The organism is Paenibacillus urinalis, from assembly GCF_028747985.1.
Lineage (GTDB): Bacteria > Bacillota > Bacilli > Paenibacillales > Paenibacillaceae > Paenibacillus > Paenibacillus urinalis.
In genome coordinates this window covers 485,686-543,356 of the sequence record NZ_CP118108.1, presented here as the reverse complement: position 1 = coordinate 543,356, position 57,671 = coordinate 485,686, and the positions used below count along the sequence as shown (strand labels likewise).

Here is a 57,671-nt window from a genome sequence, read left to right as displayed (position 1 = left end):
TTATAGAAGAGAGTTACTGTTTGTATATGACACCTAGCTGATCCAGCTCATCCCCTGCTCTTCCATAAAAACCGGCAATATACCAGCCATCTGGAGCACTAAGCACCATCTGTTCTGAGGTAGCCTGTCCACCAGATACGGTATTCCCTAGGTTCGTCGTGAGCTGCACATAAAAGATCCGCTTCCCTCCGCTGCGCGTGCCTTGACCGATAACAGCCTGGGTCACATATTCATTCGCCGCCAGATTAAGGGTGTTCGCCGTTGCCGTCCCGCCATGCGCAAGTACCGTTCCATCCTCATACACGGTGGACACACCATCCACTCTGCTGCCGCTGTGGATCGTAACAGAGCTCATTCTTGAATCCGGAATCTGATTCAGATCGTTAAATCCGATTCCTCCCGATCCTCCAATGCTTGAGCTCATCTGCACATCTGGAGAAGTGGAGTAGGCAAATTCAGCCGTAATCGGATAGTGGTCAGACAGCTGCTCTCCCGTACTCGTCAAGAAGTAGGTGTCTTCAATCCGGAAGGACTCCGCATTTAATTGAAGCGCACTGCTGCCACGGTACAATATTTTGTCCACGATTTCGAAGTTAGGTCCGTTCACATCAGACTCATCCATCAGTGCTTCCCCGTCTGCCGGAATCTCACCGCCCCGCACCAGATCTACCCAGGGATCGCTTAATCCGTTACGCGTCATCAAGAGCTCGATATTATCGTCTGCACGGGTGTATCTCGTATTCGTATCGCCAAAGACGATCACGGCATTCCCTTCCGAATGCTGCTCTATATAATTGGACAACTGCTCTATGTTGCTGCGTCGTGCAGCAAGAGACTGTGCGTCCGAGCCCGCATCAGCGTGCAGATTATACACATCAATCTTGACACCAGGTTCAATCTCATAGGTCATGAACGTAAATCCTTTTGGCGTCAGCTCGTCACTTCCACTGTCAAACAGACCATGGCGATCATTCCAGGTGATTCGCTGCAGATCCCGATAGGGATATTTGGACAAGCTGTTCAGCCCGCTTCCAAAACCAGCGACCCCGCTGCTTGGTGTCAGATACGGATGTGTCACCTCAGAGATCAGCTCAGCATGATAGTTGAAATCCTCCTGAACGTTGATAATATCGTACGCATTCAGTTTCGGAGAAATCTGCACCGTATATTCTGCCGGATTAGAGCTTGAGAAAATATCAGGCAGGCCACCGACGTTGTAGCTGAGCACATTAAAGGAGCCTGTCTGGATCTCTGCTTCCGCCGCAGCCACTGGCTGTGAAGCCATAGGAATCGAAGTGAACAATACTAGTGCCGGCAGCAGGCTGCGCAGGCATTTGGATTTTAAATTCATTTTTTTAACCTCCTGGTCTTCGTGGATTTTATTTCGAGCTTAATTCAGTCCCAGCAATGGATGAGCAACACCGTCCTTCGCCTGTAACGTATGAATCGATCTCAATCTAGCATTAGGCTCCAGCACGCAGCAATATGATAATTGCCACCTTATATAAAAATAGGACAATTCCAAGTATGATTAGCTATTTTTGTATTTTTCGAGCTGCAATTTTACATTCTGTTAATACAAATCGTGAATGATTCGGTCGAATCCTGTCCATTGCATCGGTTATGCTCGAGAGTGGGAGGAGAGTCGATTTGAAAAAGCGGAATTCTGTATTTGCAAACCTGGCCATTTCTCATGTATCCATCGTTCTTGTTATCGTTCTGTTGCTGTGCTCTGCCTTCTATGTCTTTTTCACGAACAATTATAAGGAAGAGCTTCATAGCAAAAATAGAATTATGATGCAAAACACGGCCCAAACGATTGAATCTAACGTGCTGAAGAGAGTCGAACAGATCTATCTCGACATCTCTCTCGATAAGAGCGCAGATCTTCGTTTATTTGCTGATTCCTCCTACACCGGGCATCTCAGCAAGGTCATTGACCTGCACGAGCTGATCAAGTCCAAGGTAACGAACAATTCGGATCTTATCCATGCGGTTCATCTCTACTATCCGGATGAACGGATCATGCTGTCTTCAAACCATGGGCTGAATTATAACGCCGATCAAGGAAGCGGCTCTGTATATTTTGCAGACTGGATCAACGGCATGCAAGCCAGCAAGGACAGCAGTTTATGGACAACAACCCGGCTGGTGCCTCAGGATATCTACTCCAGTCAGCTGGACAGCAATGCGAGTGCCTTATTCACATATGTACACAGCTATCCCGTTCAGTCCTCCGGACATGACAGCGACCTGCTGATTGCCATTGATGTGAAGGAGAGCGCAGTCAGCTCCATCATTCAGCGGATGATGCCGTCGCAGTATAAGGACACCTATACTCTGGATTCGTCGGGAATGACGATAAGCGATGTAAGCAAGGGAAGTATCGGTGTCTACCGGGATTATGATTCGGGGGTACGCAGAGCGCTTATGTCTGAGACCCCGTCGGGAAGCTTCAAGGAAAATATTCATCACACCGACTATGTCGTTTCATATCAAACGCTTGAGACAACCGGCTGGAAGGTTTACAGCGCAGTGCCCGCCAGCACTTTTTATGCGCAGTCAGACTTTATTCAGAAGCTGATTGTCGGCATCTGCCTGTTTGCCATTCTGCTCGGCACCATTTTATCCGGCATATTGGCACTCGCCAGCTACAATCCGATCAAGCGCATCGTGAACAAAATCAAGGAATCTGCAGATCATGCCCCGGATCAGGTTCAGAATGAATACGGCCTCATTGATACGGCTTTTAGTAAGCTGAGCAGTAAGGTCAGCAGTCTGGAAGAGACGCTAATGGCAAACAGCTCCGTCATTAAGCATAATGTGGTGCTGAACATGCTTCGTAACGCCTACACCCCTGAAGAATTGGCAGAAGAGCTGCCTTTTCTCGGTATCCCGCAGTCATATACACATTACTGCTGCCTGCTGCTGAATCAGGGGGAGGCTGGCAATGCTCTTGATCACACCAAGGAGACATTTGCCTATCCTATCGTGAACGAGCTGAATGCTGCCTTCCTGCATGAGCACTATCTGATTGCTGAGGAGCTGCCGGACAATAAAGTGGCGCTCATTGTATGCACGAATACAGCAGGCGATTCACTGCTGAAGCAGATATCAGACCTGCTGCTCTCTTCTGACAGAAGCCAATATTATAGAAATATTCAAATATCCTGGGGCTGCTGGGTGCAGGAGATGAAGGAGATCCATCTCAGCTATAGCGAGGCAGTGACACTGATGAAATATGGTTACTTCCTGCCGGAGCAGACTATTCTGAAGGACCGCCTGATTCTCACACGAGAAAATAGTGTTGAAGAGATCCCTCAGTCTATGCTGGGCAGGTTCAGAGATAAGCTGCAGAACCGGCAGTCGGAAGATATTATCGGAGCAGTCGATGCCTTGATCAGAACTTTGCAGGAAGGAACATACCCTGCTCACTACTGCCATTTTATCCTGGCAAATATCGTATTTATGTACTCCGATCATCTGAAGAGCATCCGTTATAAGCCACCAGGTGATGAACATGCGGATCTGTATCAGCAGTATCTTCAGCTGAATCATATCCATGAATTTCGAGTATGGATTACCGAGTCCATCGCCACATTCACTGCCCAGATGGATAAAAGAAGCAGTGAAAGGGCCGTTTCCAGCATTGAACTCGCGAAGCAGTATATCGACCTCCATCTGTCGGAGGATCTGTCGCTTGATGCCGTGGCGGCAAAAGTGTTCATCAGCCCGAAGTATTTGAGCCGGCTCTTCAAGGAGGAGCTCGGGGTCACCTACACTGAATATGTCACCACTCAGCGGCTCGAAAAGGCAAAAACGCTGATCGAAAGTAACCACATGACGATCGAGCAGGTGGCGAGCACGGTTGGCTATGGAACCTCCGCCTATTTTATTAAGAAATTCAAGGAAACGTACGGCTGTACGCCGCGCAACTACATGCGCAGCATCGCTGAGCATATGTAGAGATGTGCTGAGGAGCAAGCTACATGTTCACAGATGAACACGTGAGAGGTCTCGCGCCTTGCGCATGATCATGCTCTGATAAACGCTTATTACCTATGCCGTATGTTTAGGATTCAATCTTTGTTTAAGGCAGGTTTTTACATGATGATGAAATTCATTCCGTCTCTTACTACTCTAATTGCCCTAATGAGCATACTCAGCGGTTGTGATACGAAGCCGGATGCAGCGTCCGGCCCAGCAGATCCACAAACCTCTACCTCCGCGAGCTCGCCGCGTTACCAGATTTCATGGACGATGCATCTCAATCTGCCGGTGCCAGAGGATGCTGAGATGGTTCAGCAGGTGGAGAATCAGTTCAATGTGGATCTGAACATCTGGAATATTGAGAACAACCGTTATGAAGCACTGCTCGATAAGAAGCTCGCGCAAGGCGAAATTCCGGATCTGTTCAGGGTGAGACAGCCGCAGGACCTGCTGAGGTATCAGCAGCAAGGACTGCTCGCGGAAATTCCCGAGGACATGCTGAAGGAATATGCGCCCAACATTATGAAGGCTCTCGAAGCCTATGCTCCGGACTATCAGGACGATGGAATGATTGATGGCAAATATTACGGTATTCCTGGTATCAATCCGACCAATATTTATCGTATGCCTGTCGTCTATCGCCAGGACTGGCTCGATAAGCTCGGTCTGCCTGTGCCGGATACACTGGATGAATTCGAACAAGTCATCTACGCATTTGCGAACGAAGATCCGGATGGCAACGGTCAGAAGGATACCTACGGCTTGTCCAGACAAGGAATGAATGTCGTGTTCGGTGCCTTCGGCCAGATCGTGTTCGCGGATCAGCTCTATTTTGGCAATAAGGATGGGAAGCTCGTCATCGGTGCACTGGAGCCCGAAATGAAAGAAGCACTGCAGTATCTTCGTAAATGGTACCGGGATGGTGTCATCGACCCTGAATTTATTACAGGTGAGAATAAAGGAGGCTATAAGCATCTCTCTCATGCCTTCATTGATGGGAGAATCGGCATGACCTCCATGGGCAACTATTATCACTGGATTCAAGACGGGGATTACATGACACTAAATGCATATGGTGAGGAGGCGCCCGTAGAGGCCGCATTTAATGCGAAGGAATTAAGCGTCAAAAATCCGCAGGCCCGAATTACTTTTGGCCGCCCCTTCAGCGGACCCGATGGACAGCGGGGCTCCCAGGCTTATGATATGCTAATGAGCTTTACAGCCATTGGTGCAGACGCCGCGAAAGAGCCCGGCAAAATGGAGGAAATTCTAAAGATACTAGACTACGTCAGCGCGAATCCCGATGTGGAACAATATACTTCCATGATTCATGGTATTCAGGGAAAGCATTGGCGATGGGCAGGAGACTCTCAAGAGGATGTCATCGTGCTCCCTCCTTACGACAAGATGTTCAGCTATCAGAATAGTATTGGCGCTAACATCGGAATGACCGTGCCCCTCATGCCTACTTCCCGAAGAGAGCAGTGGGCCTCTACGCTGGATCTCGATCAGGATGGCATATACAATGCATTGGAGGTCGCAACACCCTCTCTGACAGATAAAGGACCCGATCTGGTTCAATTGAAAAACAAGGCCTATATCTCAATCATTACGGGAGAGAAGCCACTGCGTTACTTCGACGACTTTGTACAGGAATTTATGGCAGCCGGTGGAGCAGAGGTGATTCAGGAAGCGAATGAGTGGTACTCCAAGCATGCAGTGAAGTTGGATGCAGAGCGTTGAGTGTTGAGAGTTGAGCCATAACACACCGCTTCATCTTCATAGAAAGATCAGCTCTGTGCGTAATTTGTAGGTGGGATAAGGGTTAAATACGGGTAAGGAATACTAGACCTGTAAAGGAGGCCGATATGTTTTTTGACAACTGGTATTCTCTATTCCGTATCATTATCGTCGGCATGCTCAGCTATTTCGCACTGATCCTCATGCTCCGTACATCCAGCAATCGCACACTTTCCCAGATGAACGCATTTGATTTTACCGTATCGGTTGCCGTTGGTTCAGTGCTTGCTACCGTCATTTTGGATGCGAATATCTCCTTGGCAGAAGGACTAACCGCATTCCTTCTCCTTCTAGGACTTCAATTTGTCGTGAGCTGGCTGTCCATGAAGTTCTCCTCGCTGAATAAGCTCATCAAGTCGGAGCCTCATTTATTGTTCTATCACGGACAGTTTGTGGACAAAGCTTTGAAGAAGACCCGTATTCAAAAAGATGATATCTACCAGGCCGCGCGAAGCGAAGGGCTGGACAGCATGGACTCCGTCGCTGCTGTTGTGCTGGAGCCAAACGGAAGCCTATCGATTGTGGAAGCTGCTGACACAGCAGCAGCCGAAGCATTGAAGCCTGTCCAAGAGTCATAACTACCTCTCTGCTCTTCTCCTCTATTCGATATGCAATACGGGCGAGATCTCAATTATCTCGCTCCTGATTATTTCGCACAGCAGCATAAAAAGGCGCCTTTCACGAAGTCCCTCGTAAAAGGCGCCTAGTTTTATTTCGCTTCCGATTTCACTTGATCCAGCATTTTGTCGTTAAATCCGAACATCCAGGTTAATACAAAGGTAATTGCCATCGCTGTCAGATTACACAAAATGTACCATGGAAGCTGACTGTTCAGATACAGGAGTGTGCCTGGAATAACTGTGATCGCCATCCCGGTTGCCTCCAGCTTGAGCAGGGAGGCCATGAAGCCGCCAATCCCACCACCGATAAGACCCATAATAAAGGGCTTCACATAACGCAGATTTACTCCGAAAATAGCCGGCTCTGATATGCCGAGAAATGCGGAAAAAGAGGATGGCAGCGACAAAGCCTTCAGCTTGTTGTTCTTGGTCTTCAGACCAACGGCCAGACAGGCCGCACCCTGAGCGGCCATAGCACTTGTCACAATGGCGTTGAACGGGTTGCTTCCCGTTTGCTCCAGCAGCTGAATCTCCAGAAAGTTAAAGATATGATGCACTCCGGTCACCACAATAATCTGGTTGAAGAAGCCGATCACAAGGCCCGCAATGCCGAGCGGCAGGTCGAGCAGGAATGTAGTTACGTTAAGAACAACCTCTTCCAGCGAATGGAAGATCGGTCCAATTGCAAACAGGCCGAGAATAATCATCACAAGCAGCGTTACGAATGGGGTAACAATCAAGTCTATTGCTTCCGGGATCCTCTTTCTCAAATATCGCTCAAACTTAGCGCCAAGAAGACCGATGAAGAAGGCCGGCAGAACGGAGCCCTGGTATCCAACCACCGGAATAAATCCGAAAATTTCTAATGCCTCCGCTGAGCCGTTCGCAACGCTATACGCATTCGGCAGCGCCGGGTTGACGAGCATCAGTCCGAGAACGATACCCAGCACCGGACTTCCACCAAATACTTTGAATGCGGACCAGGCCACAAGTGCAGGCAGGAAGGCAAAGGCCGTATCAGTCAGCACCTGTGTAAGCATGAGGAAATTCGCCGAAATATCATCCGGGGTCAAACCGAACCAGGCAAGGACTGTTTCTTGTGTCAGCAGACCACGAAGTCCCATGAACAGGCCGGTAGCGACCAATACTGGAATAATCGGCACAAAAACATCTCCAAAGGTGCGGATAGACCGTTGAAACATATTTCCAGATTTTTTCGCTTCAGATTTCAGGTCCTCCTTGCTCGTACTCTCCAGACCCAGAGCTTCCACCGCTTCAAAAATCTGATTTACAGTGCCAGTTCCGAAAATAATCTGATACTGACCGGAATTGAAGAACGCACCTTTAACCTTGTCGATGTTCTCTACTTTGTTCTGGTCGATCTTCTGCTGGTCATGAACCATAATGCGAAGCCGTGTCGCACAATGGGCAAAGGAAGCGATGTTCTCCCTTCCGCCGATGGCTTCTACTACCTGCTTAGCGATTTCACGGTTATCTGCTGCCATATTCAATCCTTCCCTTCTATATCATTTACGGCTTGAGTCAAATCCCATTTAGTGACCTTTAAGCCGGCAATTCCATGATTTGAAAAAAATCGAATTCCTTTGCTGCCTGACTGAGGAAAAATGCGGCTTGTAAACACTTCTTCACCGTCATTGATGAACAGCTCGACGGAGGAGGTGTCTACAAACAGATGAAATTTGACGTTTCTTCCATCCAATCTGCAGGATCGCGCGGTTCCGTACTCACTGCCAATCCGTTCACCAGATGCGGAGCGATCCATCGTAAGCTTGCCAAGCGTCACATCATACCTGATAACCGTGCGCTCGGTTTCACCCACTCGGATCTCCACACCGACCGCTTCAGCATCAATACCTCTGAACTCACATATCAGTTCGTATGCGATTCCGTCTATTTCGTCGTAGGATTTGGTCTCACTGGATAAAGTGTCCTGTACTCCAGCTTGCTTTCCCCGAAGCTTCTTCAGCTCCTCTACAGGCATCTGAGTGAGTTTGCCGTTCCGAAGCTCTAGCGCTCTAGGTAATGTCAGGCAGTGTGCCCATCCATGCTGATCAGTGGGATATCCGATTTCGGGCTGTCCCATCCAGGCAACCAGAATTCGTCGTCCCTGCTCATCCTCCATCGTCTGGGGAGCATAATAATCAAAACCTCGGTCCAACTCATGAAAAACGCCGTGTTCAAACTCCAGGGTCTCCCGATTCAGTGGTTTTCCCGTAATATAACCGGATTGATAAATGTTTTGATAATGATCCCCCTCAGCCTCCAGTCCCTGCGGACAAAAGATAAGAACCCCCTGTCCGTTCAGCTCAAAGTAATCGGGGCATTCCCACATGTAACCAAATTCCTTCAGCCCGGTTCCCAGCTCACCTGCAAACATCCAATCGACCAGATTCGAAGATGTATACAGAACAGCGGTTCCGGTCAGATCCATCCTCTGGGCGCCGATAATACAGCGGTAACCATCCTCGTCTCTCCACACCTTAGGATCCCGAAAGTGCTCTGTGTACCCTTCCGGCACATGGTCGATGAGGGGCTTGTTAAGCTTCGTAATATTTCCTTCTGCGTCCATGACAGCCATACATTGATATGGGCGCCTATTCCAGTTGTCATCCCGGGTGTTTCCCGTATAGATCAAATGCAGCTTTTCGTCCTTCACGATCCCGCTCCCCGAGTAAGCTCCCAGCGAATCATAGGGTGCACTCGGCTCAATGGCAATACCAGCGTTACGCCAAAATGCCAGATCCTTTGAGGCAGTGTGATACCAATATTTGAGACCATGATAGGTGCCCAGCGGGAACCACTGATAAAAGAGGTGATATTCTCCTGCATAATAAGCGAATCCATTAGGATCGTTTAATAGTCCGGTCAGGGGCTGTATATGGTAGGTCTGCCTCCAGCTGCTGTCCTTAACCCGTTTTTGCAATGCAGCGATTTCTTCCAGAGGAGCCTGATCTAGACGGCGGTATTTGAGTTCTCTGTCCATTGCCCTCTCCTTCCCTTTCAATCTGTCCGTTTGCTCTCAATTTGCGATCTATGCTGTGGCAGCTAAATGGAACCGGTTCCAATCAGCTGTAAAAATAATGAACTCAAGTTCCAAAGTTATGCCAAACTACCTTGGAACCGGTTCCGTCGTTTTCAGTATATAAGAGTTTATTTTATGTTGTCAACGCTTTCTCGTTCCATAAATTCATAGTGCAGGATGGTAAGGAGGTCGATTGACTCTTCTTGGACAAGCTTGATCACTTGGCGTGCTGCCAAGCATCCTCCATCCCAATACTTATACTTCACGGTAGTCAGACTAGGATGTATCATCTCCGTTACGTCATAGCCGCCAAAGCCAGTCACTGAAAGATCTTGGGGAATATCAATTCCTCTCATATGAGCGGCCTTCATGACGCCAAGAGCAATATTATCCGTTGCGCACACAATGGCTGATGGACGGTTCGGGCCATCCAATATGCCCGAGGCCGCCTCCACAGCTGCAGACATTCTGAATCCGCTCTCGAAAAAATACGCCTCCGCCTTCTTCTGTTCCTTTAGTGCTTTTTGGAACCCGAGCTTTCGCTGAATCCCTACAGCAACGTCCTTCTCAGTTACACCTAAATACGCTATCCTGTGATGACCCTTGGATATAATATACTGACCGATGTCATAGCCTGCGGCATAATCGTTGTAAATAATGCTGTGCACATCCTGATGCTGCTGTCCGAGAAAAATAACTGGAATCCCTATTTCTTCAACCGCGTTTAAATGGGCTTCCGTAATTTCGGTTGCAAACAGAATAATTCCTGATATTTTTTGCCGAGCCAGATCATATAAGGCTTCGATTTCCCGAGAGAGGTTCTGGTTGGTATTAATAATCATCAGCTGATACCCGTTCTGCCGCAGCTCTTCATCCATTCCGGTCACGGTTTGCGAGACTGAGTAGGAATCGAGGCGCGGCACAATAGCACCAATCATGCTGGTCTTCTTCGCTTTCAGGCTTTGGGCAAAAGAGTTTGGAATATAGCCGGTCTCCTTGATAACCTGTTCGATTTTTCGCCGGGTCACATCACTGACTGACCCCCCGTTTAAATACCGGGATACTGTGCTCTTAGCCACTCCAGCAATTTTGGCAATATCTGAAATGGTGTTCTTCATGTGATTCCCCTCTTCACTTTTCTATGCTCCCCTAAATATAACATGCCGGAAAGCATGCGATTACCAAAAAGATTATTTTCAATCACAGGTCACCAAAAATTTCATTGAGTTTATTGGTCACTTTTTAAAGACGCTCTAAATTTATCTATTTTTCATATCGTGAAAGTAACGATGGCAGTGCGTAACAAAGGCCGTTGAAATCTGGGTCGGATAGAAGTATCTATGCCTTAATAAACCTATCGTTCGTGTAAATTTCCTATTCATAATTTTTAAGTGCTTCAACTTATTTTCATACAAGTCAACTGATGTTTGGGGGGTAAACGCTGCCCCTCGTCCATTTTTCACTAGCTGTAATATAGTTGTCGCTTCCTCTACTTCTACTTGATAAATCGGCGTATATCCTACTGATTTACAAGCTTGGTCGGTAAATTGACGGAAGCTAAACCGACTCGAGAGCCCGATAAACGGAAAATCGCCTAACTCCATCAAGTCAATTGTCCCTTTTGTAGTTTCTTCGAATGAGTTAGGTACCGTCAAAAATACCTCCTCCTCAAATAAAGGCACCCATTCCACATTTGAATGTTCAATTCGATCTGTCGTAATACATACATCGTATTTCCCATACTCAATAAATTGCTGCAAATTTTCTTTTGATAAGGGAACTTGTTCGCATTTTACATTTGGATAATCAGTCAAAAATAAATCTATAATATTTGTGAAAGTATATGGCAGCGTTGTAACAATAGATAAGCTTCCACCTCTTTCGCCCCTTCTTTCTTCTATTGAACGTTCTAAATTGCTGACTTCAGAGAAAATACGCTCCGCTCTTTTTAATAAAAACTCCCCATTTTCATTTAATAAAATTCGTTTGCCATTTCTAAAAAACAAATCCATTTCTAACTCAGACTCTAGATTTGTTATAGCTTTACTTAATGCCGGCTGTGAAATTAACAGTTCATTAGCCGCAAGTGACATGTTCCCTAATTTTGCTGTTGTATAAAAATATTTTAGCTTGACTAAGTCCAATTTTAACCCACCTTTTTTATAACTACAGGTTATATATAAATAAAATATATGTATTTCATATTATAAATGAACATGTTTAAAATAGGTAATGTCACTAATATGTGAACAATTTATGAATTTTATTTGACGTGCATGAGATCAGCTCGCCAAAAATTTCATAATTTTTGTCATTATTAACTGAGGGGGCTTTTTAATATGAGATTGAAGGATAAGGTTGCAGTTATTACAGGAGCAGCATCAGGTATGGGACAAGCCGAGGCTATTCGCTTTGCCAAGGAAGGTGCAAAAGTCGTCGTCGCGGATTTGAATTTAGAAGGTGCTCAGGCTGTTGCTAATGAGATTAAAGCATTTGGTGGAGATGCAATCGCCGTCGTAGTGAACGTTATGAAGACCGAGGATATTATAAACTGCGTAAATGTAACAGAAAGTACATTTGGACCTGTCGATATCTTAGTAAATAATGCCGGTGTATTTGACAAGTATGCTGCATCATTAGATACCACCTTGGACCAATGGAACTTCTTTTTAAATGTCAACCTAACAAGCGTATTCGAATTCTCAAATGCAGTATTGCCAAGCATGATCGAGCGCGGTACGGGATCGATTGTTAATATAGCTTCAGTAGCCGGTCTTGTTGCAGGCAAAGGCGGGGCTGCTTACACAGCCACCAAACATGGAGTTATCGGATATACAAAGCATCTATCTTCTGAATATGCTAGATACGGTATTAAAATTAACGCAATTTGTCCAGGAACAATTGAAACACCATTAGTTAAAGATGTGTTGGCCGGTATCCCTAAAGATCTTGTACCAACCCGTACTTTTGGACAAGTAGAACAAGTGGCCGATCTGGCGGTATTCTTAGCATCGGATGAAGCGAAATTCATGAGTGGTGTAGCTGTACCCATTGACGGTGGATTTACTATTCAATAATTCACAATTATTAAAGCGCTTCAATTTTCAAAAATTCTAAAGGAGGAGCAATCGTGCTTGCTTCTCCTTTGTCATGAGGTGGATAGATGAATAAGAAGGGGAAAATTCATTATGCTTGGTGGATCATGATTGCAAGTTCTGCGATTTATGCCGCAAGCGTAGGAATTATCGTCAGCTGTGCCGGTTTACTTTACCGCGCAGTAGCAGAAGATTTTGAAGTTGGTGTTTCCGAGATCAGTTTATACACGTCGTTAATGTATTTAACGATTACCGTGCTGCTTCCTTTTGCAGGGAAGATATTAAATAAGTTTGATATTCGCTATGTGTTGACACTTGCTGGACTTGTTAATGCTGTAGCTTTTGGCTTAATGGGTACTTATAACTCGGTGTTCCCATTTTATTTTTCTGGTATTGCTTTAGGTATTGGTAGTACGTTCTTAATCTACGGCTCAATCCCCCTAATCATGAACAACTGGTTCAAAGCTAAAGTTGGAACCACATTAGGGATCGCTATGGCATTTATGGGAATTGGCGGTGCGGTTTTTGCACAAATCACAGCCCTCTTCATCGAATCCATTGGCTGGCGCATGACCTATGTCGTCTTAGGTATGATCGTAGCCATTCTAATTTTGCCATTCTCTATTTTTGTCATTCGTTCGAAGCCCGAGGAATTGAATATGAAACCTTATGGTGCCGATGGAGCGAAAAAAACAGATTCTGAGCCTGCTGTACAAAAAACTGCAGAGACAGGCGTGACCAAAAGTGCTGCAATGAGGTCTCCAGCATTCTATTTGGTTATGCTCTTTACAGGTCTCTTTGGTCTGGCTTCGACAGTCAGCTTCCACGTACCAAACTTTGTACAATCAGTGGGATTCACCGCTGCCATGGCTGCAGTTGGTGTAACTTGTGTAACCATTGGTCAAACAGGCGGTAAATTTCTACTAGGTGCAATAAATGATAGATTCGGCATAAAAGCAGCTCTGTTTGTGGGGATCGGTAGTGGGATGATTGGTGTAATTGCACTACTTATTTCTGACTCGTTCGGAATAGGTATACTTTATGCTGGTGCACTGCTGTTCGGAATCGGATTCTCAGGCTCGACTTTACTTCCCCCTGTGGTCATACGTGAAGTATTCGGCGGGCGTGATTATGCTTCCATCTATACAACTATTATGTCGGCTTCCACATTAGGTGTCGCATTTGGTACAACATTATTTAGTTACCTTTATGACATCACAAGCTCTTACTATATCGTGTTCATTATCGTAATTGCGATATTTATTGTTTCAATTTCTTCAAGTTTATTTTCTTTAGCTTGGAAGAAAAGATTAAATGTCTAAGAACTAAACAATCCACTAACAAAATCTTCTGAGATTTTGTTAGTGGATTGTTTGTTGTGAGGAACCTAGGCGTCTAAACACCACTTGACGCGAAAAATTCTGAGAGAAACTGATAAAACAGCTGCTCTGTTGGCAGTAATTTTCGCTGCGTTGGGATGATCACACCTACAGTTCGAGTCACCTCAGGCCCGACGAGAGGAATTTTCACCGTGGAATGTGGAATGCTGTCAACCAAGGTGACCTCGGGCATCAGTGCAACACCCAGTCCTGCGGAGACCAAGCCCTTCAACGCATCGATATCATCCCCTTCGAAGGCAATATGGGGAGTAAACCCGATCTCACTGCAAGCCTTCAGCACAATCTCCCGAAAAATTGTCCCTTCGGGCAGTGTAACGAATGCATCATCCTGCATGTCGGACAATTGAATCGCCGTTCGATCCGCAAGCCGATGCTGAAGCGGCAATAGTGCCACAATACGTTCCGTGAAGAGAAGCTTGGACTGAATCTGAGGATCTTCACCAGGCAGCGGGGCAATCATAGCCAGATTAAATTCGCCATTAATGACACCGTCTATTAAATCCCGGTAAAGGGCCTGTCTCATCTGGAATCTGGCTTCCGGATACCGCTGACGGAAGGCATAGATGACGGTCGGCAGTACATGAGCGGCCAAGCTGATCGGAAATGCAATACGGACAACACCCTTCTCCGGATCCAAATATTCCTTCACTTCTCGTTCCGCCTCACCGATCATATTCATCACTTGCTCTACACGTGCCAGCAGTATTTTCCCGATTGGTGTCAGCTTCACTCGCCGTCCTTTGCGAATAAAGAGATCCACGCCAAGCTCGCTTTCCAGCTGAACGATCTGCCTGCTGACCGAAGATTGGGCAACGTGCAAAGCATTAGCTGCATCGGTTACATGCTCACGCCTCGCAACCTCAATAAAGTAACGCATCTGCCTAATCTCCATGGAACTCCCCCCTCCCCTTATGCGCAAAACGCATTAACTTTATCTTATCTATATATTGAAGCGATGAATTAGTTGAATTTAATATTAAACTACAATCAGATAAAGAGAAATAGGTAAACGACAAATGAATTCACACACATCAAAGGGAGTGGAACAATGAGTTTAGTGAAGGAAGTAGAGCAAGCACCAACGGGGCATGCAGATGCGGCACAGCAATACGTTAATGAGGTATTCGAAACCGTTCAGAAGCGAAACCCGGGTGAAACGGAATTCCATCAAGCAGTCAAAGAAGTTCTGATCTCCTTGATTCCTGTTCTGGCCCGTAATCCGCAGTACGTGAAGCACGCTATCCTGGATCGGTTGGTCGAACCGGACAGGCTCGTATCTTTCCGTGTGCCTTGGGTAGATGATCAGGGAACCGTTCAAGTGAACCGAGGATACCGTGTCCAATTCAGCAATGCGATCGGTCCTTACAAGGGCGGGCTCCGGTTCCATCCCTCGGTTAACGCGAGCATTATCAAATTTTTGGGATTTGAACAGATCTTCAAAAATTCGTTAACCGGTCAACCGATTGGCGGCGGTAAAGGCGGCTCTGACTTTGATCCCAAAGGAAAAACCGACCTCGAAATTATGCGCTTCTGCCAAAGCAACATGACCGAGCTGTCAAAACATATTGGACCGGATACAGATGTTCCTGCCGGCGACATTGGTGTCGGTGCCAGAGAAATCGGCTACATGTTCGGTCACTACAAGCGGCTGGTCGGTGCGTACGAAGCAGGTGTTCTTACCGGCAAAGGTATTGGATACGGCGGAAGCCTGGGACGTAAAGAAGCCACCGGCTACGGAGCGGTATACTTTGTGGAGCAGATGCTGCAGAATGCGGACCTCAGCTTCAACGGAAGCCGCGTCGTGGTATCAGGCTCAGGAAACGTCTCCATCTATGCCATGGAAAAAGCAATGCAGTTAGGCGCCAAAGTGGTCGCGTGCAGCGACTCCAGCGGCTATATTTATCATGAAGCAGGTATTAACCTGGATACAATCAAACGGCTGAAGGAAGTAGAGAATCGCAGATGCGAGGAGTATGTGCTTGAGCATCCGGATGCGATCTATGTTGCGGGCTGCTCCGGCATTTGGACGATTCCTTGTGATATCGCCTTGCCATGCGCGACTCAGAACGAAATAGACAAAGCTTCCGCTGAATTACTTGTCCACAATGGCGTGAAAGCCGTCGGCGAAGGTGCCAACATGCCTTCTACACTCGAAGCTGTGGATGTCTTCCTCGAGAACAATGTCTTATTCGCTCCCGCTAAAGCGGCGAATGCCGGCGGCGTATCCGTGTCGGCCTTGGAGATGGCACAGAATAGCGCAAGGCTATCCTGGACAATGGAGGAAGTCGATACGAAGCTGCAACAGATCATGAGCAATATTTATAACGAGTGTATGAGCGCTTCCGAGGAATACGGTCTTGCGGGCAACCTGGTCATTGGTGCCAATATTGCCGGGTTTGTCAAAGTGGCCGATGCGATGATTGCTCAAGGCGTTTAATGCGAGCTAATTGCTCAGGGCACCAATGAGAGGAGTATACAAACTTCTCTTAAAAAACATGAAGAATACAAACAGCTGCTGCCGATTACTGGCAACAGCTGTTGTGCGTTAAAGCGATATAATAAACTATCGTTCTAACACTTACTTCATACTTACTACAGGACAATGCGTAAGGACAACAACGTTCCAAGCAGAATACTTAGAGCCTGGTCCCTCCTGTGGCATCAATAAATTGACCCGTGATCCATCGTGCCTCCTCAGATGCTACAAACGCAACTACATCAGCGATGTCTTTCGTGGTGCCAACTCTTCCAAAAGCAGACATGGAAGCTGCTTCAGCATGAGCTTCTGGGTTGGCGAGCCATTCCTTGTTCATATCAGTAGCTGTAGTTCCAGGTCTTACTGCGTTAACCGTAATACCTCTTGATGCAAAAAGCGGAGCTAACGCTAAAGTGAGTGTCTCCACGGCTCCCTTCGAAGCTGAATAGATGGAATGCGTCGGACCGGCAACACGAGTAAAGCCAGTAGAAATGTTAATAATTCGACCACCGCTTCGCATAAATGGGCTAGCTGCTTGGGTAAGAAAGTATGGAGCTTTAAGATTAACATCTATAACATCATCAAACGTTTCAATTGATGTCTCTTCAAAAGGAATGGCCGGTGCAATACCTGCGTTATTGACTAAAATATCCAATTTCACAGATCCAATTTCCGAACGAACAGCATCTTCAAATGCAGCCCAGAGTTTTTTCACACCGGAAATACCAGTTGTCAATTCTGCTTCCAGAGCTACAGCCTTTGAGCCCAACGCCTTAATCTCTTCAACAACTTTATAAGCAGCCCCCCTATTACTCGCGTAATGAACGCCTATAAATTCTGCTCCGCCTGCAGCTAATTTTTTGGCTATTTCAGCCCCCATCCCACGACTAGCCCCTGTGATCAAAGCAACCTTACCACTGAATCTTCCTTCGCTTGTCGACATATGATCTACTCCTTATAAGTTAATTTGAACGATCTTTAATAAAAACTTCTCAAGCATAGCTTCTGGCACTAATCCCATACTTCGCTTTAGCAAATCCATGTTTTCTACATGAAGGAACCTCCTTGAAAAGAATCTCTATGTACGTCGATGGACGACTTCGATCTGATGAGCTGTAGATTTAGTAACGACCATTACGTTAATCTATATTATATGCTTCAATTCAATATTGTCAATATCATAATGACTATTATGTTACGAGTTTATTTTTCACTCTGATACATACTGTCATTGTTCCATTAAAAGGGCGTCAGCTGTATCACATTAGGCGATTACAATACGTTTTTTTGATGAAATATGCTATCAATGCAGGCCGGGTATAGCGCCTGATACATGCCAAAAGATCCAGAAGCTCAAAATCATGGTCAAACATCTGCTGATGCAGTCCCTTTTCCAATAGACTGGTCGCATTCTGTAACGTGTGTTATGATAATGTGGAGTATGAAGATAATAGAAGATAATAATTGGATAGGAAACAATTTAATATCAATCGTTATAAAACATATTGAGGTGATCTGACTGATGGGACGTAACCGCGAATTCGATGTGGATCAGGCATTGGACGCAGCACTTTGCGTTTTTTGGCGCAAAGGCTACGAGGGCGCGTCGTACACTGACCTAACGCAGGCCACGGGTGTTGAACGCCCCGCGCTTTACTCAGCGTTTGGCAACAAGGAGGCTTTGTTCCTCCGAGCTCTTGAGCGTTATTACAAGCATTATCATGATTTCTTTCCAACAGCAATGGAACTGCCGACCTCACGGGAGGTAGTCGCACACATCTTTCGCGGTGCCGCAGAATTGCAAACTCGTTACCCGGATCATAAGGGATGTTTATATGTACACGGTGACTTGGCTGGCTCAGACGATGCCGAACCTATTCGACGTGCACTGATTAATGCGCGTGCCGATGGAGAAGCTTCACTGCGTGATCGTTTAGAGCGGGCAAAGAAGGAGGGAGATTTACCGGAAACGGCGAACTGTACTGTGCTAGCTGCATTTGTAATGGCTGTGCTCCATGGTATGGCTGTTCAAGCCAAAGCTGGCTTCAGCCGCAATATGCTAGAGGCTGTGGCTGAGCAGGCTCTCTCTACCTGGCCTAGTAGTAATTCATCTACACTTTCCAGAGAAGTTCATCCTAATTCTTAGTGCTGCGAAATCTCCTCCATTAGATCATAGTGCTATTGGGTTCTTCATCAGATACATGGCTACAGCAGCGAGCGATCAGGACGGACTAACAAAGCATTCACCAGCTTAGCAAAGAAATACAAAAAAGGCTTCCGATATTGGAAGCTTTTGCTTTTTTGGATCTCTGATTATCTTTCGTAAATCTATCATATGATAATGGCCAACAAAGTAATATTTTCTATGAAGGTTAAGGTTTATGGACGCAATACTCCCTTTTTAAAGAACTAACTGCGTGGGTTAAGGATTGCGAGGATCTGATGATCCTCCCATTTTCCATTAATATGAACATTCTGTCGAGCGATGCCCTCTTTTTGAAAGCCAACCTTCTCAAGCACTCGAATTGAAGCGATATTATGCGTCATTGCCCCTGCTTCAATTCTATGTAATTTCAATTCATTGAAGCCATAGTCCACGGCTAGCCGAACAGCCTCTGTTGTATAGCCTCTACCGTTATTTTTTTGATCTAAGTCATATCCGATATATGCACTTTGAAGAGGGCCCCTCATCACTTGGAAAAGGCTGACCGTCCCCACTAACATATTATCGGAGTTTGTAAAGATCCCAAAATCATATGCTTGGTCATTCCGCCTATTTTCGACCTGCTTTTGGATACGCTTAAGCTGTCCTTCCATCGTATAAAAATCGTCCGTACGTGTAGGAGCGTAGCTTTCAAAAAAATTACGGTTCTCTTTCTGCAACTGGAGTAGTCCAGCGGCGTCATCGACGGAAATATATCTAATATGTATGTTGTCGCTTCTCAAAGTGAGCCACTCCTCTTTTAATAATAAGTTATTAAGCATTTCTCTCTGCAATTTTGTTGGTTTCTTTTATTACAATTGCGTACATACCAATAGGCTTATTTAGAAACAATTCTCCATTAGCTTCTTCGTTTGGTTGCTCTTTACTGTCTACTCTTCCTTAATATTATATAAAATGAACTTCAGTAGAATCAATTTCATAATACCTTTAGCTGCTTCAATCTACTAACATACGTTTCAGAGTAAAGAAGAGAACCCTCGATACATCCATGCTTGCAATGAATCAAGGGTTCTCTTCTATTTCCTTAGATTTACTTTATAACATTTATTCCTAACAGCACCAGAATCCCCATTCCGACAGCCCATACGACGATGGCAATCGTCTGCCAAATCATCACATATCGTTTCGATGCACCCGACGCGATACAGACTAATGCCGCGATATGGTCTCCGATCAACAAAGGACCTAGAAGCGACACTCCGGGAACACCGTACTTTTGGAATAGATTCTGTCCGCGTTCTAGACGTTTATTTTGTTTTTCTTGTTTACGTTCGGACGATTTTCTTCCTTGCAGCCACTGCCTTACGCGATCACTAGCCAGGATAACAACCATAACCGAGATCCAGTTTCCGACGATTGCCGCTACGATCGTCATCACTGCAGGGAACCCGACCGCAATCCCTACAGGTACTGCGAAGTAGCCTTCGAGAAAGGGGATCATTCCTACAAGCATAACCCCCAGGAATTGTAATATCGGATTCGAATCTTGCAGCTGTTGCAAAAATTGTTCCAACTTGCCATCATCCTTTTCTAATTTGTTTGAATTCTGCTTCCATTAGATCTTATAAGCCTTCATCGCTTTTTTAAGCTCCTTGATACTAGGGCGTTTGCCATACATCAGTACCCCAGTGCGATAGATCTTGGCCGACAACCAGCCGAACACCAGAATCGACGCAACCAACAGGATGAGCGACACCCAGATTTCCCATACCGCAATTTCTCCCATACCGATACGAAGAATCATCACCGTTGGAGAAGTAAACGGAACGAAGCTTGAGATTTGCACGAGCAGGCTGTTCGGCGTACTAAGGCTGAAGATTCCGATATAAAAAGCAACTAAGGACAGCATCGTCATTGGTGTCAGCGCCTGACCCAGCTCTTCGGTACGGCTGACAATGGAGCCGATGGCTGCGAACAGAACCGCATACAGGAAGAAGCCCAGAATATAGAATAAGAATCCATAGATCAGTACATCCAGATTCATGGTGGACAAGTCGATATCAATACTGCGAAGCAGCTCGATATTATGCGGCAGCATCAGGTTTCCGAAGATCACAAGCCCGAAGATTCCGATCTGCGTCAGGCTGAGCAGGAAGATCCCGATGATTTTGCCAAACATTTGTGTCAGCGGCGATACGCTCGTAATAAGAATCTCCATAATCCGCGAGCTCTTCTCTGCCGTAATTTCAGATGCAATCATATTTCCGGTCATAATAATGGAGAAGAAGAACAAGATCATTAGAACATACACGAAAACATAATCAACAGCTGCACTCTCTGCCTCTGCTCCCGCACCAGCAGCATCCTGTTCCACGCTTACCTCCTGAACATCAACCACCGCCGGAACACTGATCGCCTCAATCTGCTCAGGACTAAGCGCATCCTGTACGATCGATTTGGTCTTTGCATTTTGCAATCCGGTTTGGATGGTTGTCATGACTGCCGGGGACGGATTCGCATCCTCTGCATAATAGGTAGCCATCGGTGCTGTACCGTCTCCTGCAGCATGCAGCTCAACATATCCCTCAATCACTTCATCCGCGAGGTCCGTCTTGAGCTCTGGCGCATCTGCCTGTTCATAGGTTATGAAGTGGAGAGCCGGCACCTGCTGACTGGCCACAAACTCCTCAAGCGCCTGAGCCGATGCCTGCTGCTCACCCACAACAAGCCCAATCGCCGGGATATCGGCGGGAGCATTGCCCCCACTCTCTCCGTCATTGCCTGCAAACATATCAATTACATAAGGGATATTCATGCCGATGGTCATCAGTATAGCCAGAATCAATGTCGTTATTTTAAAAGCCTTCGTCTTGGCCTTCTGCTTGTAAGTAAAACCGATAATCGTCCCGAGTTTATTCATGTCCGGTTCCTACCTCCTTGATAAAGATTTGGTTAAGCGTAGGTTCTTTAATCTCAAAATGCTCGACCGTCGATTCCTGGAGTGCTTTTTGCAGAATCAATTGAGCCGCATCGGAGGAAGAGATTGTGATCAGATATCCTTTATCCATCTCTTCTACACGAGTTACGCCTGCAATCTTCTCAAGTCCGTTCAATCTATCCGTTGTTACAAGACGCACATGCTCCCGCGGATACCGTGATTTGACCTCCTGTATATTCCCCTGCACGACCGTGTTCGAACGATGGAGAATGGTGATGTTCTTACACAGCTCTTCCACATGCTCCATCCGGTGGGTTGAGAACAGAATCGAGGTGCCTTGATCCCGAAGCTCCTTGACCGTCGCTTTGAGCAGCTCGACATTAACCGGATCCAGTCCACTGAACGCTTCATCGAGGATCAATATTTGCGGATTATGCACGACAGCAGCGATAAAGCCCATCTTCTGCTGATTCCCTTTGGACAACTCTTCGATCCGTTTATCGTAGTACTCGGGGACTTCGAACCGCTCCAGCCAGTATCGTAGGCTCTGATCCGCGTCCTTTGCATTCATACCGCGCAGCCTGCCCAGATAGTTAATCTGCTCACTGACCTTGACCTTTGGATACATTCCGCGCTCTTCGGGCAGATAACCCATCATATGCTGCAATTCAGGGCTGTATTTTTTGCCGTTGTACAAAATTTCTCCGCCGTCAGGGTAGATTAGCCCCAGCACCATGCGCATCGTTGTTGTCTTCCCCGCTCCGTTGGCACCAAGCAGGCCGTATATTTCTCCTTCGCCTACTGTGAGTGTTACGCCGTTTACCGCTGTCTTGTCTCCGTACTGCTTCATTACTTGGCTCAGTTCTAATCGATTCATCGTATCTTCTCCCCCTTTTTCGTCTCCCAGCCTGCCGGACCATATCCTTCAATCCAATAGGCCAATATTTCATCCAGCTCTAGAATTCGGGCCTTCACTGGTGTAATGCCGGATTCGGATAGAATTTCCATGACGTCGCTCGTATGTGTCGTCACAATACGGCGGATACGCCCGGTCTCCTCTGACCAATCCACAACTCCCGGCAGATGCGCCGGCTTCATATCACCCTCGTACCAAATTTCTCTCCAGCTGTCCAGAAGCAGATCTTTCTCCACCATCCCGAGGGTATGCCCTCGATGCATGAGGATAATATAGTCAGCAAGCCGACGGATTTCATCAAGGATATGAGTTGCAATGATGACAGTCGTATTCCCTAGATCCATATAGCGCTGGAGTTCTGTTATCATCTGCTTCCAAGAGAAGGGGTCCAGTCCCGAAGAAGGTTCATCCAGGATGAGCAGCCTAGGCTGTACGGCAAGCGCTGCTGCAATTTCATATTTTCTGCGCTCCCCCTTCGACATCTTCTTCAGCTTGGACTTGGTAGGAACCTCAAACTTGCTCAGCAGTTCTTCGAACAAACCTTGGTTCCAATTGGGATACCAATAAGCCCGAAATTCAGCCGCTTCCATTGCCGTCATATGATCTTCATCTAGAATGGATTTCTCTGTTACCGAACTGATCTTCTCTCGAAGCTCTGGTGGAAGCTCTCCTTCCACTTCACTTCCGTACCAGAGGATCCTCCCCGAATCAGGCATGACAATCTTCTGCAGCATATTGAGCAGCGTGCTCTTGCCCGATCCGTTATGACCTACTATGGCATATATATATCCCTCGGCCAGCTCCATATTAATGGGCCCGATCGTTTTCTCTTTTCGGGATTTATATACCTCTTTCATTGTTATTACGGGAGCTTCTGTCATGACTGCTTCTCCTCCTTACCATCGTAGACCTCACGGAGCACCTCACTAAACCATGCGGTCAGCTCTTCCTTCGTACTGCCAACGGAGATGCCAACCTTGGCTGCCTGAACAAGCGCCTCCTTAACTGCCGTCAGCTTGAACTCGTTTCGCTCCTTCATTCCGACTTCAGCTACGAAAGTGCCCGTGCCTTGTTTTGTACGAAGAAGCCCTTCATTCTCCAGATCCTGATACACTCTTCGCACGGTAATTACACTGCAGCTTAGACTGCCTGCGAATTCACGAATAGACGGCAATAGCGTTCCCTCCTTAACCTGACCGGATATAATTAGTGAACGTAGCTGACTTTCAATCTGATGGTACAAGGGCTCCGCACTGTTCTCGTTAATTTGAATAGGTATATTCACAGGTTGCGCACCCCCTCAGCCTGTATAGGTTCATCCTTCATTGTTCTCATTTGTTCGTCTCCGTCCTGCTTCCTTAACTCAAATCCCTTTGTAACAATTGTCTACGAGTCAACTTGAAGCTGATCGTAAGACTGGCTGCAGCGATGAGCAGTATCCCCCACATCATCGGCGATAATAAACCATAATCCGCACTTTGCTGAAGTGTAATTTTAATCAAATTCTGGTCGAACATCGCAGCTAGCAATGATACGAGCAGAGTGAATAGCATCAGAGCCATGGTTTGAACAAAATATCGCTTGCCGCTGCAATTAAATTCCCAGTAGAAGTAGATCGAGTTAATGAACAGCCCGTACCCAATCCACATGATTGTGAACGCCAGGACCCCCGATAGTCCAAATTGCTCTCCTCGAAGAGCTGCTACATAGATCAAGCTGAAGAATGCAATTCCGTTAATTACAAAAGTGATTGCATTTGAATGATACGATTCAAGAGAAGGGCATCCACAGGAACAGGAATCCGTCTCATATAAGCAAGCATCTGTGTATATGAGTCCTCCTGTAAATAACGAAAGGACCTTCTTGAGAATAAAAAGCCTAAGAATGGGACGAATATAAGGAAGAAGTTATCTCCCATTAACGTATAGCCTTTATCCTTCAGTGCTTCATGCATGGAGGCGCCGCACATAATTGCCGCATACGCTGTGAACAACAGAGTCCAGATCCATTGAAGCCAATCTCGCCCCATTTCCTGCCTCGTCATCCACCAAGCTTGCTTCCTTACTTTCGAACTCATGCTGTATATCCTCCTCACCATTCCAGGTGTGATTACTGTATATATATTTATACACACTATACAAACTAAGCTCATACCAAGTCAACCTCTTTTTGTAAAAAAAAGAATGTACCCGCCTTTAAGCGTTACATTCTTTGTGTTTGTATATGGAAAAGTAGTCAACCTCTTGAGTATCCCAGGCAGTAGATATACAGCAACCGATTCATTCGCTGTAATGCTCAGGCTTCCGGCCACTTCGTGCTTCTCTCTGGATATCTCCTTCGCCTTCTCATAGATGACAAGCAGCTCAATGGCATACTGGTAAAATCGTTCACCCGGCTCAGTCAGGATCGTCTTCTTGCCAAGACGGTCAAACAGACGCAAGCTCAAATCCTGCTCCAAGGACTGAATATGCATCGTAACGGTGGATTGCGCATAGCTAAGCGCTTCTGCCGCTTTGGAGAAGCCTCCGTGCTTCACTACAGCACAAAATGTTTTGACATGCTTGATATCCATAGCGGTGCTCCTTTTATATCATCCTTTGCGAACAACCTTATCGGATCTTCTGATGATCATTATACCATCTGCTGTATTACAATGAATGAATTCAAGATGTGAGGAGGACCATTAATCCATGAAAAAAACAGAGTACCATGTGGCAATCGTCGGCGCTACCGGAGCTGTCGGAACTAAAATTAAGGAACTGCTTGAACAAGATACACATTTTGCAATCGGTCAATTGAAGCTGCTCTCCTCTCGGAGATCTGCAGGCACACTCATCTCGTTTCGAGATGAACAAATCCCGTGTGAAGAGCTGACAGCGTCCAGCTTTGAAGATGTAGATATCGCCTTTTTCAGCGCTGGCGGTGAGGTGTCAAGGCAATTCGTGCCTATTGCGGTGAGAAGCGGCGCGATCGTTATAGATAATACAAGTGAATTCCGTATGCATAAGGAAGTGCCGTTAGTGGTTCCTGAGGTCAATCCACATGTGCTGCAGACCCACCAAGGCATCGTATCCGTACCGAACTGCTCTGCCCTGCAAATGGTCACTGCTCTTACACCTATACACCACACTTACGGTCTCGAACGTATTATCGTCTCCACCTATCAGGCCGTATCGGGTTCAGGTGTCGGGGCTATAACCGAGCTGCTGTCCCAAGCGCAAGCCTCTCTTCAGGGAGAACCTGCTCAAGCTAACCTGCTGCCTGCCAAAAAAGATAAAAAGCATTATCCGATAGCATTCAACGTTCTGCCCCAGGTCGATGTATTCACAGACAATGACTATAGCTTCGAAGAGCAGAAGATGATGGATGAAACAAAAAAAATCATGGAGCTGCCCTTCTTAAAAATGGCTGCAACCTGTGTTCGCGTTCCTGTCGTCACTGGCCATTCCGAATCTGTATACATTGAGCTGGCAGCTCCTGCGTCCGTGAGTGAAATTCGTGAGCTGCTGTCCCGATCACCTGGTGTTGTCGTACAGGATAACCCTTCAGAGCAGTTATACCCCACGCCGCTGCAGGCAGCAGGAAGCCCTGATGTATTCGTCGGACGAATCCGCAAGGACCCGGATATTCCTAATGGATTCCATCTATGGATCGTTTCTGATAACCTGCTCAAAGGCGCTGCGTGGAATTCACTCCAAATCGCCCACAGCCTGATGGAACAGGATCTTATTTAATTTCAATGTCTTTACCTATAGAAAAAGGCCCGCCAACAATATGAACATGTTGTTGGCGGGCCTTTTTAAAACAAGTTTATATTCTCTTCAATAATTTAACCTGATAAATGCTATATGCTACGAATATTTAATCATGTGAATCATCCTAAGCACCTATAATGACTTCCCATACAGGCTTGGTATGACCGCCCGGATACATCACATAGAGAAGCGTATAGACAACAACCCCGGTAATGGCTGTAAAAAACCATACCATTGAGGTCACTCTCCCGAGCTTCCGATGCTTCGCATATTTCTCCTTGAAGCCCCAGACCAGGGTCGTAATCCCGAATACAGCAGCCACTGTTGCCAAAATAATATGAAAAATCAAAAATACATGGTAGAACAGCTTCAAATCATCTGGTCCACCCCACGAGGTATTACCAACAATAAAGGTACGGGAAGAATAGATGATAAAAAACAGGATCGCTGCCCAAGCTCCGGCAATCATCATTTTCTTATGTGCCTCTCGTTTACCCTTTACGATGAGATACCAGCCAATCCCTACCAGCACCGCACTGATCACAATAAAGGCGGTGCTTAGTGTTGGCAGTATGAAATCCAAGTCCATGTCTCTTCCCCCTCGAGTCTTCACCTGCTTGTAGTCGTTCCTTGAATGCCTTCGTGAATCGATCGCCCTTATAGACACCTTTATGCTTCAGTTCTGCCTGATACTTGTAAGGGAATATTCTCGTCATCCTCCTGACTTTCCTTCCGATACCACTGAAAGAACACGTATGCCAGCATCACGCCGAATATCAGCTCCTGGATCATCTTCATCACAATGCCGCCGACCTGCTGATCCTGCTGTGCGGTTGACAGGAAATTGAAGAACGAAGGGCCTCCGAGACCCTGCAGGCGAAGCTGCGTTTCTGGTGATACACAGTATCCCATCGCTGCTACCCAAGCATTAGGATTGCTATAGGTCTCATAGATAGATTCTGAGGCGAAAATAATCAGTCCGCAGGCTGGCGTAAGCAGCACCATGTTGAGGAAGATATATCCGATCTTGTGTAAACCTGATCCCCTGTCCCGCTCCGGTATCGGATGCACTAGCGATCCCCACATCAGCATGGCAGTAATGAACAAGACGATGTAATACAGCCGGTGCACGGTGAAATTGAGCATGACGTAATCATGAATGACCGGAATGTGATAGAAGGAGAATAGTCCATTAAACAGCAGTGCCGCTACGATCGGATGGGCAAGAAATGAAAACCACCGAACAGGACGATAATCCAGCGCTTTACGCCAGACCCATGCCGGGATTCCTCTCATAATGAGAGGTGGTGCCGCAATATAGGATAAGGCCATGCTAAGCATATGGAAGGTAAACATCGTATGGCCAAACAAGCTGATCGGACCGCCCTGTGCCATATACAAGATGAGCATCCCGCATAGAAACATCACTTTTTGCCGTGTCGTTGCCTTCTCACTTCCTCTTGCCTTCTCGGCAACCGGACCAATCACAACAAAATAAAGTGCAGTCATCATAATCATAAAAGCCAAAAACAGCGGGCTCCACAGATCATTAAAGCTGAAATATTGTAGACCGAGCATGACTCTCCTCCTCCTGCCTTACTCCGCGTAGAAGAATGGTAATGATTGGCTTTACGAAAATTCGAAAAGGCGGCGAAAGATTCGCCGCCTTCTTGCCTCACTTACCACCACATCCACAATAAGGCGGTAATAATGGCCGTAAAGGCCACGAAGAATCCGAATGCCATAAAGATGAGCGGGATCAGATGCCCTTTGTCCTTCATATGCATCCAATATGCCATCTGAATAATGACCTGAAGCACAGCCATGACCAGCAAAATAATAATCGTAAACGTATTATTCACACCGCCGGCAGCCACTGCAGCAAATGCAATTAGCGTAAGCGCAATCGAGAATATAAAGGCAACAATATGCTTCTCCGGTCCCTCCGGACGATGGCGATGCTTAACACCTTCCGCGCCCGAGCTTGATTGACCATTACCCGCCATGGATTAAACCACCTTCCCAAGCAGATATACGACCGTAAAGATGAAGACCCAGACCACGTCGATAAAGTGCCAGTAGATCGCCGACACATAAATCTTCGGTGCGGTTACGACCGTTAATCCTTTTTTGTACAGCTGTCCAATGAGAAGTCCGATCCAGCCTAGACCGAAGGCAACGTGAGCCCCGTGAAAGCCGACCAGCGTGTAGAACGCCGAACTGAATGCGCTCGTTGTCATACCAAATTCTTTATGAACAACATATTCGTAGAACTCATAGATTTCGATACCTAGAAAGACGAGTCCAAGCAGAATGGTAACGCCGAGCCAGCTAATGAGCGCTTTGACGTTATGCTTATGCATCGCCTGAATCGCAAATACGCTCGTCAAGCTGCTCACCAGCAGAGTGAAGGTTGCCGCTGCAACCAAGGGAAGATGAAACAGATCATTTGCTGTTGGCCCATCCAGTGTCTGGTTGCGAAGCGCCAGGAAGGTCGCGAATAGCGTACCGAACAGAACTGCTTCTCCACCCATGAATAGCCAGAAGCCAAGAATCTTGTTGCGGCCCTCCAGCGTTGCTTTTTCCGGTTCATGAGGCAGCTGACCATTTACAGCTTCTGCGTGTGGGTTTGTCATGCTTTTGCCCCCTTATCTTCCAGTTCCTCAGGCTCAATATGCCATCCATGGTCGTCATAGAGTGAGCGAACGATCATACAACCGAAAGTAATCCCCAGACCAATAATGACGACAATATAGTTATTGAACATAAAATTCATAAATGCATTGCCGAAGTCATCATTCGTAAACATCAGACCGAGACCCGCGATGAATATCCCTACGGACATTAGAAACGGTAATATGGTCGCCGAAGGCATATGGATCGGTCCGACCGGCTCAGCCGGAGTCATCTCTGAATGGCCAGCCATCTTCTCTTTCCAGTAAGCATCAATTCCACGTACGAGCGGAGTCTGTTTAAAGTTGTATTCTGGCGGAGGAGAAGGAATCGTCCATTCCAGTGTACGTCCATCCTCCCAAGGATCGTTGCCAGCATCAGCAGGCTTCAGTGAAGTCTTAACGATATTCACCAGGAACAAAATGACACCTACACCCATCATGAGTGCACCAACCGTACTGATCAGGTTCAGCATGTCAAAGCCCTGATTCGGTGCATAGGTTGCAACCCGCCGCTGCATCCCCATCAGACCGAGGAAGTGCTGAACGAAGAACGTAAGATGGAAGCCGATAATGAAGATCCAGAACGTAATCTTGCCCAGTCCCTCTGCGAGCACACGCCCGAACATCTTCGGCCACCAGTAGTGCAGACCGGAGAACAGTCCAAGGACAAGGCCACCTACAATGACGTAATGAAAGTGCGCGACGACAAAATATGTATCATGGAACTGAAAGTCTGCCGGTGCAGAGGCGAGCATGACGCCGGTTACCCCGCCCATGACAAAGGTAGGAACAAAGCCGATCGCGTACAGATTCGCAGACGTGAACCGGATTTGTCCGCCCCACATTGTAAACAGCCAGTTAAAGATCTTGATCCCCGTAGGTACCGCAATCAGCATTGTTGAGATCGAGAACAAGGCATTCGCTACCGTACCCATCCCTGTTGTAAACATATGATGCGCCCAAACCATGAAGCCAAGGAACGCAATCAGAATTGTTGCAAATACCATGGAGCTGTAACCGAACAATCTCTTTCTGGAGAAGGTCGGAATAACTTCGGAAATGATTCCGAATGCCGGCAGAATCAGGATATATACTTCAGGGTGACCGAAGATCCAGAAAATATGCTGCCATAATACCGGGTTACCTCCACCTGCAACATCGAAGAAGTTAGCTCCGAGGATTCGGTCAAAGGTTAGTAGAACAAGACCCACCGTAATGGCTGGGAAAGCAAACAGAATAATGGCGGATGTTATAAATGTCGTCCAGGCAAACATCGGCATTCTCATAAAAGACATCCCGGGTGCACGCATCGTAATAATCGTAGCAAGGAAGTTGATGCCCCCGATCAGCGTGCCAAGACCTGCAATCTGGAGACCGATGGTGTAGAAATCGACACCGTGCGTTTTGCTGTACTCCGTGCTTGATAGCGGGACATAGGATGTCCAACCTGCGTCCGGAGCACCACCCATCAACCAGCTCAGATTAAGCAGCAATCCCCCGAACAGAAAGGTCCAGAAGCCGAGCGAGTTCAGAAAAGGAAACGCAACGTCCCTTGCCCCGATCTGCAGCGGTAGCACCGCATTCATCAGTGCGAATATGATCGGCATAACGCCGAGGAAGATCATTGTCGTTCCATGCATTGTAATCATTTCATTAAATGTCTGGGTAGTCATTAATTCATTGTAAGGAATAATTAATTGAAGACGAATCAGAATAGCTTCAATTCCACCGATCCCGAAGAACAAGCCTCCTGCCGCCAAGTAAAGAATCGCGATTTTTTTGTGGTCAACGGTCGTCAGCCAATCCATAATTCCCGTATACCGTTTAACCGTATGAGCGTGAGCCAAGTTCAAGTACCTCCTTCTCAATCCGCACTGTTCGTTTCATAATCCAGCTTGTAATCGGCCAAATACTCGGCTATAGCATCGACCTCTTCCGTGGTCAGTCCAAGTTCTGCCGGAGACGGCATCTCATTGCCCGGTTTGACAGCCTGCGGATCATGAAGCCATTCTTTGAGGTTCTCCTCTACAGGTGCACCCTCCTGACCTTCACGTTCATTCAGAAGCATGCTCGCGATGGATTCCCTGCCGCCGATCCCAGTAAGGTTCGGACCTAGAGGACCGCCTTGATCGCCCACAGCATGGCAGCTCAGGCAAGCAGACTTGAATTTCTCAGCAAGCTGCTCATCTTCAGGCAGAACAGCCGGCGCCTGCATCGCAGTCACCCAATTATCAAATTCTTCTTGGCTGACAGCCTTAACCTTGAATTCCATATATGCATGGGATGGTCCGCACAGCTCAGCACACTTCCCGCGGTAAACGCCTTCATTCGGTGCAGAGAAATGGAATTTGTTCAAGGTTCCGTCGAAGTTCGTGTCAATCTTGCCCGCCAGGGACGGTACCCAGAAGGAGTGAATTACATCATTACTTTCAAGTACAAATGAAATCGTCTTATCGGTTGGAATGATGAGGTCTTGTGCGGTCGTCACACCGAGATCAGGATAGCTGAATTCCCACCAGTACTGGTGAGCGGTCACTTTAACCTGAAGGGCGTTTTCGTCTTTGGTGTAGTCTTTGCCTAAAGCGGAGAGCTGCTGAACGGTTGGAACAGCCAGTATAATGACAAGCACGAGAGGAATAACGGTCCATATAATCTCCAGCTTGTGATTACCTTCCACCTGTTCAGGAATTTCATTCTGTCCTGGCCTGCGCCGGAACTTGATCAATACAAAGGCCGCAATCGCAAACACCACAAGGAGTACGACGACCATGATCGTTATGGCAAGCTTCATTAGATCAAGCTGCCCTTGTGCTACGGGACCCTGCGGTCTCAATACAGACAAATCCTCACGGCCGCAAGCGGACAATAACAATGAGAATGCTGCCAGCAATGGGAGGATTCTTTTTCCGTGCCGCCACCTTTTCATCACCTATCTACCCCACTTTTCCCAATTTCGCTGATTACCATCTGGTTCCAAAAAGCGAGTATTCTACCTGCTCTAGTACCTTTGTTGTAATCCTGTAAATTAATACAATCACTTATTAAATATAAGTCGACCCCCTGTTTTTGTCAATCTTTAGACACATGTTCACAAATTGTTCAAAAAGTCTCAAAAACCGCGCCATTATTATGTTTGTTAACGATTTCACGACTGAATAACAGAGCAATAATTCATTGTTTTCTTCCAAATTACGGATAATACGGGAGCTTTCGAGCAAGTTCCGCGGTTTGCTGATTTATGTAGTATAGTGCAAATAAATTGCTGGCAACTCTAGCAATCTATTTATAGAATGCATCTCTCTTTTTTGCTATCTCAGCACATGAAATGCCATCTCATTTCTAATTTCATCCATCATTTACCACAAAAGAAAACCCGATCCTATGCAGAAGCGGGTTACAAAGTAGCCAGAAGCACTTTCAAAAAAATTTACATGATTACTAGTCAGAACCAGCTTTTATTTCAACTCAAACGGTTAGCAGGAGAGGGCCATCCTTTGTAATGGCTACCGTATGCTCATACTGGGCTCCGATGCTGCCATCCGCAGAACGGATCGTCCAGCCGTCATCTTCCCAGTAGACGGCACCCGTCGGCCCCATGGTTAGAACAGGCTCTACCGTGATAACCATCCCCTCTTCAAGCCGGATGCCTTGACCGGGCTTGCCATAAGGGAAAATGTCCGGCTGCTCATGCATGATGCGGCCAATGCCATGTCCAACCAGCGGCTTGACGATCCCGTAGCGCCACGGCTTCACGCATTTTTCAATTGCGTAACCGATGTCACCTACCGTCTTCCCCGGCAGCGCTTGCGCAATCCCCTGATGCATTGCCTTTTCCGTCCGTTTCATAAATCTCGCGGTCTTGGCATCGGTCTTTCCAACCGCATAAGTCCATGCAGAATCGGCCAGCCAGCCATCCTTGTTGACCACCATATCAATGGTTACTACATCTCCATTGACTAGAGCTGTATCGGAAGGGAAGCCGTGACATACAATTTCATTCACTGATGCGCATATCGCATAGGGATAGCCTTTATACCCCTTCTGTTCCGGAGTTGCACCCTGTTCGGCAAGGAAGTCCTCAACAAAGTTATCGATCGCTTCGGTTGTTATTCCTGGCGTAAGCATGGATTCAATCCTTCGGTGACAAGCCTTCAGGATCCTCCCTGCCTCCCGCATGTACCCGATTTCCTCTTTTGTCTTCAGGATCACAGACATCTCAGGTCAGCCCCTTCCCGTAGTGGCGCTAACTCTATGTATATGCATGCTCACGCGCAAAAAAAACCGCCTCTCCTGCATTCCATTCACAGGCGGGCGGTTCTATTCAAATAAGAACAGTATATTCAGATGCTTGATTACAGTAGTGACGCAAAATTGAAGAATCAGGAGACTGAGGAATTCAGTCTTGTCAGTTCACGCTCGACGACGAGTGTAAGCTCCTCTTCGTACCCTCCTGTTATCCGGTATTTTTTCACATACTCCTTCACGAATTTTTTAGGATCCTTCGGCCTGAAAATCCGAGTCATTTCTCGTAAACTTTCTTTGACCTCATTATGACCTTTTGTTGCCATGATAACTCCCTCCCAAAACGTTCAAAAGTAAATGCTCCGTTTAGAGAATCCGTAGAAAAAAAAGATCTAAGTGATACCATGAAGAAGTGTGTGCAGCTGTAATTAGCTTCAGGCCGGGAATCCCTGACTTAAACAGGTACCTGACATTATAAATACCCGAAATGATTCTTTTTGAACCACACTTCTATTGTATCATATTCAAAGCTTGCGTACAGCTTTCCAGAAATATCAATTTTGTAAAATACAAATCAAATGCTGAATACCATTTTCTATATATAATGTATCGGCAAATGCTTGCTCCGGATTCAGTCCTATGATGTGAATACCAATCATTTACATACCTTTATTATGCCGTGAACACGGATAGTTATGCGCCGAAACGGAGAACCTATCCTACTGAAGTGAGAGCTTAAAGCCGCTTGTATAAGCTGCTGCACTCCCTAAGATCCATTGATTTCATGTAATAAAATAAGTTCAAGGAGGCTCCACATATGAGCAGCAAGGATAAGGACATGCTCCCGATTACGCGGGAAAAGGTTGAGGTAGATGGTGTATATACCAATGAGCGGGGGCTGACGGAGCATCTGCACAGAGGACAGCATTTTCCGCCGGACCCGATTCATGGAGCCACGGAATGGGAGCTGACGGAGTTTGCGTTTGAGAATCATCATGAAGGCAGAACAGACGAGCGCCTCGTTCCCAAAGAGGATGATGAGAATAAAAAAGGCAAAATAACAAGCCCGCGGCGTCAATTTCAGGGCGGGAGCTGACAGAGTTAGAGAACACATATCACTGTTCCTTCATGGAAGAGTGATATTTTTTTATTTAGATGGTTGTTCAACTCCACGCCTCTCTCTCATATGATGCTTAAAGAGAGATGGACAAAGGAGGAGGATACTTGATGTCCCCATTCAAATCATCGACCGGTCTTGATGAGAACATTGCAGGTGCACTGTGCTACTTCTTCGGTTTTATCGGAGCCATATTGCTGCTTGCGCTTGAGAAGCGGAGCCGTTTCGTTATGTTTCATGCACTTCAATCCCTGTTTGCCTTCGGAGCTATTGTCGTCGGTCATGTACTCAGCGGCTTGATCCCTTTGCTTGGCCCCCTGCTTGCTTCGCTGCTGTCACTGCTTGGTGTGGCGATATGGGTGATTATGCTGGCGGCAACTCTGCAAGGGAAATGGCTCAAGCTTCCTCTAGTAGGCGATCTTGCAGAGAAGCAGATGCGCAAGCTGTAATCCCCCTTATAAGCAGAGCAACTGGTGCTTATACTTTGCCGCCTGCCTGCCCCCAGCAGCTTCATAACACACAAAAAACCGCTGATGATCCTAAGCAGGATAACCAGCGGCTATATTTATGATAGAAGATTAGACCGATTCCGTTGTCGTGTCCGGCTCAGCCTTTTTCTGCGGTTTGGGACCCAATCCATTAAAGATCAGGTTCAGCAATATCGCAGTAAAGCTGCCGACCACAATTCCGTTATTCAGCAAAATACCGATCTCGGAAGGAAGCTGTGAGAACAGGTTTGGTACAACCGTGACGCCGAGACCCATCCCTACGGACACCGCAATAATAAGCAGGTTCTCGTAACGGTTAAAGTCTACCTGATCAGCCAGCATCCGGATACCAGAGGAGACGACCATCCCAAACAGGGCTACAGTAGCGCCGCCAAGCACGGCAGGAGGAATCATCTGAGCTGTTGCTGCAATCTTGGGAACGAATCCGATCAGAATGAGCAGCAGACCGGCCACAGCAATAACGTCCCGTGTCTTCACGCGGCTCATTTGCAGCAAACCTACGTTCTGGGAGTATGTTGTATACGGGAAGGAGTTAAAGATCCCCCCAACCACAATGGCAAGCCCTTCTGCTCTGTATCCTCTGGACAGGTCCTTAGAATCAATTTCTTTGTTCAAAATTTTACCCAGAGCCATAAATACCCCTGTCGACTCTGCGATACTGACAATCGCAACCAGAATCATCGTCAGAATAGCAGACAGGTTAAAGGTAGGCGTCCCAAAATGGAACGGTTCAGGTGCACGGAACCAGCTTGCTTCAAGCATAGGAGATAAGTCCACTTTACCGAAGAACAGCCCGGCAACCAGAGTCCCGGCCACCAGACCGAGCAGGATCGAAATCGACTGGATAAACCCCTTTGTTAAACGGTTTAAGATAATGATGAATAACAATACACCGAAGCCCAGCAGAAGGTTCACAGGATCACCGAAATCCGCCGCTCCATTACCGCCGCCAAGATCGTTTAGCGCAACCGGAATGAGCGTAAGACCAATAATCGTAACGACCGAGCCTGTAACGACCGGCGGGAAGAAACGAATCAGCTTCCCGAACAAGCCGCCAAAGATCATGACGAACAGACCAGAGGCGATAATCGCACCATAAATGGCGCTCACACCATATTGATTACCGATCAGAATCATTGGAGAAACGGCCTGGAAGGCGCAGCCAAGCATTACCGGAAGACCGATACCAAAATATTTGCCGCCCCATACTTGCAGCAGTGTGGCCAGACCACAGGCCAGCAGGTCAATCGCGATCAGATACGTGATTTGATCCGGCGGCAGATTCAGACCACTTGGTCCACCGACAATCAGCGGAACGATGACAGCTCCCGCATACATGGCCAAGACGTGCTGAATGCCAAGTGAAAATGTTTTTAAAGGGTGACGATTACGGTTAAATATACGTTCACGTGACATTAGATTCCATCCTCTTCATCTGCAAATGTAACTTGTCCATTCTCAAGTGATGCAATTCGCACCAGTGATTCAACACGGTAGCCTTTCTCTTGAAGCAGACGGCCGCCCGGCTGAAACGCTTTTTCTATTACGATACCAATACCGACAACCTCAGCACCTGCCTGCTCAACAATCCGCGCAAGACCAAACGCCGCTTCCCCATTCGCAAGGAAATCATCAATAATAAGCACGCGGTCGCCCGGCTTCATAAACTTCTTAGCCACTGTAATTTCGTTAGACTCCTGCTTGGTGAAGGAATAAACCTTCTCTACAAAAATATCGTCACGCAGGGTCAAAGACTTCTGTTTGCGGGCAAAGATCAGTGGTGCCTCCAGCTCAAGTGCAGTCATGATGCCTGGCGCAATCCCGGAGGATTCGATGGTAAGCACCCGATTAATGTCCTCTCCCTCAAACCGTCTGACAAACTCGCGGCCGACTTCCTTCATTAGAATCGGGTCCATCTGATGGTTCAGGAATGAATCCACCTTCAGTACCTGATCTGACAACACAATTCCTTCGTTTATCACTTTTTCCTTTAGCAGCTTCAAGTGGTATCTCTCCTCCTGTACGGATATTTCTTAAATTTGAGCCTGATCCGGCAAAATGCAAATAACCCATTCCAAATCAACCGCCGAAAAAAACACGGATGGATTAGAACAGGTACTGGTTAGAATAAAGATGCAGTAAAGAATTTCGAGCTCACATGCAGCAGTATAGCAGAGGCCTTCAAATTTTGTTGCATTCTTCATATTCCTCCCGTAGTCCAATCATTCCGGTGATCGGGTAGAGACATGCCGGCCCATTCCAGCACATATACGAGTTAATTGTAAATTTTACGACATGAGCAAAGGAGCAAATCACATTATTCCATACTCCCTCGCCTATGTTAGAACAATGTTAGAAGTATAACGAATTAATGTTGCAAAATAAAGTGTTATTTTCAAGAAACTTTTCCAAAGATCTTTTCAAAGGGCCAAGCCTAATGTTTAAATGGAGGGGAAGGTTCTTGCTCTGACGGTATATAGAGCACAGGTTAGGAGAGTTGATATGAAGAAAATATTAAATGAATTCAAGGAGTTTGCCGTTCGCGGCAACGTCATTGATCTGGCCGTCGGGGTCATTATCGGAGGAGCATTTGGCAAAATCGTAACCTCGTTCGTTAATGACATTCTCATGCCGCCAATCGGACTTCTGATGGGGAACAAGAGCTTCGAGCAATTGTTCATTCCGCTGGAGCGAGGAGTACTGACCTCAGAAGGCAGCAAGTACACGACACTCGCCATGGCTGAGGCAGACGCCATCCCAGTGCTGAAGTATGGACAATTTATCAATGTCGTACTGGACTTTCTGATCGTGGCATTCTGTATCTTCCTGTTCATCAAAGGGATTAATCGGCTGAAGCGCAAAAAAGAGGAGCCCGCACAGCCGGAGCCGACAACGAAGGCCTGTCCTTACTGTCTCTCGGACATCCCGCTTGCCGCTACGCGCTGTGCTCACTGCACCTCTGTGCTGGAAGTGGAGAGATCTTCCTAGAGAAGATTCTCCAGAATTCTGCGCAGGTTCGCATCTTCCCTGTAGACTTCTTGACCTGTATCAAGCTCGGTCACACGAAGTCTGATGTAATCTGCGCCAGGATTCACTGGCTTGAAGGTCAGGTCGTCGGGATTCTCGGTAACCACTTCATAACCCAAGCGTTTGAACATCGGGATAAGCTGCTCTGGACCGGGAGGCGTATTATTATCCATGAGCAGAAGCCCTCTTAACGGTTTAGGCTCATCATTTTTGTAGATCACTTGAAATTTTACAATGCATTCCATGGTTCTCATACTCCCTTCTCTATCTCATCAATCATACATAAGCAACAGTATGTACTTATAGCGCTCTACCCATATTGTAATTATATTCCCCTGAAAAAGATGTAATGATGCTGACATAAGATCATCGCATTGTATGTTATATCACATCTCTGGAGGTCAACCGACATGAGTGAAGAGCAGTTTGATATATACGATCCATCTGGTGCACACATCGGTACAGCACCGCGTTCTGAGGTTCACCGCGAAGGCCACTGGCATAAATCCTTTCACTGCTGGCTGGTGCGGGACACCCCTCAAGGTAGAAGGGTTCTGTTCCAGAAGCGGACGAGCAGCAAGGATACCTTTCCCTCCTGTTATGACATCACGGCTGCAGGCCATCTCACAGCTGGAGAAACCATTCGGGAGGCGGCCAGAGAGCTTGAAGAAGAGCTTGGCCTTCGTACCGATTTTGATCAGCTTACCCCTCTGTTTGAAATAACCGAAGAAATGAGAGGCGAAATATCAGGTGTCTCCTTCATCGATCGTGAGATCAGCCATGTATTCGGCTATCTTAGTTCATGGGAGCTGACAGAATACAAGCTGCAAGCCAGTGAGGTTGCGGGATTATATGAAGCAGATCTTACGCAGATGCTTCATATGTTCCTCGGCGGTCCAAGCGACATGACAGCAACCGGCATCCTCTATCATGAAGAAGACGGCCATTACGCCAAGGTTACAGAGACAATTTGTCCTGCGCAATTTGTTGCCCGCCCTTATTCCTATTACGTTTCTGCCTTCCAAAAGTTACAACAGCTATAGATGCGGAGACATAAAAAAAGGTTCTCTGCCGCGATGCTGCACCAAGGCAAACCATCTGCGGGCAGAGAACCTGTAACCTACATACAGTACAGTGTTACCTCTCTACAACATATTTGTTCATCATATGCTCGAAGCGCCGGCCATAACGTCTCACCAGCTCCTCTCCCATATCTTCCTCTAATTCGTACAAAATCAATTCCTGCGCAAAATACTCCAGCAGCAGCTTGACCATCAACGGATGCTCCGTGACGAGAGCCTGTGTAATGCATTCTTCCCCTCGAAGTCCCAGCATGCACCATTGCCGGTCAATGACAAAAGAAAACTTCCGTCCGCATAACTCGGCCGAGGGCTCAAAGGGATCCCATGGGAGCATGGAATACTGCTCCCCCGAATCGGCATCGTAAGACCAGAGCAGCCTAACCCCCCGTTCCTCTGCAGCTCTCAGCTCCTCATGGAACAGAGCCGCCTCCTCTGGACACATATCAATGACGATCTCCTTCTCTGCCTGAGCAACCCGGACCAATAAAGTGTCCAGCACCTGGCGGTCTCCCTCCATGTTATAGAAGCCTGGAGATCCCGGATGATGTCTTGGCATGGATCTCTCAACAAAATGAAGCGACTGTCTCACATTGTCCGAAATCTTGCTGGTCAGCTCTTCCGGTGTAAGCATGCTGTATCTCGCCGGCTCCCCCTTGCTGCAATGAAGATAGCCTTCTGCATTCAAGCGCTGGAGCATCGCATATATATTCGAGCGTGAAGCGCCAAGACGCTTAGCTACCTCATACCCTGATGAAGCCCCCTGGCGGGACAGATCAACCATAATTTTGGATTCCATCTCTGTAAAGCCCAGATTCTTAAGGTGCGCAAGCAGCTGCTCCATCGTCACTGTCCTCCCATGCTGTTAAGGAACCTATGCGTACCTTGTAGTTAGATCTGCTCTGCACCACAATGCGGACACCATTTCGATCCTTTTGGCAGCTCGGAGGCGCAAATTTGACATTTGACACTATCTCTCGGCACCTCTGTTTTGACAGGTGCTTCCACGTGCTCATTGTTCTCTTTCCAGTAACGGATTCGCTCGTCCAGCTCCTGCTGTCTCTCTCGCTCCCGCTGCAGTTCCTCTTGACGTCTGCGTTCCCACTCCGCGTCAAACTCTTCCTTCTCTTCCGGGAGGAAATCCTTCAGATCGTAGTCCTCTTCATCCGGTGGCAGCACATCATCATCCAGCAACAGATCAGGGAAGAGCTCCTCCTTCTCCTCTTCCGCTACAACCTCTTCCGCTGCTGCAGCTTCCGGTTTGGCCGGACTCGTATAAGTCTCCGTATTCGCAGGCGTTAACGGACGACCGCATTTCGGACAGAAATTCGCATCCAGATCAGATACATGTCCACATACACAGACCCGCTCATTCTTAAGTACTGCGATCTTCTCACGAAGCTCATTGATCTCTTCCTGCAGCTCGTCACATGCTTCTGACAGCTCCATCATTTTCTGTTCAGCGATCGACATGTCCTGAGCACGGTAACCCTCATAGAAGATACGGCCCATTTCTGTATAATTCACCGACATTTCGTGTTTGATATTCGCAATTTGTGAGTTTAGTTTGTTGATTTCCACGGCATGCTGTGCCTTCTCCGTTGCACGGCCTGCCCCGTCTTTAATTCGCTGTAAAAAATTCATCTCAGGTTCTTCCTCCTCTTTCCCATGACAAGCTGAAAGTTAATTCACTTAACAGCTAAGCCTTCACTCATTACTTAGCCAAGACCCAAAAAGATAAAACCTGAATCAATTTCATAACTCGTTAGCCTTGATTGAAGCGGCTAAACGATATGAAAATGATTCACCTGCCGTTAAATTATACCGGATGCTTCGCAGAACTCTGTTCATTTAGGTATAATAGAGAGCGGTTTGTTTATACTTATTTGCTTCCATTTTGTGATGGTTCAGGCATGATTATAATCGTGCTATGATGCTCCCTAGCACTGCTGCAGTAGCTAAGGTGACTCTATCATACCAAATTTACAGCCCTCTTGTGAAAAGGGCAATGATTTACTTTGAAATTAGATGAGGTGTACGGTTTTTATGTATAGTGTGAACCCCATTTTTCATCTGCGTCCGCTAGGTGTTACCGGAAATTCAAGATTACCGCGAGCCAAGCCTGCTCCGGATCAGACAAGTATTGAGCTTGTGTCTGACAGGGAGAAGGATGCTTACTTCTTCAGGTCGCTTGAGCAGGCAGGTATCCTGCTGAATGCTCCACAGATCAAGGCTGTACGACACGGCAAGGGGCCGCTCCTGACACTTGCTGGCGCAGGCTGCGGCAAGACAACGGTGCTGACTTCCCGGACAGGCTATCTTATTCAGGTCGCTAATGTCCCGGCCGGTAGTATACTGCTCGTCACGTTTACGAGCAAGGCAGCCGGCGAGATGAAATCAAGAATTGCGGCCATTCCCGGTATTCGTCCGGCAGCTGCCCGTGCGGTCCAAGCACGGACATTTCATTCCTTTGCGCTGATGCTGCTGCGTCACTATGGCATGACCGAAGATATTTTTGGCGATACCAAAGCCCAGCATACGATCATTAAGATGATTCAGCGCAAGCACGGACTTAGTGATGCCTTTCAGCCTGAGAGCCTGCTCTCCTCCCTATCCGCCTGGAAAATGGAGGGCAAAACCGCGGATGAGCTGCCGGACGCAAGCCGTGAGGAGCGGGAGACAAAGCAAATACTGCTCGGCTATGAAGCATGGAAGAAGGAACGTCACAAAATGGATTTTGACGACATCCTGCTTCATGCGAACCGGCTGCTGTCTGACCCTCACATCCTTCGTCCGCTTCAGCAGCGCTTTCAATATATTATGGTGGATGAATTTCAGGATACGAACGGATTACAGTACGAAATTGTACGCAAGCTGGCCGCAGCGCATCGGAATTTGATGGTCGTAGGAGATGATGACCAGACGATCTACACCTTCAACGGGGCTAAACAGGAGGTCATACTGGAATTCGACAAGCTGTACCCCGGCGCATCGGTCATTACGCTCGACATTAATTATCGCTCTGACGCCCACATCCTGGGGCTGGGTACCGAGATCATTAAGCATAATAAGAAACGCAGATATAAACGGCTTGTTTCTGCCGGCAAGCAAGGCTCGCAGCCCTTGTATGCAACTCCTTCCGGTGTAGAAGAGGAAGCCTCCTGGATCGTAGGTCATCTGCAGGAGCAGATTGAGAACGGACAGCATTCTTATAAGGATATCGCCATTCTGCATCGAACCGCGAGCAGCAGCCGCGCGATTTTTGAACAGCTTGTACTGAAGGATGTTCCGTTCATACAGCACGGTGCAGGACCGGTGTTCTACGATCAGAGCCTGGTCAAGCCGCTGATGGATCATCTCAGGTTGTCTCTCAATCCGCGGAATTTTGAGGCTATACCGAGCACACTGGGTCCTCTCTACATTTCCAGGGACGCGGGTCTGCTCTATCTAGATCAGCAGGAGAAGCAGCAGCCGAAGAAGTATCCATTGATCCATTTTACCCGTTGGGAACAGCTGAAGCCGTTTCAGCAGGAGGCCGTGAAGGAACGGATCAAGCTGATTAAGATGCTGAAGTCTATGACGCCGCTTGCCGCCATTCAGGAGATGAGAAGACAATTCTACGATTCCTATATGGAAAGTGGAGATCCAAGCATCTATACCCATTATCGTGAGACGATTCTTGAAACACTCGATGAGCTTGAAGCAGCAGTTAAGCGTTTTGAAACGGTGGAGAGCTTTGTGGCTTTTGCAGATGAGCTTACAAGACGGCACAAGGAAATGGAAAGCCTTCAGGCAGCAAGCGACAGCGACGCCGTACAGCTCATGACGATTCATCGGGCCAAAGGGCTTGAGTTCCCTATCGTCTACTTAATTGGAGCAAGTGAAGGGATCCTGCCGCACAGCTCTGCGCTCACGAAGGAAGCACCCGAGGATCGAAAGGCAGCTCTGAATACAGGTGCTTCCAGCACGGAGGTCGAGGAGGCTCTGCTTGAAGAGGAGCGCAGACTCGCCTATGTTGCGGTCACAAGAGCCAAGAAGCAGCTGTATATCACATCACCAGCAAGTCAGCACGGCAAGCCGGCCCCGGTGTCCAGATTTCTGCTGGAGGCGTTCGGCATTAAAGATTCGCAGGAACAGCGAGGGCCTGTGAGCGAGCGCAAAGCCTATACAAAGGACCATTCCCGATCCAAGGAGAAGGAGCACAGCCGCTCTGATCGATCTTCACATCAGCGGATGGAAACGGTGCCTGTATGGTCCTGCACTTCCAGCTCCTGTCCCGCCTGGATTAGACAGCATCCCGCTCAAGGTACGAGTAAGCCGTCTAACAAACCACCGTCCTGTCCTCTGTGCAAGTCGGCGATGGAGAAATCAATGCGCGAGGTCCCTGCCATACCCAAGCATTATAGATGAATGATTCATTCATGGAGAAAACCGTGTAAGAACTCATAAGCACTGCGTTACACGAATTTATGGAATAAATTAAATTTGAGTATGCCGTAGGCAGCTTAAGAGGAGGTGCTCCAATGGGAAAACAATCCTATTATGTATCCATCACTCAAAAGTTGATTCATCAAGATTCCTCTGAATCGAGTGATTATGAAGTACACTTAGATGAAGAACAGCTAAGTATACTTCAGGATATGCTCAAGGCCATGGATCAAGAGGACAGATATACGTTGCAGCGGACCCCTGTGCCTTACAAATCAGCGGATCACGATGATGCAAACGATGAGTTTACAGGTCAATTAAAAGAGCTGTATCAGTTCATCTACGACGCAGGAACCGATGACACCCGCGCAGAGATCCGTAAAGAACGGATCTTGGACAAGCTCGAACATACCGACTATGACAATAAAGGCTATGAGAATTCACCGATGAACAAGTAAAACAAGTAAAGTCTATAAGGAATGAGGCACATAATGAAGGCTTCATCTTACGAAAAGACCAAATTCGCATCAACGAATTTGGTCTTTTCGTATTTAAGCAAAAATAACCTGACATGAACCCTTCAACAGTTCTATTCAACGTTTTTTCGTAATATTTAAAAGTAACCGCTTCAAGCTAACACCAAATTATGCAGATCGGTCTCGGCAGTGATCACAGCAGCGTTTCTCGTCAAATATGTTTACATCATATTGACAAGGATGTGAGATGATCATGTTTTCATTTCTGCGAACGTGTGGTTTATTAAGCCTCGTATTGGTACTCTTCTTAATTCATGTCCCCCCTTCTTCTGTTACAGCCACAGCCCGAATTACGATTGACTCGCATCAGGATGGACAGACGATTTCCCCAGGCTTGACCCCGTTCTATGGTACGTATACCGATGTGTACGAAGTGGAGCTGATTGTGAATGGTGAGATGGTAACCGATGTGCAGATGGATGATCCAGACGGTAACGACAGCGGAGATTGGTCTTATTCCCTCGATACTTCACAGTGGGATGGCCCCATTGAGGTTGTCTTGAAGTCGAAGGATACCGGAACCCGATATGGGATATGGTCCTCCTTCATGTCACTTGTCGTGGATAACCCTGCAGCACACATCCCTGAGGTTCTTATTACAGGTCCAGCCGAACGCACTATGCTAAAAGCTAAGGAGCGGGTCAATATTGCGGTTAACAGCAAGAACTCCATTACAGCAGTTGAGCTCCGCATTGATGGCAAGGAGTGGATTCCGCTTAAATCCAGCCGTGACGGATACACCTATACCTGGAACACACGAAAGGAAGCGAAGAAGATTCACAGTCTGGAAGCAAGAGCGACCGATGCGAACAGGAATACAGGCTACAGCCCGACGATATACGCAGACACGAGGAAGATTTCAAGTGCCGGGGAGTTAAACGATGCGGTGAATGATATGGAGAATGATATGGGGATTGAAATAGATCCTGAAACAGCAGATGACATCTCATTACAGTTGGACGTCGAATCCATGGATTCAGTTGATTCCGTCGTAGACAGTGTCTATGAATCGGACTCGGTGACAGACAGTGTCTATGAACCAGACTCTTCCACAGAGGAATTGCTGGCTGAGCCTTCTCCACTCCCTGATCAGGATCGGGCGATATGGATATGGGAGACCGCTTCCTATCATCTCGTAAGGAATCCGAATTCCTGGCCTGTCTTGTCCTCGCTTGCATCTGATACAACGACCTTTAATCAGCGCCCCATCACGACACTGTACTTAGGTGTTGACCAATATGATGGAGCCTCTATGCTGGAGAATTATCGCAGTGAAGTCCGGCAGTTTATTACATGGGCTCATGGAGCAGGATTTCGGGTGGAAGCTCTGATTGCCGGTGGAACCAAGCCGCCTTATTTTGGAGCCTACACAAGATACCGTACACAGGCGGTGCGGGAGTTTGAAAAAGTGCTGAATTACAATATTGCTTCTGATTCCGAAGCGCAGTTTGATGGCATCAATCTCGATACAGAGCCTTACATCCTGCCTGATTTCAAGACAGCCAAACCGTCTGTCCAGGTCCAGTATCTTGATATGCTCGCCGCACTTATGGAGCGCAAGGCCGCTTCCGGACTCACCTTCCCTGTCGGAGCAGCGATCCCAAGATGGTACGATACATCGGCGGATGCCAGCAACATTCCTTGGAATGGAGCAACCAAATGGATGTCGGAACACATTCAGGATACAGCAGATTATATCTCGATCATGAATTATCGTGATCAGGCGGAAGGAAGCGCCGGCATCATCAATCATGCACTTGGGGAGGCTGCTTATGCGAATGCAATCGGCAAGCCGAAATCGGTCATTATCGGAGTGGAAACCAAAGACATTGCCGATGGTGGGGACCCGGAGACGATCAGCTTCCATGAAGAAGGAAGAACCTATATGGAACAGGAGCTGGCCAAGGTCTACACTGCCTTTGCGAATGATCCTGCCTTCGGCGGTGTTGCGCTGCACCACTATTCCTCACTGACTGATTTCCCTAGCGAGTGGGGACCTGATGGATATAAATGGGCACCTCCTGCCGACAGCGAGCCGCCAACCGCTCCAGCCGGACAGCTGCAGGCTGCAACCTTTGACCATCAGCGAATCGACCTCACTTACGGGATGGCACAGGATAATACCGCCATCAACGATTATCGGATTTACCGCAGTACAGATCCCGTATTTAATATCGGGTCCGATACGTATGCAGGAACAGCCAAAGGATTGTCATTCAAAGACAAAGGGCTGCTGCCAGATACGACCTACTACTATCAAGTGACAGCTGTCGATATTCAGGGCAATGAAGGTCCGCCGAGCAGCATGGGTTCTGCAACCACTGGCTCTTCCAGCCTAAAGCCTATGGTCATCAGCGATATGAGCATCGAATTCACCGGAGGCAAGGCTGCCGTCTCCTTCAGCGTCATCGACCGTAATACCGGAGAACCGGTGCCTGCCAAGGTCAGCGGCAGATTCACACGCATGGCAGGCAAGTATGTTACCGCCGCTACGGATGCGAACGGACTTTTTCAAGCGGTGTCTGAGAGCATGACCGCCGCTGACGGCGAGATCAGCTTCGAGCCCCGCCGTATTATGTCATCCGGATATTACTGGGCAGGCGCGTACGATGAAATGCCTTATCTAAGTGTCACATGGGGACCGTGAATCAGATCAAATAAGAAGAAGTCGGAGCCCGCTATGTGAACAGCCATTTCAGCGCTTCAGGAAAGTGCTTGGCAAAAAACATAGCATCATGGGTTCCGCCTTCTTCGACCGTGAACTTTAGCCGATCCTCGGGAAAGCCCTTGTCAATCAGTGCTCTGTAGGCTTCATGTGTATTCTCTACCATATTTCGCTGGATACTTTCTTTATATACACCTTCCAGGCTTCCTACAGACATATACAGCTTCTGATCAGAAGAGGGCACTTCTGTATCTTGAATAAAGGCCAGCATCCCCTCGTACCACATCGAGGCAGATATGGCCCCGATTCTTCCGAATAGATTCGGGCGCTGGTATGCCGCATAAATCGAGATCATCCCGCCCAGAGAAGCGCCTATCATTGCTGTATTCTCTGGACCGGGAAGAGTACGGTAGGTCTGATCTATATATGGCTTCAGCACGTCCGCTATGTAAGATATATAATCCTTCCCCCTGCCGCCAAAATCCGCTGACTTTCCATTTAACGACGGAGCAGGCCATGGGGTATAGTCCTCATTGCGATTATTAGGTACGATGCCCACAAATAGGATCTCGGGCAGCTCCTCGATCCGAAGCTTGTGTTCAAGCAGATTCAAGCAATCCCGTACCATTGTCATTCCATCCTGCAAGTAAACAACAGGAAAACGTGTATAGCTATAACGATAGGATGGAGGCAGATATATGTGCACGTCCCTCCCTCCTATTTTTTCTTGCTTAAAGGCTTCTCTCATCTGTCTCTATTCTCCTCGCTATCTTGGAACAGGGTGTTATGAATTTCATTTATCCCCTAATTGTATTAACATGCGGAAGCAACATCCATGGACTATGTACGGAAGAATGCAGGAATGGGAGCTAAGCACCAATATAGGACAGATTGCAACATTCATTACATTGACTTCGTCTAATAACTTGTCAACAGCTGAATCCATTGCGCCGCTTCATGGTAATCAACCTCCGAAGCTATTGCGTTGTTCTTACGGCTGAATTGACACTTACATCAAGACGAAGGAGAGATCAAGATCTTATGAACAAGAAAATGAAAACCGGCGCAGCAGCACTCGCACTGACCGCAGCCCTGAGCAGCGGATATGTGTACGCTAACGGTAACGCCGACGCCCCCGTACCTGTCTCCAGCACAGCGGCGAGCAAGGTGAGTATTACAGTCAACGGCCAAGCCATTGACGCAGGATTTATGCTGCCTGATGGCGAGCATCCAATGATTCCTGTGCGTTCCCTTGCAGAGGCGCTTGGAATGGAGCTCACATGGGTGAAGGATAGCAAAACAGCGGAACTAACAAAAGGCAATGTATGGACTGCCATACCGACAGGTAAAGATCAATATAATGTGAATCGCATGTACGTGGAGCTTGGGCAAGCACCTGTCATTGTAGAGGGTACACAATACGTTCCGCTAAACTTTGCAAGTGAAGTACTGCATGCCAATGTGAAGACGGAAGGAGCCTCAGTAACGATTACGACGGAAGAAGTACAGGAATTTGCCACATCGGTTGGTGTTGTTACTTATGCTGATGATTCCAGAGTCCACATCAACGGAGTCGGCCCGGAGAGCTTAATCCTGAATGCAATGGAAGACACGGAATACCTTCTAGCAGATGGTACCAGCCTGGACATCACCGATCTAAAAGTCGGGGATCAAGTGGAAGCACAGCATTCCATCGTAATGGCACTCAGCATGCCGCCTCAATCTGCTGTGTACAAGATCACAGTCACAGATCAGGCTGAAGAGAACCTTCACAGCGTTGAAGGGACCATCGGTGATATTCGTGTAACAGATAACGGTGACCGCAGCCTCCTCATCCAGAGCGGAATGCTTGCAGCAAACCCTCAGTCTGAAATCGTACTGCAGATTAATGAGGATACTCAGGTCGTGAATACCAAAGGCGAGAAGGTTGATCCGGCATCCATTACGGACGAGGATTATGTCATTGGCTTCCACAATGGTGTTCTGACCCGCAGTCTGCCTCCAATCGGCAATGCAATCAAGATCGTTGTTGATTCGGTAGACGTCAGCCAGTCTCATGAAGAGTCTGCTGAAGAGCCGGCAGAAGCTGACACTTCAGCGGATACGGCAGAGACAATCAAGCCATTCCCAGCTGAATAATTAACAGCAGACGCAAGAAGAAAAAGAAGCCGGAGATCCTCGTGGATCTCCGGCTTCTTGTCTAATTACAGCTTAATATTCGCTTCGTCAAAGTACTCCTCCAGCGTAAGTCCGCTTGCAGCAATATCCGGTGCCAGCTCTTTGCCTACATAACGGATGTGCCAAGGCTCGTAGACATACCCTGTCGTTTCTTCCCGTCCTTCCAAATAACGAATAATGAATCCAAATTCAGGCGCGTGCTCTGCAAGCCATTTGCCTTCCTCGGTGTCGCCAAGGATTTCTTCCAATACATTGCCTACACTTGGGCTGGATACATCAATCGACAATCCGGTCTGATGCTCACTCTTCCCTGGCTGTGCGCTTACACGGAGCGCATATTCTTCGCCATTACGCTCTACACTGCTGTTGAATACGGCAACCTGACGGTCATAAGAGCGATAGCCGGATACGGCACGAAGCTCGATATTATCCTCTTCTGCTGCGGCAAACAGCTCCTCCAGCGCATCAGCGGCCTCTTGGCGCAAATGCCGTTTCTGGTGAGGCTCGTCGAACGAGAAGGGAACGTCCGGCTCCACAAGATCTGTCGGTTCGTATCCATCAGGCAGACTGCGTTCTTTGTTAACGATGACCGTGATCGCTTCCGGGTTCGTAACCACATTCTTATCTCCAATGACTTCCACCGTACTTTGCAGGGAGCTTGCAGCCCGAAGCGCCATAATGCTGTCTTCCTCTGCATTTCCTGTGCTGTCATCCTGTCCGGCACCCTCTGAAGGCTCCTCAGCGTTATCATCCTTGTTATCTTCGCCGCCGTTAGAATCTTCGCTGTCCTCGTTCGCATCGTTATCCGCAGGTGCATCCTCACCTGTGTTGTCGTCTTCCGACACATCTGGCGTTTCCTCCTGTGAAGGATTCTCTGCTCCATCCGGCGTCGTCTGCGTCTGATCTTCCTGTGGTTCTTCCCCGTTCCCACAGCCTGCAAGTGCAAAGGCAGACAACAGCATCATCGTTAACAGAACCATCGTCCAGCGTCGTTTCTTCGTTGTTGAAGTCGTCATTTTGTTATTTCCCCTATCCCAAATTTATAGCTGTTCCAATCTCTCTCATTCATTATAGACCTATCGAGATAGAGCTTCAAATCCTCATCTTGGTATAAGTCGATCTATGGCTGCAGCTACAAAAAAACCACCGAGCCTAGGATCCGTGCCTGTTCGGTGGTCTTCATTTAGTTCTGACTAGGCAGTTACCTAATTCCGTTCATTTCTTGGCTGTCTTGAGATTCAGTTCCTCTGCCCACTTGGACGCTCTCTCTGAAACCTGCTTGCGGATATGCTCTAAGGCTGCCTCCGCAGGAACTGCCGGCACAAGCTGAGCAATACCCGGCGATGGCGGAGTCAGCTCTCCAGGTGGAGATAACTTCACTTTAATACCTTCGAATTCTGGACCCGGCATGTGAAGCGAACCATTGGCAGCGGCATCGCCGATGTAGTCCAGAATGGCAGAAGAATTGCCGCCTGCGCGCTGGGTTTTGCGTTCCAGTAATGACGCTGCCTGCGTCGTGCTGGTGGATACCGATTCATGGGACCAGACGCGGAGCACCTCTGTAAGCAGCTGCTCACGGGTCAGACCCAGCATATCAAGCAGTCTCAGCGTATCAGCAGCGGCCCATTCTGCAGCCGCCTGCAAGGCCGCGTCGATATGAGGGCATGCGATACGATTACAGGAGCAGCTCACATCTGCATTTTTGACCCAGGAGATCAGCGCAGAATGGTTGAGCTCTACAGCGCCTCCTGTAAGCAGGAGGTACAAGGTATAGGCGTCTTCTTGCAGCTCGCCAAGCACTTCCGATCTTTGCTCTTCATTAAGCTGCTTATATGCAGCTTCGACCTCCGCTTCGACCTCCGCATCGCCCTCTGGTGCTTGTGAGCCAGTCTCCGTTGTGTCCCCAATGATTGCCTTCCAGCCGTGAGGCTCCAGTTTAAAATGGTTTACTTGATATGTCACTACAGCCTCACCTCCTGTTTAATCCGTTGTACTATACCCACATCTCACCTTGCAAACTTACGAGGCCCTTCAGCTCATCATCGGACATTTCTGTAATCCAGTTCTCACCCGAACCGACTACTTGCTCCGACAGCTGCTTCTTGCTCTCAATCAGCTCATCAATTCGCTCTTCCAGTGTCCCTTGGCATATCAGTTTATGCACCTGGACATTTCGTTTCTGCCCGATTCGGAATACACGATCCGTCGCCTGATTCTCTACCGCAGGATTCCACCAGCGATCATAATGGATGACATGGCTCGCATGAGTCAGGTTGAGGCCTACCCCGCCGGCCCGCAAGGAGAGAACGAAGAGAGAAGGACCCTTACCGTTCTGAAATTGCTCTACCATTTCGTCTCGTTCTGCCTTTGAAACCCCTCCGTGAAGGAAGAAAGGCTTCTCATCATACCGCTGAGACAATTGCTGAACGAGAATCTCCCCCATCGACACATACTGGGTAAAAATAAGGGCTGCCTCGCCATTATCACGAATTGCATCTGTCAGCTCCATCAAGCGCTCAAGCTTGCCTGACGCCTCTACGCGCCCTGCGTCCTTACGGCTATGCTCAATGAGTACAGGATGATCGCATATTTGCTTCAGCTTGGTCAAGGAGGATAATACGACGCCCTTGCGTGTAAATCCGGTTTGTCCCTCGATGCCGGTCAGCAGCTGATCGACTACGCCCTTGTATATCGCAGCCTGCTCCACTGTAAGTGAGCAGTAGGATTTAAGCTCCAGCTTCTCCGGCAGATCCTTGCGAATATCCGGATCACTCTTGAGCCTTCTCAGCATAAATGGCGATACCAGACGATGAAGCTCTCGCAGAGAGCTCGTGTCTTCCTGAGCACCTATTGTATAGCGCTGTCTAAACGATGCCGCCGTTCCCAGATAGCCGGGATTCAGAAATTGGAAGATGGACCACAGCTCACTAAGCCTGTTCTCTACAGGCGTCCCAGTCATGGCGATACGGTGCGGCGCAGACAGCTTCATGACACTTTGTGCCTGCTTGGTTCGATAATTCTTAATGTACTGGGCTTCATCCAGCACGACAGAGGACCACTCGATCGAGGCCAGATCTGCCCCGTCCCTGCCTGCCAGATGATACGTTGTGAGAATTATATCGTGCTCCCCAGCCTGCTTTCGAAAGGCCTCTCCGTGCAGCCGCTGTGTACCATGATGAATATATAATTTAAAGTCGGGTGCAAAACGCTTAATCTCCCGCTGCCAGTTTCCAAGCAGGGAGGTAGGACAGATGATGAGGGCCGGATGCTCCATATCGAACTCCTCATCTTCCAGGATATCTTGCCCGCCCTGACGATCATCCAGCTCCCGCTCTGCATCTCTCGCTTCCCGTGCAGCAAGCTTGGAATCCAGCAGACAGGTAATCACCTGTATGGTCTTCCCGAGACCCATATCATCGGCAAGGCATACCCCGAAGCCAAGATCACGCATGGCAGCAAGCCACTGATAGCCACGCTGCTGATAGGGCCGCAGATTACCATGAAGGGAAGGCGGCGTATCCCTGATCTGGGTTCGACTCAGCACCTGGCCATCCAGTAGGAAGGACAGCATGCCAAACGATTCCGCACCAAAAATGGACATCCCCTTCCAGCTTGCTTCCTCATCCTCATCAACAGCCAGATGAATCCACTCGGACAGAGCCATGGAGCCTTCCTCATTTTTCTTCATAAAACGCAGCACCTGGCGGATTTCTTTCGGGTCAATCTCGATCCATTCCCCCCGAAACTCCACGAGCGGAAATGCAGAAGCCGCAAGCTGTGCAAGCTCCTCCTTCGTTACCGGCACCCCGTTCAGGACAGCTTCAGCCTCAAACTTAACGAGCTGCTCCATTCCCAGGGTCGGTGCCTTCTGTGCACCCGGTGGCTCACCATTCTGGAGCATCCGGAGCCGAAGCCCTGTCTTCCGCTTCCCTTCCCGACTCCAGCGGGAAGGCATCAATACGGTAATCCCCATCTGCTGCAGCTTGGGAACAGAAGAAGACATAAATTCATAAAATTGCTGTGCATCCATCTCGATCTCATGAGGAGCTGCTCCCATAGCCAACTGCAGGCTGGGTGCAGCTTCACTTGCTTTGCCTAAGGCGAGGAGCATCTGCTCCTGGACCCGGCTGTATTTTACCGTCCCTCGATCCACATCTGGCGAAGGATAAGCCCATATCGCCTCGATTGGCACCCGAAAATCAGCTTCGTTCTCGCTCTCTGCCCAGAAGCTCACTTTCCATGCAGAGGACCGCTCCAGCTCTGACGGCTCAAGCCGCAGACTCAGCTTCAATCTCCCCTCCTCAGGACCAGCAGCCTCCCCTTCGATTACGGGAGGAGCATTGTCTGCTGCTTGAACCACACTGTCGCTTAATTCCTCGATCTCTTGCACAGCAGCCTGCACACTCAGCTCCCGCGAGCCTGTCAGCAGACTGTTCCACCACAGCTCCGTGAGCGGAGAATACCCTCGTCTGTAATTAGCACGGTAACGAGACAGACTGCTCTCTACAGAGGCAATCTCGGCAGACACCGCAGCATGTATCGTTTGTCTGAGGAAAGAGTATAGGACAGCTGATCCTGCCTCCTTCACCGTACTGGCTTCCGAATCCGCGTATGCACCCGATGCGGTCAGACAGATGGCAGGGATGGACTCAGCCAGCTTCAGGAAACGTTCTGTATCAGCAGGCTCTGTTATTTTGGGAAGCCATACGGCTGTTACAGCAGACTGATTGCCTCTGCGCCTTCCACCAGCCGAGGTCACAGGGGCTGTGCCTGGCGTAATTTGCCCTCGAATCAGCAGCTCCATGGCAAATCTAGCCGCCTTAGCCCAGTATTCCATTTCACCGCCTGGGGCAAAGCCTGCCTGCTCTGCCTCTTCCTTATTCCAGCGAATCAGCAGCTCGAAGGCATCTCTTGGAGCGAGCGCCAAGCCTTCCAGCGTCCGGCCAAATGCGGGCCGCTTCTTCCTCGGGCCTGAGCTCGCTTCCTGTTGAACCGATTTCATCTGCCATCTCAGCTCAGCAAGGCGCAGAGCGGCATGTTGAAATGGACGGTAGGTTCCGTCCTTCAGCTTCATTTTTCTTATTAAATGACTCCAAGCGTCGACTTTTGGTTCCGATGTTTCTCCTGAAAAACAAAAAAACACATCTCCGAGCCATATTCCATAAAGTGGTTGATTCATCGTAAGTCACCCGTTAGCCCCTTTAGATTGTTACTCTCCATCATATACGAAAATCAATCTTTTTAAAATTGTTAAGTCGAATTCTAGGGCAATCCCTTGGTTTACTTGATTCTGTATCACAGAAAAAGAGACAGCCCTTCCATTACGGAGCCGTCTCTAAGCCATCTCTTACGATTTCTCTATATCTATGGTAATCATACGCTTACTTCATCTACTCCTTAAGGCTGTCCCAGCTCTTCTGCATATCCTCCAGCAGCTTCGCCGGGTCCGGATTTGCAATGTAGGCCTGCATCACAGCACCATACTCCTGCGGTACACCTTCCGGAAAACGGTTGAAGTTCCAGCTCAGCAACTTATCCTGATCACTGTAATTTATAATTTCTGCCGCCAGATCTCCGAGCACCTCACCGTCAGCCGTCACGCTCTTAAAGGCCGGAATAAACTTGAATTCCTCGGTCATATACCGCTTACCCGCATCCGAGGTTACGAGCCATTCCAAGAAGTCCTTCGCCTCTTCCTTCACCTCAGAGTTCTTGTTAATCACATAGTTGTTCGGCACGCCGACAAACAGTTTATCATACACCTCAGCATCATCTCCGATAGGCATTGGCAGGATGCCGAGGTTCAGATCCGGGTTGATCCCATCAATCTGCACTTGTGTCCAGTTCCCCTGCTGCATCATTGCAGCCTCGCCCGTAGCAAAGAGAGTGACCTGTGTATTATAGTCTGTCGTCAGCGGGTTCTTATTCCCATAGGCAAGGGTCAAATCGAGCAGATTAACCCAGTCTTCAAAAATAGCATTGCCCGGAATTGTTTCCGTTCCCGCATTCAGACCATCAATAAAGGCAACCGGATCGGGCTGATGTGCAAAGGGAACGTTGGCATTGTGATTCCCGAGCACCCACCATTCCTGATAACCGTTCGAGAATGGCACGATGCCGGCGTCCTGCAGCTGCTGTGCCACGGCTTCAAGCTCCGTCAGTGTCTTCGGAAGCTCCGTGATGCCTGCCTGCTCGAACAGATCCTTGTTATAAATAAATCCATATCCTTCAAGCCCAAGCGGCTGACCGTACAGCTTGCCATCCTTCGTCATTGGCTCTTTGGCGACATCAATAATATCATCTACCCACGGCTCATTCGACAGATCCTCAAGAGAATCAATCCATGTGTCCAGCTCACGGTAACCGGCAACGTTGAAAATATCCGGATGCTCTGTACCTGCAAACTTGGTCTTCAGCGCTGCACTATAGTCACTGCCGCCACCAACCGTCTCAATCTCGATATTGATATCCGGATGCTCTTCCTCATACTCAGCAATAAGCCGATCGAAGGCCTCTGCAATTTCGACCTTGTATTGAAAAATCTTAATTGTCTTCTTTCCATCCTCAGCGCCGCTGCCTGACCCTCCGCCGCAGCCGGATAGAACGACAGCACATACCCATACCAGCGTAAACAAGAACAGCCCTTTTTTCTTCAAGATGAATTCCTCCTCATATGAATTAACGTGATTGATTCACGGAATCGATGCTTAACCTTTGACCGAGCCTGCTGTAATCCCCTGAATGATGTGCTTCTGCATCAGCAGGAAGAACAGGATGATCGGTGTAATCCCCAGGACCAGCGCAGGCAGCGCGAGATCCCACTGCTTGGTGTATTGACCGAAGAACGCGTAAGTTGCGATCGGGATTGTATGCAGCTCAGCGTCCTGCAGCACAATGGAGGGCAGTAAGTAATCATTCCAGATCCACAGCGTATTCAAAATGATAATCGTGACATACATCGGCCGCATGAGCGGATAGACTATGCGAAAAAACACACCGTAGGCGTTACTGCCATCCACTCTTGCCGCCTCCTCGATCTCGACAGGCACCGATTTGACAAATCCGTGGAACAGGAAGACCGACATCGGGACCCCGAAGCCGAGGTAGCAGATGATTAGCCCCCAGTGACTGTTCATAATCCCGACGGTGCTTGTTACCTTAACGAGCGGAATCATAATCGATTGAAACGGAATGACCATCGCCGCAACGAACAGGGTGAACAGCACGCGATTGAATCGGGTATTGTGCCTAACCATGCGATAGGCGGTCATTGAGCTGATCAGCACAAGCAGTAAATTACTGATAACGGTTACAATTAAAGAATTCGTAAGCACTTTGGGAAAGTTCGTGATCTCCCATGCTCTTTGGTAATTGCTCCACTCGAACGCTTGCGGCCAGGAGGCTGCATTGGTCAGCAGATCACCGAAGGTTTTGACAGAGTTCACAAACAGGAAATAAAAAGGAACAAGAAACACGAGAGCCAGCAGGATCATGAACAATTCGGTGATGAAGGTACTTATCCGATAGCTTTTTGCAGATTCCATCTTAGGCTTCAACCTCCTTGCTCTTCGTCAATCGAACCTGAATGAACGTAATGATGGCCACGATAATGAAGAAGATCAAAGCTTTTGCCGTACCGAGTCCGTACCTTCCGTTCACGAACGCCTCATTATAAATATTCAGCGCCACCGATTCGGTCGAACGGAACGGCCCTCCCTTAGTGAGGGACAGGTTCAGGTCAAACATTTTGAAGGACCAGGAGATGGCGAGGAACAAACATACGGTAACCCCTGGCATAATGAGCGGCACAATAATACTCTTCAGAATTTGTCCTTTGCTCGCGCCGTCAATCTGAGCTGCCTCAATCACTTCATTCGGTATGTTATTCAGTGAAGATATGTAGATGACCATCAAATATCCGGCTGTCTGCCATACAAAAACAATCACAATCGCCCAGAACGCCGTTGCCTCATCTCCCAGCCAGGGAAGATTAAAAAAAGCGAGTCCTGTCGCTTCTCCAACAGATGCGAATCCGCGGACAAATATAAACTGCCAGATGAACCCGAGAAGCAGTCCGCCGATGACGTTCGGCATGAAGAAGATCGTACGCAGGACATTTTTGGTCTTGAGCGGCCTTGTCAGAAAGTAGGCAAGGAAAAAGCCGAGCACGTTGGTCAGCAGCACACCCGCAAGTGTGAACCAGGCTGTAAACGTAAAGGATTTTAGAAAGGCGGGATCATCCGTAAATATTTTCGTAAAATTGGATAAGCCTGCCCATGTGGGCTCGCTTGCCGCACCATTCCAATTAGTAAAGGAATAGTACATTCCCAGCAGAAATGGAGCCACAATAATAAGGAGGAAAAACACGAGTGAAGGACCTACAAAGACAAGCTGCTGCAGCCACTGTGAAGACCTTTTGCTAATCACGCTGGCCAGCCCCCTTTCAAGTAGCAATATTGTATCTCTAACTATCTTTAACCCATATGAATGGAAATGAATGAACATTACGGAAAATTAAAACTTTCGATGCAGATCATTACATGGCTATTCTTTTGCATACACTTATGTTGAATGTGAAATTATTGGGTAAGGATATACATGAAGGTTTAATTAACCATAGAGTCAATATTATACTTGCGAGGAGGAATTGTATGCTGCGCACCACTCACCGGAACCCTTATAAATGGCTAAACGTCATCGGATTTGTACTTGTGATCGTCATGAACGCGCTCGCTAACCTGCTGCCCATCGGCGGAAGAACCACTTCGGAGGTGTCGGCTCTATACCCTGTACTGATTACACCCGCCGGATATGCCTTCGCCATCTGGTCAGTCATTTACGCCTTTCTGGCCGGATTCATCATTCTGCAGTTTCTGCCGTCCCAGAAGCAGCGAAATACAGCGGCAGTCCTTAAATTCTGGTTCTTCATCAGTTGTCTGGCGAATGCAGGCTGGATTGTCCTATGGCAGAACCTGTGGTTCGGCTGGTCCGTGCTCGTCATCTTTATCCTGCTGTTCT

General features: G+C 47.8%; 53 protein-coding genes, 1 pseudogene and 1 riboswitch (1 of these 55 running past the window's edge). Of the genes and pseudogenes, 18 read left to right on the top strand and 36 right to left on the bottom strand.

Features of this window, described 5'->3' with window-relative positions; all coding sequences use genetic code 11:
• Positions 1 to 13: 13 nt before the first annotated feature.
• Positions 14 to 1,351, bottom strand: coding sequence for a jacalin-like lectin (locus PUW25_RS02525; protein WP_205054386.1), 1,338 nt, complete (start codon positions 1,349 to 1,351; stop codon positions 14 to 16).
• A gap of 299 nt (positions 1,352 to 1,650) precedes the next feature.
• On the opposite strand from PUW25_RS02525, the gene PUW25_RS02520 reads away from it, so the two are divergent.
• The 3 genes from PUW25_RS02520 to PUW25_RS02510 all read left to right on the top strand — a co-directional run bounded on the left by PUW25_RS02520 (position 1,651) and on the right by PUW25_RS02510 (position 6,368).
• On the top strand, positions 1,651 to 3,966 hold the full coding sequence (locus PUW25_RS02520; protein WP_052511881.1) for an AraC family transcriptional regulator: 2,316 nt from the start codon (positions 1,651 to 1,653) through the stop codon (positions 3,964 to 3,966).
• 141 nt (positions 3,967 to 4,107) lie between these two features.
• The gene (locus PUW25_RS02515; protein WP_052511879.1) at positions 4,108 to 5,733 is read left to right on the top strand and encodes an extracellular solute-binding protein; all 1,626 of its coding nucleotides are present in this window, start codon (positions 4,108 to 4,110) and stop codon (positions 5,731 to 5,733) included.
• 125 nt (positions 5,734 to 5,858) lie between these two features.
• Positions 5,859 to 6,368: a DUF421 domain-containing protein gene (locus tag PUW25_RS02510; RefSeq protein ID WP_047911512.1), complete on the top strand. Its 510-nt coding sequence runs from the start codon at positions 5,859 to 5,861 to the stop codon at positions 6,366 to 6,368.
• 131 nt (positions 6,369 to 6,499) lie between these two features.
• On the opposite strand, the gene PUW25_RS02505 is transcribed toward PUW25_RS02510, so the two are convergent.
• The 4 genes from PUW25_RS02505 to PUW25_RS02490 form a co-directional block, all read right to left on the bottom strand.
• Positions 6,500 to 7,915: a sucrose-specific PTS transporter subunit IIBC gene (locus PUW25_RS02505; protein WP_193746021.1), complete on the bottom strand. Its 1,416-nt coding sequence runs from the start codon at positions 7,913 to 7,915 to the stop codon at positions 6,500 to 6,502.
• Between the two features lie 2 nt (positions 7,916 to 7,917).
• Positions 7,918 to 9,414, bottom strand: a complete 1,497-nt coding sequence (locus PUW25_RS02500; protein WP_047911510.1) for a glycoside hydrolase family 32 protein — start codon at positions 9,412 to 9,414, stop codon at positions 7,918 to 7,920.
• 167 nt (positions 9,415 to 9,581) lie between these two features.
• The gene (locus PUW25_RS02495) at positions 9,582 to 10,571 is read right to left on the bottom strand and encodes a LacI family DNA-binding transcriptional regulator (protein WP_047911509.1); all 990 of its coding nucleotides are present in this window, start codon (positions 10,569 to 10,571) and stop codon (positions 9,582 to 9,584) included.
• Positions 10,572 to 10,712: 141 nt separating this feature from the next.
• Positions 10,713 to 11,597 carry a LysR family transcriptional regulator gene (locus PUW25_RS02490; protein WP_274337991.1) on the bottom strand — a complete coding sequence of 295 codons (885 nt, stop codon included), beginning with the start codon at positions 11,595 to 11,597 and terminating at the stop codon, positions 10,713 to 10,715.
• Positions 11,598 to 11,792: 195 nt separating this feature from the next.
• Between PUW25_RS02490 and PUW25_RS02485 the strand changes: the two genes are divergently transcribed.
• Entirely contained in the window at positions 11,793 to 12,530 is a 738-nt protein-coding gene (locus tag PUW25_RS02485) for an SDR family NAD(P)-dependent oxidoreductase (RefSeq protein ID WP_274337990.1), read from the top strand.
• Positions 12,531 to 12,616: 86 nt separating this feature from the next.
• Positions 12,617 to 13,870, top strand: a complete 1,254-nt coding sequence (locus PUW25_RS02480; protein ID WP_274337989.1) for an MFS transporter — start codon at positions 12,617 to 12,619, stop codon at positions 13,868 to 13,870.
• A 73-nt stretch (positions 13,871 to 13,943) separates the two neighbouring features.
• Here PUW25_RS02480 and gltC read toward each other — a convergent pair whose 3' ends face one another.
• On the bottom strand, positions 13,944 to 14,840 hold the full coding sequence (gene gltC, locus PUW25_RS02475) for a glutamate biosynthesis transcriptional regulator GltC (protein ID WP_274337988.1): 897 nt from the start codon (positions 14,838 to 14,840) through the stop codon (positions 13,944 to 13,946).
• 156 nt (positions 14,841 to 14,996) lie between these two features.
• On the opposite strand from gltC, the gene gdhA reads away from it, so the two are divergent.
• On the top strand, positions 14,997 to 16,385 hold the full coding sequence (gdhA, locus tag PUW25_RS02470) for an NADP-specific glutamate dehydrogenase (protein ID WP_274337987.1): 1,389 nt from the start codon (positions 14,997 to 14,999) through the stop codon (positions 16,383 to 16,385).
• Positions 16,386 to 16,584: 199 nt separating this feature from the next.
• On the opposite strand, the gene PUW25_RS02465 is transcribed toward gdhA, so the two are convergent.
• Positions 16,585 to 17,367 (bottom strand): SDR family oxidoreductase, encoded by a 783-nt coding sequence (locus tag PUW25_RS02465; protein ID WP_274337986.1) that lies wholly within the window; start codon positions 17,365 to 17,367, stop codon positions 16,585 to 16,587.
• Between the two features lie 579 nt (positions 17,368 to 17,946).
• On the opposite strand from PUW25_RS02465, the pseudogene PUW25_RS02460 reads away from it, so the two are divergent.
• Positions 17,947 to 18,105, top strand: a pseudogene (locus tag PUW25_RS02460) (TetR/AcrR family transcriptional regulator); the annotation flags it as partial.
• The gene (locus tag PUW25_RS02455; RefSeq protein ID WP_238546351.1) at positions 18,106 to 18,570 is read left to right on the top strand and encodes a TetR family transcriptional regulator C-terminal domain-containing protein; all 465 of its coding nucleotides are present in this window, start codon (positions 18,106 to 18,108) and stop codon (positions 18,568 to 18,570) included.
• 263 nt (positions 18,571 to 18,833) lie between these two features.
• Here the strand turns inward: PUW25_RS02455 and PUW25_RS02450 are convergent, their stop codons facing one another.
• The 9 genes from PUW25_RS02450 to PUW25_RS02410 all read right to left on the bottom strand — a co-directional run bounded on the left by PUW25_RS02450 (position 18,834) and on the right by PUW25_RS02410 (position 25,014).
• Complete coding sequence (locus tag PUW25_RS02450) at positions 18,834 to 19,370, bottom strand: GNAT family N-acetyltransferase (protein WP_420800545.1); 537 nt, start codon at positions 19,368 to 19,370, stop codon at positions 18,834 to 18,836.
• Positions 19,371 to 19,678: 308 nt separating this feature from the next.
• The gene (locus tag PUW25_RS02445; protein WP_047911504.1) at positions 19,679 to 20,161 is read right to left on the bottom strand and encodes a small multi-drug export protein; all 483 of its coding nucleotides are present in this window, start codon (positions 20,159 to 20,161) and stop codon (positions 19,679 to 19,681) included.
• A gap of 42 nt (positions 20,162 to 20,203) precedes the next feature.
• Positions 20,204 to 21,508 carry an ABC transporter permease gene (locus PUW25_RS02440; RefSeq protein WP_274337984.1) on the bottom strand — a complete coding sequence of 435 codons (1,305 nt, stop codon included), beginning with the start codon at positions 21,506 to 21,508 and terminating at the stop codon, positions 20,204 to 20,206.
• A complete protein-coding gene (locus PUW25_RS02435) occupies positions 21,501 to 22,403 on the bottom strand; it encodes an ABC transporter ATP-binding protein (protein WP_205054388.1) in 903 nt (300 codons plus the stop codon). The genes PUW25_RS02440 and PUW25_RS02435 overlap by 8 nt, the downstream gene beginning before the upstream one ends.
• Complete coding sequence (locus tag PUW25_RS02430; protein ID WP_205054389.1) at positions 22,400 to 23,323, bottom strand: ATP-binding cassette domain-containing protein; 924 nt, start codon at positions 23,321 to 23,323, stop codon at positions 22,400 to 22,402. Before PUW25_RS02430 ends, PUW25_RS02435 begins: the two co-directional genes overlap by 4 nt.
• Positions 23,320 to 23,727 carry a GntR family transcriptional regulator gene (locus tag PUW25_RS02425; RefSeq protein ID WP_205054390.1) on the bottom strand — a complete coding sequence of 136 codons (408 nt, stop codon included), beginning with the start codon at positions 23,725 to 23,727 and terminating at the stop codon, positions 23,320 to 23,322. Before PUW25_RS02425 ends, PUW25_RS02430 begins: the two co-directional genes overlap by 4 nt.
• Positions 23,728 to 23,800: 73 nt before the next feature.
• Complete coding sequence (locus PUW25_RS02420) at positions 23,801 to 24,157, bottom strand: hypothetical protein (protein WP_274338512.1); 357 nt, start codon at positions 24,155 to 24,157, stop codon at positions 23,801 to 23,803.
• A gap of 23 nt (positions 24,158 to 24,180) precedes the next feature.
• Positions 24,181 to 24,519 carry a hypothetical protein gene (locus tag PUW25_RS02415; protein ID WP_274338511.1) on the bottom strand — a complete coding sequence of 113 codons (339 nt, stop codon included), beginning with the start codon at positions 24,517 to 24,519 and terminating at the stop codon, positions 24,181 to 24,183.
• A gap of 81 nt (positions 24,520 to 24,600) precedes the next feature.
• Positions 24,601 to 25,014, bottom strand: a complete 414-nt coding sequence (locus PUW25_RS02410; RefSeq protein WP_420799967.1) for a LysR family transcriptional regulator — start codon at positions 25,012 to 25,014, stop codon at positions 24,601 to 24,603.
• Positions 25,015 to 25,132: 118 nt separating this feature from the next.
• Between PUW25_RS02410 and PUW25_RS02405 the strand changes: the two genes are divergently transcribed.
• Positions 25,133 to 26,176, top strand: coding sequence for an aspartate-semialdehyde dehydrogenase (locus PUW25_RS02405; RefSeq protein ID WP_274337982.1), 1,044 nt, complete (start codon positions 25,133 to 25,135; stop codon positions 26,174 to 26,176).
• Between the two features lie 145 nt (positions 26,177 to 26,321).
• Here the strand turns inward: PUW25_RS02405 and PUW25_RS02400 are convergent, their stop codons facing one another.
• From PUW25_RS02400 to PUW25_RS02365, 8 genes are all read right to left on the bottom strand, one after another.
• A complete protein-coding gene (locus PUW25_RS02400) occupies positions 26,322 to 26,786 on the bottom strand; it encodes a DUF420 domain-containing protein (protein WP_047911496.1) in 465 nt (154 codons plus the stop codon).
• A gap of 80 nt (positions 26,787 to 26,866) precedes the next feature.
• Positions 26,867 to 27,775: a cytochrome c oxidase assembly factor CtaG gene (gene ctaG / locus PUW25_RS02395; protein WP_047911495.1), complete on the bottom strand. Its 909-nt coding sequence runs from the start codon at positions 27,773 to 27,775 to the stop codon at positions 26,867 to 26,869.
• Between the two features lie 101 nt (positions 27,776 to 27,876).
• Entirely contained in the window at positions 27,877 to 28,203 is a 327-nt protein-coding gene (locus PUW25_RS02390; RefSeq protein WP_047911494.1) for a cytochrome C oxidase subunit IV family protein, read from the bottom strand.
• Positions 28,204 to 28,206: 3 nt separating this feature from the next.
• Positions 28,207 to 28,833, bottom strand: a complete 627-nt coding sequence (locus tag PUW25_RS02385) for a cytochrome (ubi)quinol oxidase subunit III (protein WP_047911493.1) — start codon at positions 28,831 to 28,833, stop codon at positions 28,207 to 28,209.
• Positions 28,830 to 30,680 carry a cytochrome c oxidase subunit I gene (gene ctaD / locus PUW25_RS02380; RefSeq protein ID WP_420799975.1) on the bottom strand — a complete coding sequence of 617 codons (1,851 nt, stop codon included), beginning with the start codon at positions 30,678 to 30,680 and terminating at the stop codon, positions 28,830 to 28,832. Before ctaD ends, PUW25_RS02385 begins: the two co-directional genes overlap by 4 nt.
• 56 nt (positions 30,681 to 30,736) lie before the next feature.
• Positions 30,737 to 31,801 carry a cytochrome c oxidase subunit II gene (gene coxB, locus PUW25_RS02375; RefSeq protein ID WP_047911491.1) on the bottom strand — a complete coding sequence of 355 codons (1,065 nt, stop codon included), beginning with the start codon at positions 31,799 to 31,801 and terminating at the stop codon, positions 30,737 to 30,739.
• A 536-nt stretch (positions 31,802 to 32,337) separates the two neighbouring features.
• A complete protein-coding gene (gene map / locus PUW25_RS02370) occupies positions 32,338 to 33,087 on the bottom strand; it encodes a type I methionyl aminopeptidase (RefSeq protein ID WP_274337980.1) in 750 nt (249 codons plus the stop codon).
• A gap of 164 nt (positions 33,088 to 33,251) precedes the next feature.
• Positions 33,252 to 33,440 carry a hypothetical protein gene (locus PUW25_RS02365; RefSeq protein ID WP_047911489.1) on the bottom strand — a complete coding sequence of 63 codons (189 nt, stop codon included), beginning with the start codon at positions 33,438 to 33,440 and terminating at the stop codon, positions 33,252 to 33,254.
• 491 nt (positions 33,441 to 33,931) lie between these two features.
• Here PUW25_RS02365 and PUW25_RS02360 point away from each other — a divergent pair, with 491 nt between their 5' ends.
• Positions 33,932 to 34,210 (top strand): hypothetical protein, encoded by a 279-nt coding sequence (locus PUW25_RS02360; protein WP_047911488.1) that lies wholly within the window; start codon positions 33,932 to 33,934, stop codon positions 34,208 to 34,210.
• Between the two features lie 131 nt (positions 34,211 to 34,341).
• A complete protein-coding gene (locus PUW25_RS02355; RefSeq protein WP_274337979.1) occupies positions 34,342 to 34,680 on the top strand; it encodes a DUF4870 domain-containing protein in 339 nt (112 codons plus the stop codon).
• A gap of 129 nt (positions 34,681 to 34,809) precedes the next feature.
• On the opposite strand, the gene PUW25_RS02350 is transcribed toward PUW25_RS02355, so the two are convergent.
• Positions 34,810 to 36,156: a nucleobase:cation symporter-2 family protein gene (locus PUW25_RS02350; RefSeq protein ID WP_047911486.1), complete on the bottom strand. Its 1,347-nt coding sequence runs from the start codon at positions 36,154 to 36,156 to the stop codon at positions 34,810 to 34,812.
• Positions 36,156 to 36,743: a xanthine phosphoribosyltransferase gene (locus PUW25_RS02345; RefSeq protein WP_047911485.1), complete on the bottom strand. Its 588-nt coding sequence runs from the start codon at positions 36,741 to 36,743 to the stop codon at positions 36,156 to 36,158. Before PUW25_RS02345 ends, PUW25_RS02350 begins: the two co-directional genes overlap by 1 nt.
• Positions 36,744 to 36,934: 191 nt before the next feature.
• Positions 36,935 to 37,034: riboswitch (purine riboswitch) on the bottom strand.
• A 208-nt stretch (positions 37,035 to 37,242) separates the two neighbouring features.
• On the opposite strand from PUW25_RS02345, the gene mscL reads away from it, so the two are divergent.
• The gene (gene mscL / locus PUW25_RS02340; RefSeq protein ID WP_274337978.1) at positions 37,243 to 37,728 is read left to right on the top strand and encodes a large-conductance mechanosensitive channel protein MscL; all 486 of its coding nucleotides are present in this window, start codon (positions 37,243 to 37,245) and stop codon (positions 37,726 to 37,728) included.
• Here the strand turns inward: mscL and PUW25_RS02335 are convergent.
• Positions 37,725 to 38,012 (bottom strand): hypothetical protein, encoded by a 288-nt coding sequence (locus tag PUW25_RS02335; RefSeq protein ID WP_274337977.1) that lies wholly within the window; start codon positions 38,010 to 38,012, stop codon positions 37,725 to 37,727. The two genes, mscL and PUW25_RS02335, sit on opposite strands and share 4 nt — an antisense overlap.
• A gap of 165 nt (positions 38,013 to 38,177) precedes the next feature.
• Between PUW25_RS02335 and PUW25_RS02330 the strand changes: the two genes are divergently transcribed.
• Complete coding sequence (locus PUW25_RS02330; RefSeq protein ID WP_274337976.1) at positions 38,178 to 38,810, top strand: NUDIX hydrolase; 633 nt, start codon at positions 38,178 to 38,180, stop codon at positions 38,808 to 38,810.
• A gap of 94 nt (positions 38,811 to 38,904) precedes the next feature.
• Here the strand turns inward: PUW25_RS02330 and PUW25_RS02325 are convergent, their stop codons facing one another.
• A complete protein-coding gene (locus PUW25_RS02325; RefSeq protein ID WP_047911481.1) occupies positions 38,905 to 39,690 on the bottom strand; it encodes a TrmB family transcriptional regulator in 786 nt (261 codons plus the stop codon).
• 47 nt (positions 39,691 to 39,737) lie between these two features.
• Positions 39,738 to 40,490: a zinc ribbon domain-containing protein gene (locus tag PUW25_RS02320; protein WP_047911480.1), complete on the bottom strand. Its 753-nt coding sequence runs from the start codon at positions 40,488 to 40,490 to the stop codon at positions 39,738 to 39,740.
• Between the two features lie 402 nt (positions 40,491 to 40,892).
• Here PUW25_RS02320 and PUW25_RS02315 point away from each other — a divergent pair, with 402 nt between their 5' ends.
• The 3 genes from PUW25_RS02315 to PUW25_RS02305 all read left to right on the top strand — a co-directional run bounded on the left by PUW25_RS02315 (position 40,893) and on the right by PUW25_RS02305 (position 46,457).
• A complete protein-coding gene (locus PUW25_RS02315) occupies positions 40,893 to 43,256 on the top strand; it encodes a UvrD-helicase domain-containing protein (protein ID WP_274337975.1) in 2,364 nt (787 codons plus the stop codon).
• 113 nt (positions 43,257 to 43,369) lie between these two features.
• Entirely contained in the window at positions 43,370 to 43,732 is a 363-nt protein-coding gene (locus PUW25_RS02310; protein ID WP_274337974.1) for a hypothetical protein, read from the top strand.
• A 271-nt stretch (positions 43,733 to 44,003) separates the two neighbouring features.
• A complete protein-coding gene (locus PUW25_RS02305; RefSeq protein WP_274337973.1) occupies positions 44,004 to 46,457 on the top strand; it encodes an Ig-like domain-containing protein in 2,454 nt (817 codons plus the stop codon).
• Positions 46,458 to 46,488: 31 nt separating this feature from the next.
• On the opposite strand, the gene PUW25_RS02300 is transcribed toward PUW25_RS02305, so the two are convergent.
• Entirely contained in the window at positions 46,489 to 47,181 is a 693-nt protein-coding gene (locus tag PUW25_RS02300; protein ID WP_274337972.1) for an alpha/beta hydrolase, read from the bottom strand.
• Positions 47,182 to 47,516: 335 nt separating this feature from the next.
• Here PUW25_RS02300 and PUW25_RS02295 point away from each other — a divergent pair, with 335 nt between their 5' ends.
• Entirely contained in the window at positions 47,517 to 48,614 is a 1,098-nt protein-coding gene (locus tag PUW25_RS02295) for a copper amine oxidase N-terminal domain-containing protein (RefSeq protein WP_274337971.1), read from the top strand.
• A 65-nt stretch (positions 48,615 to 48,679) separates the two neighbouring features.
• On the opposite strand, the gene PUW25_RS02290 is transcribed toward PUW25_RS02295, so the two are convergent.
• From PUW25_RS02290 to PUW25_RS02265, 6 genes are all read right to left on the bottom strand, one after another.
• Entirely contained in the window at positions 48,680 to 49,669 is a 990-nt protein-coding gene (locus PUW25_RS02290; RefSeq protein WP_274337970.1) for a M15 family metallopeptidase, read from the bottom strand.
• A 199-nt stretch (positions 49,670 to 49,868) separates the two neighbouring features.
• The gene (locus PUW25_RS02285; protein WP_274337969.1) at positions 49,869 to 50,615 is read right to left on the bottom strand and encodes a hypothetical protein; all 747 of its coding nucleotides are present in this window, start codon (positions 50,613 to 50,615) and stop codon (positions 49,869 to 49,871) included.
• Between the two features lie 31 nt (positions 50,616 to 50,646).
• A complete protein-coding gene (locus tag PUW25_RS02280) occupies positions 50,647 to 53,832 on the bottom strand; it encodes a DEAD/DEAH box helicase (RefSeq protein ID WP_047911470.1) in 3,186 nt (1,061 codons plus the stop codon).
• Between the two features lie 211 nt (positions 53,833 to 54,043).
• Complete coding sequence (locus PUW25_RS02275) at positions 54,044 to 55,309, bottom strand: ABC transporter substrate-binding protein (protein ID WP_047911469.1); 1,266 nt, start codon at positions 55,307 to 55,309, stop codon at positions 54,044 to 54,046.
• Between the two features lie 51 nt (positions 55,310 to 55,360).
• Positions 55,361 to 56,197: a carbohydrate ABC transporter permease gene (locus PUW25_RS02270; RefSeq protein ID WP_047911468.1), complete on the bottom strand. Its 837-nt coding sequence runs from the start codon at positions 56,195 to 56,197 to the stop codon at positions 55,361 to 55,363.
• A gap of 1 nt (position 56,198) precedes the next feature.
• Positions 56,199 to 57,080, bottom strand: a complete 882-nt coding sequence (locus PUW25_RS02265) for a carbohydrate ABC transporter permease (protein ID WP_205054410.1) — start codon at positions 57,078 to 57,080, stop codon at positions 56,199 to 56,201.
• 224 nt (positions 57,081 to 57,304) lie between these two features.
• Here PUW25_RS02265 and PUW25_RS02260 point away from each other — a divergent pair, with 224 nt between their 5' ends.
• Positions 57,305 to 57,671: the 5' portion of a TspO/MBR family protein gene (locus PUW25_RS02260; protein ID WP_047911467.1), read on the top strand. 395 nt of this gene lie beyond the right edge of the window; the window shows 367 of its 762 coding nt (coding positions 1–367); its start codon is at positions 57,305 to 57,307; the stop codon falls past the right edge of the window.

Bases quoted from the DNA above. Each gene is read 5' to 3' on its own strand.
- PUW25_RS02320 (WP_047911480.1), bottom strand. From the start codon at position 40,490: ATGAATTTTTTACAGCGAATTAAAGACGGGGCAGGCCGTGCAACGGAG.
- PUW25_RS02365 (WP_047911489.1), bottom strand. From the start codon at position 33,440: ATGGCAACAAAAGGTCATAATGAGGTCAAAGAAAGTTTACGAGAAATG.
- PUW25_RS02500 (WP_047911510.1), bottom strand. From the start codon at position 9,414: ATGGACAGAGAACTCAAATACCGCCGTCTAGATCAGGCTCCTCTGGAA.
- ctaG (WP_047911495.1), bottom strand. From the start codon at position 27,775: ATGCTCGGTCTACAATATTTCAGCTTTAATGATCTGTGGAGCCCGCTG.
- PUW25_RS02400 (WP_047911496.1), bottom strand. From the start codon at position 26,786: ATGGACTTGGATTTCATACTGCCAACACTAAGCACCGCCTTTATTGTG.
- PUW25_RS02310 (WP_274337974.1), top strand. From the start codon at position 43,370: ATGGGAAAACAATCCTATTATGTATCCATCACTCAAAAGTTGATTCAT.
- PUW25_RS02405 (WP_274337982.1), top strand. From the start codon at position 25,133: ATGAAAAAAACAGAGTACCATGTGGCAATCGTCGGCGCTACCGGAGCT.
- PUW25_RS02440 (WP_274337984.1), bottom strand. From the start codon at position 21,508: ATGAATAAACTCGGGACGATTATCGGTTTTACTTACAAGCAGAAGGCC.
- PUW25_RS02330 (WP_274337976.1), top strand. From the start codon at position 38,178: ATGAGTGAAGAGCAGTTTGATATATACGATCCATCTGGTGCACACATC.
- PUW25_RS02435 (WP_205054388.1), bottom strand. From the start codon at position 22,403: ATGAATCGATTAGAACTGAGCCAAGTAATGAAGCAGTACGGAGACAAG.
- PUW25_RS02505 (WP_193746021.1), bottom strand. From the start codon at position 7,915: ATGGCAGCAGATAACCGTGAAATCGCTAAGCAGGTAGTAGAAGCCATC.
- PUW25_RS02510 (WP_047911512.1), top strand. From the start codon at position 5,859: ATGTTTTTTGACAACTGGTATTCTCTATTCCGTATCATTATCGTCGGC.
- PUW25_RS02295 (WP_274337971.1), top strand. From the start codon at position 47,517: ATGAACAAGAAAATGAAAACCGGCGCAGCAGCACTCGCACTGACCGCA.
- PUW25_RS02315 (WP_274337975.1), top strand. From the start codon at position 40,893: ATGTATAGTGTGAACCCCATTTTTCATCTGCGTCCGCTAGGTGTTACC.
- PUW25_RS02350 (WP_047911486.1), bottom strand. From the start codon at position 36,156: ATGTCACGTGAACGTATATTTAACCGTAATCGTCACCCTTTAAAAACA.
- PUW25_RS02360 (WP_047911488.1), top strand. From the start codon at position 33,932: ATGAGCAGCAAGGATAAGGACATGCTCCCGATTACGCGGGAAAAGGTT.
- PUW25_RS02465 (WP_274337986.1), bottom strand. From the start codon at position 17,367: ATGTCGACAAGCGAAGGAAGATTCAGTGGTAAGGTTGCTTTGATCACA.
- PUW25_RS02305 (WP_274337973.1), top strand. From the start codon at position 44,004: ATGTTTTCATTTCTGCGAACGTGTGGTTTATTAAGCCTCGTATTGGTA.
- PUW25_RS02485 (WP_274337990.1), top strand. From the start codon at position 11,793: ATGAGATTGAAGGATAAGGTTGCAGTTATTACAGGAGCAGCATCAGGT.
- PUW25_RS02270 (WP_047911468.1), bottom strand. From the start codon at position 56,197: ATGGAATCTGCAAAAAGCTATCGGATAAGTACCTTCATCACCGAATTG.
- PUW25_RS02495 (WP_047911509.1), bottom strand. From the start codon at position 10,571: ATGAAGAACACCATTTCAGATATTGCCAAAATTGCTGGAGTGGCTAAG.
- PUW25_RS02480 (WP_274337989.1), top strand. From the start codon at position 12,617: ATGAATAAGAAGGGGAAAATTCATTATGCTTGGTGGATCATGATTGCA.
- PUW25_RS02430 (WP_205054389.1), bottom strand. From the start codon at position 23,323: ATGACAGAAGCTCCCGTAATAACAATGAAAGAGGTATATAAATCCCGA.
- PUW25_RS02525 (WP_205054386.1), bottom strand. From the start codon at position 1,351: ATGAATTTAAAATCCAAATGCCTGCGCAGCCTGCTGCCGGCACTAGTA.
- PUW25_RS02355 (WP_274337979.1), top strand. From the start codon at position 34,342: ATGTCCCCATTCAAATCATCGACCGGTCTTGATGAGAACATTGCAGGT.
- PUW25_RS02410 (WP_420799967.1), bottom strand. From the start codon at position 25,014: ATGGATATCAAGCATGTCAAAACATTTTGTGCTGTAGTGAAGCACGGA.
- gdhA (WP_274337987.1), top strand. From the start codon at position 14,997: ATGAGTTTAGTGAAGGAAGTAGAGCAAGCACCAACGGGGCATGCAGAT.
- mscL (WP_274337978.1), top strand. From the start codon at position 37,243: ATGAAGAAAATATTAAATGAATTCAAGGAGTTTGCCGTTCGCGGCAAC.
- PUW25_RS02515 (WP_052511879.1), top strand. From the start codon at position 4,108: ATGATGATGAAATTCATTCCGTCTCTTACTACTCTAATTGCCCTAATG.
- PUW25_RS02390 (WP_047911494.1), bottom strand. From the start codon at position 28,203: ATGGCGGGTAATGGTCAATCAAGCTCGGGCGCGGAAGGTGTTAAGCAT.
- PUW25_RS02280 (WP_047911470.1), bottom strand. From the start codon at position 53,832: ATGAATCAACCACTTTATGGAATATGGCTCGGAGATGTGTTTTTTTGT.
- PUW25_RS02290 (WP_274337970.1), bottom strand. From the start codon at position 49,669: ATGACGACTTCAACAACGAAGAAACGACGCTGGACGATGGTTCTGTTA.
- gltC (WP_274337988.1), bottom strand. From the start codon at position 14,840: ATGGAGATTAGGCAGATGCGTTACTTTATTGAGGTTGCGAGGCGTGAG.
- PUW25_RS02335 (WP_274337977.1), bottom strand. From the start codon at position 38,012: ATGGAATGCATTGTAAAATTTCAAGTGATCTACAAAAATGATGAGCCT.
- PUW25_RS02415 (WP_274338511.1), bottom strand. From the start codon at position 24,519: ATGAGTTCGAAAGTAAGGAAGCAAGCTTGGTGGATGACGAGGCAGGAA.
- PUW25_RS02325 (WP_047911481.1), bottom strand. From the start codon at position 39,690: ATGGAGCAGCTGCTTGCGCACCTTAAGAATCTGGGCTTTACAGAGATG.
- PUW25_RS02385 (WP_047911493.1), bottom strand. From the start codon at position 28,833: ATGACAAACCCACACGCAGAAGCTGTAAATGGTCAGCTGCCTCATGAA.
- map (WP_274337980.1), bottom strand. From the start codon at position 33,087: ATGTCTGTGATCCTGAAGACAAAAGAGGAAATCGGGTACATGCGGGAG.
- ctaD (WP_420799975.1), bottom strand. From the start codon at position 30,680: ATGGATTGGCTGACGACCGTTGACCACAAAAAAATCGCGATTCTTTAC.